Origin of the sequence: Pseudorhodoferax sp. Leaf267 (genome assembly GCF_001422405.1) — a bacterium.
Lineage (GTDB): Bacteria > Pseudomonadota > Gammaproteobacteria > Burkholderiales > Burkholderiaceae_C > Pseudorhodoferax.
Genome location: NZ_LMMV01000024.1, coordinates 227,657 through 282,736, shown reverse-complemented (window position 1 = coordinate 282,736; position 55,080 = coordinate 227,657). Strand labels below are relative to the sequence as shown.

At 69.4% G+C, this 55,080-nt stretch carries 57 protein-coding genes (2 of these 57 only partly in view); 31 read left to right on the top strand and 26 right to left on the bottom strand.

Annotation, left to right across the window (positions count from 1 at the left end; genetic code table 11):
* Together uraD and ASF43_RS24895 are read left to right on the top strand one after the other, a co-directional pair.
* A protein-coding gene (uraD, locus tag ASF43_RS24900; RefSeq protein WP_200932607.1) for a 2-oxo-4-hydroxy-4-carboxy-5-ureidoimidazoline decarboxylase crosses the window boundary here: on the top strand, nt 1-367 show its 3' portion. 176 nt of this gene lie to the left of the window's left edge; the window shows 367 of its 543 coding nt (coding positions 177-543); the start codon falls outside the window, past its left edge; its stop codon occupies nt 365-367.
* Between the two features lie 14 nt (nt 368-381).
* Nucleotides 382-1,362, top strand: a complete 981-nt coding sequence (locus tag ASF43_RS24895; protein WP_056187305.1) for a tripartite tricarboxylate transporter substrate binding protein — start codon at nt 382-384, stop codon at nt 1,360-1,362.
* Nucleotides 1,363-1,389: 27 nt separating this feature from the next.
* Here ASF43_RS24895 and ASF43_RS24890 read toward each other — a convergent pair whose 3' ends face one another.
* Entirely contained in the window at nt 1,390-2,589 is a 1,200-nt protein-coding gene (locus tag ASF43_RS24890) for an MFS transporter (protein ID WP_056187301.1), read from the bottom strand.
* Nucleotides 2,590-2,608: 19 nt separating this feature from the next.
* Entirely contained in the window at nt 2,609-3,154 is a 546-nt protein-coding gene (locus ASF43_RS24885) for a cysteine hydrolase family protein (RefSeq protein ID WP_056187297.1), read from the bottom strand.
* A gap of 139 nt (nt 3,155-3,293) precedes the next feature.
* Here ASF43_RS24885 and ASF43_RS24880 point away from each other — a divergent pair, with 139 nt between their 5' ends.
* Entirely contained in the window at nt 3,294-4,295 is a 1,002-nt protein-coding gene (locus ASF43_RS24880) for a GlxA family transcriptional regulator (RefSeq protein ID WP_056187295.1), read from the top strand.
* A gap of 25 nt (nt 4,296-4,320) precedes the next feature.
* Here the strand turns inward: ASF43_RS24880 and dgoD are convergent, their stop codons facing one another.
* Both dgoD and ASF43_RS24870 read right to left on the bottom strand, forming a co-directional pair.
* Nucleotides 4,321-5,469: a galactonate dehydratase gene (gene dgoD / locus ASF43_RS24875; protein WP_056187293.1), complete on the bottom strand. Its 1,149-nt coding sequence runs from the start codon at nt 5,467-5,469 to the stop codon at nt 4,321-4,323.
* Nucleotides 5,466-6,263: a FadR/GntR family transcriptional regulator gene (locus ASF43_RS24870; RefSeq protein ID WP_082498152.1), complete on the bottom strand. Its 798-nt coding sequence runs from the start codon at nt 6,261-6,263 to the stop codon at nt 5,466-5,468. The genes dgoD and ASF43_RS24870 overlap by 4 nt, the downstream gene beginning before the upstream one ends.
* Before the next feature lie 119 nt (nt 6,264-6,382).
* On the opposite strand from ASF43_RS24870, the gene ASF43_RS24865 reads away from it, so the two are divergent.
* The 11 genes from ASF43_RS24865 to ASF43_RS24815 all read left to right on the top strand — a co-directional run bounded on the left by ASF43_RS24865 (nt 6,383) and on the right by ASF43_RS24815 (nt 17,121).
* Entirely contained in the window at nt 6,383-7,162 is a 780-nt protein-coding gene (locus ASF43_RS24865; RefSeq protein ID WP_056187290.1) for an SDR family oxidoreductase, read from the top strand.
* Between the two features lies 1 nt (nt 7,163).
* Nucleotides 7,164-8,411: an enolase C-terminal domain-like protein gene (locus ASF43_RS24860; protein WP_056187287.1), complete on the top strand. Its 1,248-nt coding sequence runs from the start codon at nt 7,164-7,166 to the stop codon at nt 8,409-8,411.
* A gap of 11 nt (nt 8,412-8,422) precedes the next feature.
* Entirely contained in the window at nt 8,423-9,391 is a 969-nt protein-coding gene (locus tag ASF43_RS24855; protein ID WP_056187283.1) for a 2-hydroxyacid dehydrogenase, read from the top strand.
* A 27-nt stretch (nt 9,392-9,418) separates the two neighbouring features.
* Nucleotides 9,419-10,402, top strand: a complete 984-nt coding sequence (locus tag ASF43_RS24850) for a TRAP transporter substrate-binding protein (protein WP_056187280.1) — start codon at nt 9,419-9,421, stop codon at nt 10,400-10,402.
* Between the two features lie 24 nt (nt 10,403-10,426).
* Complete coding sequence (locus ASF43_RS24845) at nt 10,427-11,440, top strand: TRAP transporter substrate-binding protein (protein ID WP_056187278.1); 1,014 nt, start codon at nt 10,427-10,429, stop codon at nt 11,438-11,440.
* Nucleotides 11,441-11,447: 7 nt separating this feature from the next.
* A complete protein-coding gene (locus ASF43_RS24840; protein WP_056187275.1) occupies nt 11,448-12,026 on the top strand; it encodes a TRAP transporter small permease in 579 nt (192 codons plus the stop codon).
* Nucleotides 12,023-13,303, top strand: a complete 1,281-nt coding sequence (locus tag ASF43_RS24835; protein ID WP_056187272.1) for a TRAP transporter large permease — start codon at nt 12,023-12,025, stop codon at nt 13,301-13,303. Before ASF43_RS24840 ends, ASF43_RS24835 begins: the two co-directional genes overlap by 4 nt.
* A gap of 186 nt (nt 13,304-13,489) precedes the next feature.
* Nucleotides 13,490-14,527 (top strand): L-idonate 5-dehydrogenase, encoded by a 1,038-nt coding sequence (locus tag ASF43_RS24830; protein ID WP_056187269.1) that lies wholly within the window; start codon nt 13,490-13,492, stop codon nt 14,525-14,527.
* A gap of 16 nt (nt 14,528-14,543) precedes the next feature.
* Nucleotides 14,544-15,551 carry a DctP family TRAP transporter solute-binding subunit gene (locus ASF43_RS24825; RefSeq protein ID WP_082498151.1) on the top strand — a complete coding sequence of 336 codons (1,008 nt, stop codon included), beginning with the start codon at nt 14,544-14,546 and terminating at the stop codon, nt 15,549-15,551.
* A 157-nt stretch (nt 15,552-15,708) separates the two neighbouring features.
* Nucleotides 15,709-15,966, top strand: a complete 258-nt coding sequence (locus tag ASF43_RS24820) for a hypothetical protein (protein ID WP_235578357.1) — start codon at nt 15,709-15,711, stop codon at nt 15,964-15,966.
* Between the two features lie 114 nt (nt 15,967-16,080).
* Nucleotides 16,081-17,121 carry an NADP-dependent oxidoreductase gene (locus ASF43_RS24815; protein WP_056187262.1) on the top strand — a complete coding sequence of 347 codons (1,041 nt, stop codon included), beginning with the start codon at nt 16,081-16,083 and terminating at the stop codon, nt 17,119-17,121.
* Between the two features lie 11 nt (nt 17,122-17,132).
* On the opposite strand, the gene ASF43_RS24810 is transcribed toward ASF43_RS24815, so the two are convergent.
* The 3 genes from ASF43_RS24810 to ptsP all read right to left on the bottom strand — a co-directional run bounded on the left by ASF43_RS24810 (nt 17,133) and on the right by ptsP (nt 22,245).
* Nucleotides 17,133-17,846: a GntR family transcriptional regulator gene (locus ASF43_RS24810; RefSeq protein WP_056187260.1), complete on the bottom strand. Its 714-nt coding sequence runs from the start codon at nt 17,844-17,846 to the stop codon at nt 17,133-17,135.
* A gap of 116 nt (nt 17,847-17,962) precedes the next feature.
* Nucleotides 17,963-19,630 carry an N-acetylglucosamine-specific PTS transporter subunit IIBC gene (gene nagE, locus ASF43_RS24805; RefSeq protein WP_056187257.1) on the bottom strand — a complete coding sequence of 556 codons (1,668 nt, stop codon included), beginning with the start codon at nt 19,628-19,630 and terminating at the stop codon, nt 17,963-17,965.
* A 50-nt stretch (nt 19,631-19,680) separates the two neighbouring features.
* A complete protein-coding gene (ptsP, locus tag ASF43_RS24800) occupies nt 19,681-22,245 on the bottom strand; it encodes a phosphoenolpyruvate--protein phosphotransferase (RefSeq protein ID WP_056187254.1) in 2,565 nt (854 codons plus the stop codon).
* A gap of 244 nt (nt 22,246-22,489) precedes the next feature.
* Here ptsP and nagA point away from each other — a divergent pair, with 244 nt between their 5' ends.
* Genes nagA through trxC form a run of 3 tightly spaced genes read left to right on the top strand, consistent with a single transcriptional unit; the run spans nt 22,490 to nt 25,103 of the window.
* The gene (nagA, locus tag ASF43_RS24795) at nt 22,490-23,602 is read left to right on the top strand and encodes an N-acetylglucosamine-6-phosphate deacetylase (RefSeq protein WP_056187251.1); all 1,113 of its coding nucleotides are present in this window, start codon (nt 22,490-22,492) and stop codon (nt 23,600-23,602) included.
* Nucleotides 23,595-24,608 (top strand): SIS domain-containing protein, encoded by a 1,014-nt coding sequence (locus ASF43_RS24790; RefSeq protein ID WP_056187250.1) that lies wholly within the window; start codon nt 23,595-23,597, stop codon nt 24,606-24,608. Before nagA ends, ASF43_RS24790 begins: the two co-directional genes overlap by 8 nt.
* 48 nt (nt 24,609-24,656) lie before the next feature.
* Nucleotides 24,657-25,103 carry a thioredoxin TrxC gene (trxC, locus tag ASF43_RS24785; RefSeq protein WP_056187247.1) on the top strand — a complete coding sequence of 149 codons (447 nt, stop codon included), beginning with the start codon at nt 24,657-24,659 and terminating at the stop codon, nt 25,101-25,103.
* Here trxC and ASF43_RS24780 read toward each other — a convergent pair whose 3' ends face one another.
* A complete protein-coding gene (locus tag ASF43_RS24780) occupies nt 25,104-25,766 on the bottom strand; it encodes an ion channel (protein ID WP_056187244.1) in 663 nt (220 codons plus the stop codon).
* Nucleotides 25,767-25,905: 139 nt separating this feature from the next.
* Here ASF43_RS24780 and ASF43_RS24775 point away from each other — a divergent pair, with 139 nt between their 5' ends.
* The gene (locus tag ASF43_RS24775; RefSeq protein WP_056187241.1) at nt 25,906-26,583 is read left to right on the top strand and encodes a hypothetical protein; all 678 of its coding nucleotides are present in this window, start codon (nt 25,906-25,908) and stop codon (nt 26,581-26,583) included.
* A 6-nt stretch (nt 26,584-26,589) separates the two neighbouring features.
* Here the strand turns inward: ASF43_RS24775 and ASF43_RS24770 are convergent, their stop codons facing one another.
* From ASF43_RS24770 to ASF43_RS24740, 7 genes are all read right to left on the bottom strand, one after another.
* The gene (locus ASF43_RS24770; protein WP_056187239.1) at nt 26,590-27,096 is read right to left on the bottom strand and encodes an NAD(P)-binding protein; all 507 of its coding nucleotides are present in this window, start codon (nt 27,094-27,096) and stop codon (nt 26,590-26,592) included.
* Between the two features lie 42 nt (nt 27,097-27,138).
* Entirely contained in the window at nt 27,139-27,342 is a 204-nt protein-coding gene (locus ASF43_RS24765; protein WP_056187236.1) for a hypothetical protein, read from the bottom strand.
* 54 nt (nt 27,343-27,396) lie between these two features.
* Nucleotides 27,397-28,233: a tryptophan 2,3-dioxygenase gene (kynA, locus tag ASF43_RS24760; RefSeq protein WP_056187235.1), complete on the bottom strand. Its 837-nt coding sequence runs from the start codon at nt 28,231-28,233 to the stop codon at nt 27,397-27,399.
* Nucleotides 28,233-29,585, bottom strand: coding sequence for a kynureninase (gene kynU, locus ASF43_RS24755; protein ID WP_056187233.1), 1,353 nt, complete (start codon nt 29,583-29,585; stop codon nt 28,233-28,235). Before kynU ends, kynA begins: the two co-directional genes overlap by 1 nt.
* Nucleotides 29,586-29,607: 22 nt before the next feature.
* Entirely contained in the window at nt 29,608-30,246 is a 639-nt protein-coding gene (gene kynB, locus ASF43_RS24750) for an arylformamidase (protein ID WP_056187231.1), read from the bottom strand.
* Nucleotides 30,247-30,317: 71 nt separating this feature from the next.
* A complete protein-coding gene (locus ASF43_RS24745) occupies nt 30,318-30,635 on the bottom strand; it encodes a YkgJ family cysteine cluster protein (protein WP_056187489.1) in 318 nt (105 codons plus the stop codon).
* Between the two features lie 5 nt (nt 30,636-30,640).
* The gene (locus ASF43_RS24740; protein ID WP_056187229.1) at nt 30,641-31,864 is read right to left on the bottom strand and encodes an MFS transporter; all 1,224 of its coding nucleotides are present in this window, start codon (nt 31,862-31,864) and stop codon (nt 30,641-30,643) included.
* A 140-nt stretch (nt 31,865-32,004) separates the two neighbouring features.
* Between ASF43_RS24740 and ASF43_RS24735 the strand changes: the two genes are divergently transcribed.
* From ASF43_RS24735 to ASF43_RS24720, 4 genes are all read left to right on the top strand, one after another.
* Nucleotides 32,005-34,194, top strand: a complete 2,190-nt coding sequence (locus tag ASF43_RS24735; RefSeq protein ID WP_056187225.1) for a TonB-dependent siderophore receptor — start codon at nt 32,005-32,007, stop codon at nt 34,192-34,194.
* A gap of 26 nt (nt 34,195-34,220) precedes the next feature.
* Entirely contained in the window at nt 34,221-35,228 is a 1,008-nt protein-coding gene (locus ASF43_RS24730; protein ID WP_056187222.1) for a serine hydrolase, read from the top strand.
* 95 nt (nt 35,229-35,323) lie between these two features.
* On the top strand, nt 35,324-35,668 hold the full coding sequence (locus ASF43_RS24725; protein WP_056187219.1) for a type II toxin-antitoxin system Phd/YefM family antitoxin: 345 nt from the start codon (nt 35,324-35,326) through the stop codon (nt 35,666-35,668).
* Between the two features lie 2 nt (nt 35,669-35,670).
* Nucleotides 35,671-36,153, top strand: coding sequence for a hypothetical protein (locus ASF43_RS24720; RefSeq protein WP_156373509.1), 483 nt, complete (start codon nt 35,671-35,673; stop codon nt 36,151-36,153).
* An 18-nt stretch (nt 36,154-36,171) separates the two neighbouring features.
* On the opposite strand, the gene ASF43_RS24715 is transcribed toward ASF43_RS24720, so the two are convergent.
* The 4 genes from ASF43_RS24715 to ASF43_RS24700 form a co-directional block, all read right to left on the bottom strand.
* A complete protein-coding gene (locus tag ASF43_RS24715) occupies nt 36,172-37,674 on the bottom strand; it encodes a carotenoid oxygenase family protein (protein ID WP_056187214.1) in 1,503 nt (500 codons plus the stop codon).
* Between the two features lie 10 nt (nt 37,675-37,684).
* Nucleotides 37,685-38,122, bottom strand: a complete 438-nt coding sequence (locus ASF43_RS24710) for a DUF2141 domain-containing protein (protein WP_056187211.1) — start codon at nt 38,120-38,122, stop codon at nt 37,685-37,687.
* A 146-nt stretch (nt 38,123-38,268) separates the two neighbouring features.
* Complete coding sequence (argF, locus tag ASF43_RS24705; protein WP_056187207.1) at nt 38,269-39,192, bottom strand: ornithine carbamoyltransferase; 924 nt, start codon at nt 39,190-39,192, stop codon at nt 38,269-38,271.
* Nucleotides 39,189-40,397, bottom strand: coding sequence for an aspartate aminotransferase family protein (locus ASF43_RS24700; RefSeq protein ID WP_056187204.1), 1,209 nt, complete (start codon nt 40,395-40,397; stop codon nt 39,189-39,191). Before ASF43_RS24700 ends, argF begins: the two co-directional genes overlap by 4 nt.
* 274 nt (nt 40,398-40,671) lie before the next feature.
* On the opposite strand from ASF43_RS24700, the gene ASF43_RS24695 reads away from it, so the two are divergent.
* Nucleotides 40,672-40,992 carry a DUF3579 domain-containing protein gene (locus ASF43_RS24695; protein ID WP_056187201.1) on the top strand — a complete coding sequence of 107 codons (321 nt, stop codon included), beginning with the start codon at nt 40,672-40,674 and terminating at the stop codon, nt 40,990-40,992.
* 120 nt (nt 40,993-41,112) lie between these two features.
* On the opposite strand, the gene rpsT is transcribed toward ASF43_RS24695, so the two are convergent.
* The gene (gene rpsT, locus ASF43_RS24690) at nt 41,113-41,418 is read right to left on the bottom strand and encodes a 30S ribosomal protein S20 (protein ID WP_200932606.1); all 306 of its coding nucleotides are present in this window, start codon (nt 41,416-41,418) and stop codon (nt 41,113-41,115) included.
* A gap of 118 nt (nt 41,419-41,536) precedes the next feature.
* Here rpsT and murJ point away from each other — a divergent pair, with 118 nt between their 5' ends.
* From murJ to ASF43_RS24655, 7 genes are all read left to right on the top strand, one after another.
* The gene (murJ, locus tag ASF43_RS24685) at nt 41,537-43,102 is read left to right on the top strand and encodes a murein biosynthesis integral membrane protein MurJ (protein WP_056187196.1); all 1,566 of its coding nucleotides are present in this window, start codon (nt 41,537-41,539) and stop codon (nt 43,100-43,102) included.
* A gap of 57 nt (nt 43,103-43,159) precedes the next feature.
* Entirely contained in the window at nt 43,160-44,008 is an 849-nt protein-coding gene (locus ASF43_RS24680; protein ID WP_056187194.1) for a SirB1 family protein, read from the top strand.
* A 203-nt stretch (nt 44,009-44,211) separates the two neighbouring features.
* Complete coding sequence (locus tag ASF43_RS24675) at nt 44,212-45,333, top strand: branched-chain amino acid ABC transporter substrate-binding protein (RefSeq protein WP_056187191.1); 1,122 nt, start codon at nt 44,212-44,214, stop codon at nt 45,331-45,333.
* 82 nt (nt 45,334-45,415) lie between these two features.
* Entirely contained in the window at nt 45,416-46,342 is a 927-nt protein-coding gene (gene livH / locus ASF43_RS24670) for a high-affinity branched-chain amino acid ABC transporter permease LivH (RefSeq protein ID WP_056187188.1), read from the top strand.
* Nucleotides 46,343-46,344: 2 nt separating this feature from the next.
* Complete coding sequence (locus ASF43_RS24665; RefSeq protein ID WP_056187185.1) at nt 46,345-47,589, top strand: high-affinity branched-chain amino acid ABC transporter permease LivM; 1,245 nt, start codon at nt 46,345-46,347, stop codon at nt 47,587-47,589.
* A complete protein-coding gene (livG, locus tag ASF43_RS24660; protein WP_056187181.1) occupies nt 47,586-48,359 on the top strand; it encodes a high-affinity branched-chain amino acid ABC transporter ATP-binding protein LivG in 774 nt (257 codons plus the stop codon). The genes ASF43_RS24665 and livG overlap by 4 nt, the downstream gene beginning before the upstream one ends.
* Nucleotides 48,360-49,061, top strand: a complete 702-nt coding sequence (locus ASF43_RS24655) for an ABC transporter ATP-binding protein (RefSeq protein ID WP_056187179.1) — start codon at nt 48,360-48,362, stop codon at nt 49,059-49,061.
* Here the strand turns inward: ASF43_RS24655 and ASF43_RS24650 are convergent.
* The 6 genes from ASF43_RS24650 to ASF43_RS24625 form a co-directional block, all read right to left on the bottom strand.
* A complete protein-coding gene (locus tag ASF43_RS24650) occupies nt 49,058-49,855 on the bottom strand; it encodes an SDR family oxidoreductase (protein WP_056187176.1) in 798 nt (265 codons plus the stop codon). The genes ASF43_RS24655 and ASF43_RS24650 overlap by 4 nt on opposite strands.
* 70 nt (nt 49,856-49,925) lie before the next feature.
* Nucleotides 49,926-51,182, bottom strand: a complete 1,257-nt coding sequence (gene hemW / locus ASF43_RS24645; protein ID WP_056187173.1) for a radical SAM family heme chaperone HemW — start codon at nt 51,180-51,182, stop codon at nt 49,926-49,928.
* Between the two features lie 7 nt (nt 51,183-51,189).
* Nucleotides 51,190-51,789, bottom strand: coding sequence for an RdgB/HAM1 family non-canonical purine NTP pyrophosphatase (gene rdgB / locus ASF43_RS24640; protein ID WP_056187170.1), 600 nt, complete (start codon nt 51,787-51,789; stop codon nt 51,190-51,192).
* 2 nt (nt 51,790-51,791) lie between these two features.
* Nucleotides 51,792-52,520, bottom strand: coding sequence for a ribonuclease PH (gene rph, locus ASF43_RS24635; RefSeq protein WP_056187168.1), 729 nt, complete (start codon nt 52,518-52,520; stop codon nt 51,792-51,794).
* A 65-nt stretch (nt 52,521-52,585) separates the two neighbouring features.
* A complete protein-coding gene (locus tag ASF43_RS24630; RefSeq protein ID WP_056187165.1) occupies nt 52,586-53,485 on the bottom strand; it encodes a PP2C family serine/threonine-protein phosphatase in 900 nt (299 codons plus the stop codon).
* Entirely contained in the window at nt 53,482-54,498 is a 1,017-nt protein-coding gene (locus tag ASF43_RS24625) for a serine/threonine-protein kinase (protein ID WP_056187162.1), read from the bottom strand. Before ASF43_RS24625 ends, ASF43_RS24630 begins: the two co-directional genes overlap by 4 nt.
* Before the next feature lie 71 nt (nt 54,499-54,569).
* Between ASF43_RS24625 and ASF43_RS24620 the strand changes: the two genes are divergently transcribed.
* Nucleotides 54,570-55,080: the 5' portion of a YicC/YloC family endoribonuclease gene (locus ASF43_RS24620; protein ID WP_056187158.1), read on the top strand. 407 nt of this gene lie beyond the right edge of the window; 511 of the gene's 918 nt are visible here — the first part of the coding sequence; the start codon lies at nt 54,570-54,572; the stop codon falls past the right edge of the window.

The window sequence follows — 55,080 nt, the reverse complement described above, 5'->3', positions numbered from 1 at the left end:
GGACGAGCCGGCCCGCATCGCCTTCTACGCCGGCCATCCGGAACTGGCCGGCGCCGACACACGCCGCGGCACCATGACCGACGACTCCATCGCCGAGCAGGCCAGCCTGGACCTGGCCACGCTGGACGCCGCCAGCGCACAACGCTGGGACGCCCTGAACGCAGCCTACCGCACGCGTTTCGGCTTCCCATTCATCCTGTGCATCCGCCGCCACACGCGCGCATCGGCGCTGCAAGCCTTCGAGCAACGGCTGCAGCACGACCGCGCGACCGAGCTGGCCGCCGCTCTCGACGAGATCGCCGCGATCACACGCCTGCGCCTGGCGCAGCGCGTCGCCCCCGCATCCACTTTCACCACCCCTGCCTGAACCGGAGCCGCCCCATGAACACGACCCGCCGACTTTCCCTCCTGGCTTGCACGCTGGGCCTGCTGGCGGCCGCCGCGCCCGCGCTGGCCCAGGGCCCCTATCCCGACAAGCCCGTCAAGCTCATGGTCGCCCTGCCGGCCGGCGGCGGCGTGGACATGATCGCGCGCCTGGTGGGCCAGAAGCTGGCCGCGCAGACCGGCCAGCCCTTCATCGTCGACAACCGGGCCGGCGCCTCGGGCCGCATCGGCCTGCCCATCGTGGCCAAGGCCGCGCCCGACGGCTACACGCTGATGGCTTCGCCGGCCTCGTTCCTGACGACCAACCAGCACATCTTCAAGGACATGCCCTACGACGCGCAGGCCGACTTCGCGCCCATCACCAAGCTGGCCAACCAGGCCATGGTGCTGGTGGTCAAGGACCGGACGAAGTTCGCCAACGCCGGCGCCGTGCTGGCCGCGGCCAAGGCCAAGCCCGAGGCGGTGAACTACGCATCCTCGGGCGACGGCAGCCCGCAGCACCTGGCGGCATTGATGTTCGAGACACGCATGAAGGTGCGCATGACGCACATCCCCTACAAGGGCGGCGCGCTGGCCATCAACGACCTCTTGGGCGGCAATGTGGACATGCTGTTCGCCCCGCTGCCCGAGGCGCTGCCCCACATCAAGGCCGGCAAGCTGACGGCGCTGGCCATCATGAGCGAGCAGCGCTCGCCGCTGGTCGCCGACGTGCCCACCATGAAGGAGGCCGGCATCGACAACATGGTGTTTCAGACCTGGATCGGCATGCTGGCCCCGGCCCGCACGCCGCGCCCCATCATCGACCAGCTGAACAAGCAGATCCACGCCATCCTGGCCAGCGACGAGGTGAAGAACCAGCTGCGCGAGGCCGGCATGGACGTGGCGCCCACCACGCCCGAGCAGTTCGGCAAGACGATTGCGGACGAGAGCAAGTTGCACGCGGAGCTGGTGAAGGCGTCGGGGCTGGTGCCGCAGTGAGCGGCGTCACACAGAGCGCCCTGCAGCTCACGCGGCTGTAGCGCGCACCCGCGCTGACGCCACCGTCGCCAGCACCGAAAGACCCACACAGCCCAGCATGACACCCGTGTAGCTGCCCGTGCGGTCGAACACCGCGCCGGCCAGCACCGGCCCGAGCAGGTTGCCCAGGGCCGCACCGCTGTACAACGTGCCGATGGTGCTCGCCACGGCGCGGGCACCGAACAGGTCCATGCACAGCGCCGGCAGCAGCGAGACGATGCCGCCGTAGCTCAGGCCGAACCACAGCGCGAACCCCAGCAGCGCCGGGTAGCCGCCGGCCGCCATCCACAGCAGGTACGACGCGCCCATCGAGGCCTGCATCAGCACCAGCGTGCGGCCGCGGCCCATGCGGTCGGCCAGCGCGCCGATGGCGAATCGGCCCACCAGGCTGCCGATGCCGATGATGCCCACCAGCCCCACGGCCTGGGCCTCGCCCACGCCGAGGTCGCGCGCCGAGGCCGAGGCGTGGGCAAAGGGGATGAACATGGTGGGCGCAGCCGTCAGCGTGCCCGCATAAAGCCACCAGAACGCACGCGTGCGCAGCGTCTCGCGCAGGCTCAGGCCCTGCGGGGCCGTGGTGGCGTTGCCGGTGGCCGCGGGCGCGCGCAGCAGCAGCCAGGTCGCGGCCACGCCCAGCACTGCCGTGGCGAGTGCCAGCACGCGCATCGCGTCGCGCCACTGCCAGGCGGCAATGGCCGCGGTGGCCAGCAGTGGCACGGCCAGCGTGCCGGCGCCGATGCCGGCGCTGGCGATCCCTGCCGCCAGCCCGCGGCGGCGCGTGAACCAGGGTTGCACGCAACCGATCGCAGGCGTGTAGACCAGCGCGATGCCGACCCCCACGCCCACGCCGTAGGCCAGGTAGATGGCCGACATGGAGCGCGCTGCGCTGGCGCCTAGCAGGCCCAGCGCGATGCAGACCATGCCGGCGCCGCACACGCGCCGCGGGCAGAAGCGGTCCGCCAGCAGGCCGCCGCCGATGCCGCCGATGAAGTAGACCAGGCCGCACAGGCCGAACACCAGCGCGATGTCGGCGCGGCAGGCCTGGAAGTCGGCGGCAAAGGATGCGAAGAAGGCCGCGAAGGAATAGGCGACGCCGAAGATGATGGCCAGGCTGGCGAACGCCGCCCAGACCACGACCCAGGCGTACGGGGCTTCTGCGTGCGCTGCTTCGGGCGGGGGCGCAGTCATCGGACCGGCAGTTTACGCATCAGGCCGCATACGCTTCGGTGGTGGTGATCGACGCATAGGAGAACGCCAGCGCCGCCATCGAGGCGGCATGCACCTGCGCCGCGGGCACCTGTGTGCCCTCGAACGCCAGGTCCATCGTCGCGCAGGCGTCGTGCACCACGGTGACGGGGTAGCCGAAGTCGGCAGCGGCACGGCTGGTCGCCTCGACGCACATGTGGCTCATCGCCCCGATCACCACCAATTCCTGGATGCCTCGCTCGTCCAGCATCTGCTTCAGCGCGGTGTCGCGAAAGGAGTTGGGGTGGTTCTTCACGACGACCGGCTCGCCATCGGCCGGCGACACGGCGGGGATGATCTGCACTCCGGCGGTGCCGGGGTTGAAGATGGGTGCACCCGGCACGGCCACCTCGTGCCGGACATGGATGAGCAGCTCGCCTCGGGCGCGCGTCGCCGAGATGACGCGGGCGGCGTTGGCCAAAGCGGCCTCGATCCCGACCAGCGGCAGCTTGCCCGTGGCGAGGTATTCGTTTTGAAGGTCGACGACGATGACGGCGCGCTGGCGCATGGATTGGCCTCTTTCTTTCAGGTGACGGGGTGGGATGGCTTCGAATTCTCGGGAACGGCCCGCCCACGCGCCATTGGCCTGAATGCCCATCCTGGATGAAATTGGGCCAAACTACGGCGCACCCGCCACTACCGAATCCATGCCACCCGTCCGTGTCGCCGTCCTGGCCTTCGATGGCATCAGCCTGTTCCATCTCTCCGTTCCCGGCATCGTGTTCGGCGTCGAGCCGCCGCCCCCTGGCCTGCCGACGTACGAGGTGCGGTACTGCGCGCCCACACCCGGCCGCGTGCGCTGCGCGCAGGGGGTGGAGATCGCGGTGCCTGGCGGCCTGGAGGCCATGGCCGGCGCCGACATCGTGGTCGTCCCCTCCTGGAACCACCCCGACATCGCCGCCCCCGTGGCGCTGACCGACGCCCTGCGGCAGGCCCACGCGCGCGGCGCGCACGTGGTGGGCCTGTGTCTGGGTGCCTTCGTGTTGGGGGACGCGGGCCTGTTGGATGGGCGGCGCGCGACCACCCATTGGGCCTGCCGCGACCTCTTCGCCCAACGCTTTCCCGGGACGGCGTTCCATCCGGACGTGCTGTACGTGGACGATGGCCAGGTCCTCACATCGGCTGGTACGGTGGCTGCGATCGACTGCTGCCTGCACATCGTACGGTTGCGCCACGGAGCCGATGTAGCCAACCGCGTGGCCCGGCTGCTGGTCACGCCGCCCCATCGACAGGGCGGGCAAGCCCAGTACATCGAGCAGCCCGTGCCGGCGCTGCCCAGCGAGAAGCGCCTGCCCGGCGTGCTGCAGTGGGCACGCGCGCATCTGTCGGAGCCTTTGTCGCTGGATACGCTGGCCGAAGTGGCGCGCATGAGCCGGCGGACCTTCACTCGCCGCTTCCGAGAAGCCACGGGCACCACTGTGAACCAATGGCTGGTGGCAGAACGCATCGGCAAGGCGCAGCAGTTGCTGGAAACCACGGACCTGACGATCGAGCGGGTTGCCGCGGACGTGGGCTTCGGCACGGCGTTGTCGCTGAGACATCACTTTGCACGCCTGGTGCATACCTCACCGTCGTCCTACAGGCGTGCCTTCCGCGAAGGCGGGCAGGGCGGCACGGAGACGATGCAGACCCGCATGGCGAGAGGCTGAGCGCGCGCCACGCCGGTCGCGGTCCTCACCACTCCGCCACGCTCCCATCCCCGTGGCGCCACTGCGGGTTGTGCCAGTCCGGCGGGTTCTTGCTCGCGTGCAGCACGCGCTCCTCGTCGATCTCCACGCCCAGGCCGGGCTTGTCCCAGGCCTCGATGTGGCCGTCCTTGATCGCGAAGTCTGCCTTGTTCACCACGTAGTCCAACAGCTCGGCGCCCTGGTTGTAGTGGATGCCCATGCTCTGCTCCTGCAGCACGGCGTTGTAGGCCACGAAGTCCAGCTGCAAACAGGCCGCCAGCGCAATCGGGCCCAGCGGGCAGTGCGGGGCCAGCGCCACGTCGTAGGCCTCGGCCATCGCGGCGATCTTGTGGCATTCGGTGATGCCGCCGGCATGCGACAGATCCGGCTGCAGGATGGCGATGCCGCCGCGCTGCAGCACCTGCTTGAATTCCTGGCGCGTGTACATGCGCTCGCCAGCCGCCAGCGGGATGCTGGTGGCCGCCGCCAGCACTGGGTACTGCTCGGCCTGATCGGCCAGCACCGGCTCCTCGACGAACAGCGGGCGCAGCGGCTCCAGCGCGCGCAGCAGCGGGCGGGCCATGGGCAGCGCCACGCGGCCGTGGAAATCGAGGCCGAAATCCACCTCCGTGCCGAAGGCATCGCGCACCTGCGCCGGCACGCTGACGGCGCGGTCGATGGCGCGCACCGAATCGAGCATGCGCATGGCCTCGCAGCCGTTGAGCTTGAAGGTGTCGAAACCGCCCTCGCGCAGCCGGTGGATCTGCTCCACCACGTCGGCCGGCCGGTCGCCGCCCACCCAGCTGTAGACCTGGATGCGGTCGCGCACACGGCCGCCCAGCAGCTGGTGCACGGGCGAGTCGAGCGACTTGCCCAGGATGTCCCACAGCGCCTGGTCGATGCCGGCAATCGCACTCATCAGGATGGGCCCGCCGCGGTAGAAGTGCGTGCGCACCATGGACTGCCAGTGGTCGTTGATGCGGCGCGGGTCCTGCCCCACCAGCGTGGCGCAGAGTTCGTGCACCGCCGCCTCCACGGTGCGCGCGCGGCCTTCGATGACCGGCTCGCCCCAGCCGCTGATGCCCTCGTCGGTCTCGATTTTGAGGAACAGCCAACGCGGCGCGACGTGGTAGGTGTGGAAGGCGCGGATCTTCATCGGGTGACCTTGGCTTTGCGGGCCGGCACATGGCGCGCCCGCACGGCCATGGGCGCGCTGGTGCCGGTGGCGCGGCGGCGCTCGGCCAGCAGAGCGCGCAGGTCCTGTTCGGCGCTCACGATCAACGTGATCGCGGCGGCCTCGGCCGCGGCCGGCTCGCCGCGTTCGATGCCCACGCACACGGCCTCGTGCAGCGGCAGCGAGGCGGCCGGCCCGCCCGGCTTTTGCGCCACGATGGCGAAGCTGGCCTCCAGCATGGCCGACATGGCCTGCTGCATCTGGCGCAGGTACTGGTTGCCGCAGGCCAGCAAGATGGTGGTGTGGAAGGCCACGTCGGCCTCCACGTAGTCGCCCTTGCCGGCCACGGCGCGGGCCATGGCCATGTAGGCCGCGCGCAGGGCACGCCGCTCCTCGGCGCTGGCGCGTTCTGCCGCCAGGCGCACGGCGGCGGGTTCGACGATGCGGCGCAGCTCCATCAGGTCGCGCGCCATGGTGGTGTCGAAATCGGCCGAGGCCGCGCGCCAAGTGATCACGTCGGGGTCGAACAAATTCCAATGGGCCGTGTCGCGCACCAGCGTGCCGACGCGGCGGCTCACCTCCAGCATGCCCTTGGCCACCAGCGACTTGATGGCCTCGCGGATCACGATGCGCGAGAAGCCGAAGCGCTCACACAGCTCGGGTTCGGACGGCAGCAGCGCGCCGGGCGGGTACAGGCCGCCGCTGATGTCGCGGCCGAGCTGGGCCACGACCTGCTCGTGGAGCGTGGTGCTGCGGGGAAGCGGTGTGGTGTTCATTTGTAACGGCACATCATACGTTTGACATGCGGCCCGGCAAGGGTAACGAAGGCAGGATGAAACCGGTTTCGGGTTTCTCCCGATCCGCCAAACGTCATACCTCCGATAGATTCCCCGGCATGAACACGAACACCCCCCGCAACCCCTTCGACCTGTCCGGCCGCAGCGCGCTGATCACCGGCTCCACGCGCGGCATCGGCTTTGCCATCGCCCAGGGCCTGGGGCGGGCCGGCGCGCACATCGTGGTCAATGGCCGCCGGCAACCGGCCGTGGACGAGGCCGTCGCCAAGCTGCAGGCCGAGGGCATCGGCGCCAGCGGCGCGGTGTTCGACGTGGCGCAGGAGCCCTCCGTCGCGGCGGCCTTCGCCCGGTTCGATGCGGACGGCCGGCAGATCGACATCGTGGTCAACAACGCCGGCATCCAGCACCGCCAGCCCATGCTCGATTTGCCGCTGGCCGACTGGCAGCGCGTGATCGACACCAACCTCACGGCCGCCTTCCTGGTGGGCCGCGAGGCCGCGCGCCGCATGGTGCCGCGCAAGGCCGGCAAGATCATCAACATCGGCTCGCTGACCAGCGCCTCCGCGCGCGCCACGGTGGCGCCCTACACGGTGGCCAAGGCCGGCATCAAGCTGCTGTCCAAGGCCATGGCGGCCGAATGGGCGGTGCACAACATCCAGGCCAACAGCATCGGCCCCGGCTACATCCTGACCGACATGAACCAGGCGCTGGTCGACAACCCCGAATTCGACGCCTGGGTCAAGGCCAGCAACCCCACCAAGCGCTGGGGCCGGCCCGATGAGCTGGCCGGCACGGCCGTGTACCTGGCGTCCAGCGCGTCGGACTACGTGAACGGGCAGATCATTTACGTGGACGGCGGCTGGCTCTCCGTGCTCTGACATGGCCACGCGGATCACCAACGTCACCGCCATCGCCACGGCGCCGCAGGGCATCAACCTGCTGGTCGTGAAGGTGGAGACCAACCAGCCCGGCCTTTACGGCCTGGGCTGCGCCACCTTCGCCTACCGCCACCTGGCGGTGCAATGCGTGGTCGAGCAATACCTGAAGCCCCTCTTGGTCGGCCGCGATGCCGAGGCCATCGAGGAGCTGTGGCAGCTCATGCACCAGAACGCCTACTGGCGCAACGGGCCCATCGAGAACAACGCGATGTCGGGCGTTGACATGGCGCTGTGGGATTTGAAGGGCAAGCTCGCCGGCATGCCCCTGTACCAGCTGCTGGGCGGCAAGGTGCGCCAGGGCGTGCCCGTGTACCGCCATGCCGAAGGCCGCGACCTCGCCGCGCTGTGCGACGACGTGGCGCGGCTGCAGGCGCTCGGCATCCAGCACATCCGCTGCCAGAGCGGCGGCTACGGCGGTGGCGGCTTCAGTGCCGCGCCTGTCAACGCGGCTGAAGGCTCGGCCGAAGGCATCTACCTCGAACCACGCCGCTACATGCGCGACACCGTGGCCCTGTTCGACGCGCTGCGCGCCAAGCTGGGCTTCGACGTCGAGCTGTGCCATGACGTGCACGAGCGCCTGCGCCCGGCCGATGCGGTGCGGCTGGCGCAGCAGCTCGAGCCCTACCAGTTGTTCTTCCTCGAAGACGCGATCCCGCTCGAAGAAGGCGACTGGCTGCGCCGCCTGCGCGCACAGACCAGCACGCCGCTGGCCCAGGGCGAGCTGTTCAACCACCCCTTCGAGTGGCGCACGCTGATCGCGGAACGCCTGATCGACTTCATCCGCGTGCACCCCAGCCAGCTCGGCGGCATCACGCCCACGCGCAAGCTGCAACTCTTTGCCGAGCAGTACGGCGTGCGCACCGCCTGGCACGGCCCGGGCGACCAGTCGCCGCTGGGCCATGCGGCCAACATCCACATGGACCTGGCGGCGCGCAACTTCGGCATCCAGGAATGGTCGGGCACCGAGCCGCCGAACTTCGTGATCCAGGAACTGAGCGGCTCGGGCAGTGCGCTGCTCGACGTGTTCCCGGGCCTGCCGGAATGTCGGCAAGGCTTCGTCTACGCCAACGACAAGCCGGGCCTGGGCGTGGACCTGAACGAGGCCGAGGCCGCCAAGTACCCGGCGACCGCCGGCGTCACCACCTGGACCCAGACCCGTTTGCTGGACGGCAGCCTCGCGCTGCCTTGACAAGGACTCCCATGAAGATCGTCTTCCACGGCCAGAACGCTGGCGGCTTCCGCGAGGGCTTCGCCGACCTCATCGGCCCCGGCCACGAGATCGTCCACGTCAGCGACGCCTTGAACGCGCCTGGCGAGGCCGATCACTTCGCCAGCGCCGACGTGCTGATCGGCACCAAGCTCGACGCGAGCATGCCCACGCTGGCCAACGCGCGCCTGTACCACGCACCCGCGGCCGGCACCGACATGATCGACCGCGCCGCCCTGCCCACACAGACCGCGCTGTGCAACTGCCACGGCCACGAGCACGCGATCGCCGAATACGTGTTCGCCGCGCTGCTGGAGCAGCATGTGCCGCTGGCCCGCGCCGATGCCGACCTGCGCCGCGGCGAATGGACCTTCTGGGCCGGCCGACCCGGCGCGCTGCGCACCGAGCTGGGCAGCCAAAGCATCGGCCTCCTGGGCTTCGGCCACATCGCCCAGGCCATCGCCCACCGCGCGCGCGCCTTCGGCATGCGCGTGCACGCCGCCAACCGCAGCCCGCTGAAGCCCGACGCAGGCGTGGACCGCGCCTTCGGGCTGACCGAGCTGCACGCCTTCATGGCCAGCGTGGACATCGTCATCGTCACCTTGCCGCTGACGCCCGAGACCACCGGCATCGTCGACGCCGCCGCCATCGCCGCCATGCGGCCCGGCAGCACCATCGTCAACGTGGCGCGCGGCCCCGTGATCGACGAGCAGGCGCTCTACGACGCACTCAAGAGCCGCCACCTGGGCCATGCCGTCATCGACACCTGGTACCAGTACCCCACGCCCGCGCAGCCCACGGTGCAGCCCTCGCGGCTGCCCTTCGCCGAGCTCGACAACGTGCGCATGGCGCCGCACATGTCGGGCTGGACGAACGGCACCGTGCGCCGCCGCCAGCAGACCATGGCCGACAACATCCAGCGGCTGGCGCAAGGACAAGCGCTGGTCAACCAGCTGAACTGACCCCATCCACAACGAAGGAGACACAGCATGCACAAGAAGATCGCGAGCCTCGCCCTGGCCTGCCTGGCCGCCGCCTGCCTGCCCACGGGCGCGCTGGCCGCCAAGTTCAATCTCAAGCTCGGCCATGCGGTGAACACCACCGACGGCCAGCATGCCGCGGCCCTGAAGATGGCCGAGCTCGTGAAGCAGCGCACCAACGGCGACGTGGAGATCGCCGTGTTCCCGTCCAGCACGCTGGGCACGGACGCGGCCATGATCAGCGGCGCGCGCGGCGGCACCATCGACATCGTCTCCAGTGGCGCGTCCAACTACAACGGCATCGTGCCGGCCACGGCCGCGTTCGAGCTGCCCTTCGTGTTTCGCACCGCGCAGCACGCCTACACCGTGCTCGACGGCCCCATCGGCACCAAGGTGCTGGGCGAGTTCGATGCGCAGCGCCTGAAGGGCCTGGCGTATTGGGAGAACGGCTGGCGCGCCTTCACCAACAGCAAGCGCCCGATCCGCACGCCCGAGGATTTGAAGGGCCTGAAGATCCGCTCCACGCCCAACCCGTACCACATCCAGGCCTTCAAGCTGCTGGGCATGAACCCCTCGCCGCTGGCGATTGCCGAGCTGTATTCGGCGCTGGAGATGGGCGCCTTCGACGCGCAGGAACACCCGATCAACGTCACGCTGTCGGCCAAGTTCTACGAGGTGCAGAAGTACCTCACGGTCAGCAACCACATCTACTCGCCGCTCATCCTGGTCATGAACAAGGCGAAGTACGACAGCCTGCCGCCCGAGTACCAGACGGTGGTGGTCGAGGCCGCGCGCGAGGCCGCCCGCTACCAGCGCGAGCTGAACGCCAGCAACGCCGGCAAGTGGGTGGCCGAGCTCAAGAAGGCCGGCATGCAGGTGGTCGAACAGGTCGACATGGCGCCGTTCCAGAAGATCGTCTCCGAGCCCATGGCCAAGACCTTCGGCGAGAAGCTCGGCCCCGACCTGCTCAAGTCCATCGAGAACACGCAGTAATTTTTTGACATCCAAGGACACCCCATGATCCAGCACCCCATCGCCCGCCGCACCCTGCTCGCCATCGCCGCCGCCTGCGCTCTGGCCGCGCCCGCCATGGCCGAAGTCAAGGCCCGCATCGGCCATGCCATGCCCGAAAGCCACCCGCAGGCCGCGGCGATGAACAAGTTCACCGAGCTGGCCTCCACCTACACCAAGGGCAACGTCAAGATCCAGGCCTACCACTCGGCCGTGCTGGGCAGCGACGAGAAGCAGCTGCAGGCCGTGCAGTCGGGCACGCAGGACCTGTACATCGGCACGCTGGCACCGCTGTCCACGCGCGTGAAAGAGGTGCAGGTCTGGGACCTGCCCTTCATGTTCCGCGACCAGCGCGAGGTCTATGCCGTGCTGGACGGCCCGTCCTCCAAGCAGATCTTCGAGAAGATCGCCCCGGCCGGCCTGGTGGGCCTGACCTGGACCGGCATGGGCTTTCGCAACCTGTCCAACAGCAAGCGCAGCGTGGCCAAGCTCGAAGACGTGAGCGGTTTGAAGATCCGCGTGATGACCAACCCGGTCGCGCTGGAGACCTGGAAGACCATCGGCGCCAACGCCACGCCCATGGCCTTCGCGGAAGTGTTCCCGGCCTTGGAGATCAAGGCGCTGGACGGGCAGGAGAACCCGCTGCAGCACATGTACGCGAACAAGATGCAGGAAGTGCAGAAGTTCATCACCGTGACCAACCACGTCTACACACCGGTGGCCATGGTGGCGTCCAAGAAGTTCTGGGACAGCCTGTCGGCCGAGGACAAGGCCGGCGTGCAGAAGGCCGCCACCGAGGCCGGCCTGTACCAGCGCAAGCTGCTGGACGATGGCGATGCCGAGGTCATGGGCAAGTTCAAGGCGGCCGGCGTCACCGTCAACACCATGAGCGCGGCCGAGCTCGCGCGCGTGCAGGACAAGGTCAAGCCCGTGGTCGCCAAGTTCTCGCCCGTGATCGGCGACGACTTCGTCAAGGGCTTCCTGGCCGAGATCGACAAGGCCCGCGCGGCCGGCAAGTAAGCCCACCATGGTCAGACCTTTGAAGGCCTTGGCAGACGGCCTCACGCGCCTGCTCGAAATCGTGATGGTGCTGTGCCTGGTCGTCATGCTGGTCATGGTGTTCGGCAACGTGATGCTGCGACTGTTCATGAACACCGGCATCGACCTGTCCGAAGAGGTGCCGCGCTTCGCCTTCATCTGGCTGACCTTCCTGGGCGCCATCGTGGGCATGCGCAAGCGTGCCCACCTGGGCGTGGATCTGGTGGTGCAGATGCTGCCGTCGATGGGGCGCCGGGTCTGCTGGGGCATCAGCCAGGCCATCATGCTGGTGTGCTGCGGCTACATCGTCTACGGCACCTGGCTGCAGCACGACATCATCGCGGGCAACGCCTCGCCGGTGGCCCAGTGGAGCATGCTGTGGGTCTACGGCGTGAGCTACCTCACGGGCGCGGCCATCGGGCTGATCTGCCTGTCCAACCTCGTGCGGCTGTTTGCCGGGCAGGTGGGCGACGACGAACTCATCGACGTGCACGAGGAAGGCATGGACGACGCGCTGCACGCCGAGCGCGACATGCAGGCCCAGACCGCCGGAGGCCGCGCGCCATGACCATCTTCATCTTCATCGCCTCGCTGCTGGGCCTCATGGCCCTGGGCATGCCGGTGGCCTTCGCGTTGATCGGCTGCGGCCTGGCCATCATGTACACCATGGGCTTCACCGATCCGCAGATCGTGGTGCAGAACATGTGGGACGGCGCCAACAGCTTCCCTCTGCTGGCCGTGCCCTTCTTCATGCTAGCCGGCGAGTTCATGAACGCGGGCGGCATGACGCGCCGCATCATCGTCATGGCCATGGCCTGGATCGGCCACATCCGCGGCGGGCTGGGCTACGTGGCCGTGATGGCCGCGGTGGTCATGGCATCCCTCTCGGGCTCGGCCGTGGCCGACACCGCCGCACTGGCCGCCGTGCTGGTGCCGCTGATGCGCAAGGCCGGCTACGACGTGAACCGCTCCTGCGGCCTGATCGCCTGCGGCGGCATCATCGCGCCGGTGATCCCGCCCTCCATCGCGATGATCCTGTACGGCGTGACGGGCGGGGTCTCCATCACCAAGCTGTTCATCGCCGGCATCGTGCCGGGCCTGCTCATGGGTGTGGCCATCATGCTCGCCTGGCGCTGGTGCATCGGCCGCGATTCGGTGACGACCGAGCCACGCAGGACCACGGCCGAACGGCTGACGGCCACGCGCCAGGCGCTGTGGGCCATGGTGCTGCCCATCGTGATCGTCGGCGGCCTCAAGTTCGGCTGGTTCACGCCGACCGAAGCCGCGGTGATCGCAGCCATGTACTCGCTGGTGGTCGGCATGTTCGTCTACCGCGAGATCAAGCCATCGCAGCTGTTCCAGCTGTTCTACCGCGCGGCCGAGACCACGGCGATCATCATGTTCCTGGTGTCGGCGGCCGGCGTGTCGGCCTGGCTCATCACCACCGCAAACATTCCGCAGCAGCTCGCAGAACTGGTGGCGCCGCTGATGGACAACAAGATGCTGCTGACCTTCACGCTGATGGTGCTGGTGCTGCTGGTCGGCACGGCGCTGGACTTCACGCCCACGGTGCTGATCATGACGCCGGTGCTGATGCCGGTGCTCAAGCAGGCCGGCATCGACCCGGTGTACTTCGGCGTGCTGTTCATCATGAACAACGCCATCGGGCTGGTGACGCCGCCGGTGGGCACGGTGCTCAACGTAGTCTGCGGCGTGGCCAAGATCCCGATGAGCGGCGCCATCAAGGGCGTGATTCCGTTCATGGTGGCGCAGACCATCGTGATGTTCCTGCTGGTGCTGTTCCCGCAGATCGTCATGTGGCCGCTGGAATGGATGACGAGATAGATGTATCCCCCCCAGTCTCCGCGCTACGCGCTCCGCCAACCCCCCCTGCTGCGCGAGGGGGCGCACCCAGCGGCTTGGCAGAGCCAGTTCCGCGGGTGCGCTGGCATGGCCTGCTCCGCGGCCTTCGGAACCTCTGCGACGCAGTGAACCGCTGAGCCCTACCACCCACACTTTGCGAGACACACCATGGAAGCCCTGGTCATCCACGCCCCTAACGACCTGCGCGTCGAGGACGTCCCCACCCCCGCCGTCGAAGCCGGCCAGGTCCGCGTGCGCGTGCGCGCGGGCGGCATCTGCGGCTCGGACCTGCACTATTTCCAGCATGGCGGCTTCGGCACCATCCGCATCCAGCAGCCCATGGTGCTGGGCCACGAGGCGGCCGGCGCCATCGAGGAACTGGGCGCCGGCGTGACCACCCTGCCCGTGGGCACGCGCGTGGCCATCAACCCCAGCCAGCCCTGCAGCGCCTGCCGCTTCTGCCTGATGGGCCTGCAGAACCACTGCCTGGACATGCGCTACTACGGCAGCGCCATGCGCATGCCGCATGTGCAGGGCGCGTTCCGGCGCGAGATCGTGATCCACCAGAGCCAGGCCTTCCCGCTGGCCGATGGCGTGAGCGATGCCGAAGGCGCGATGGCCGAGCCGCTGGCCGTGGCGCTGCATGCCGTGAACCGTGCCGGGCCGCTGCTGGGCCGCACGGTGCTGGTGACGGGCTGCGGGCCCATCGGCGCCATGGTCGTGATCGCCGCGCGCCGGGCCGGCGCCACGCGCATCGTCGTCACCGACGTGGTCGCCAACACCTTGCGCAAGGCGCTGCAGATCGGCGCCGATGAAGCCATCAATGTGGCCGAGCAGCCCGAGGCGCTCGCGAAGTACGCGGTGGACAAGGGCCAGTTCGACGTGCTGTTCGAGTCCAGCGGCAACGCCGCGGCGCTGCGCGCGGCCTTCGACGTGGTGCGCCCGCGTGGCGTGATCGTGCAGCTGGGCCTGTCGGGCGCGGAACTCACGCTGCCCTTCAACGTGGTCGTGGCCAAGGAGTTCGACCTGCGCGGCACCTTCCGCTTCCACGAGGAATTCGGCGTGGCCGTGCAGCTCATCAACCAGCGGCTGGTGGACTTGAAGCCCCTGGTCTCGGCCACGCTGTCGTTCCGCGACGCGGGCCGCGCCTTCGCGCTGGCGGCCGACCGCACGCAGTCCATGAAAGTGGTCCTGAGTTTCGACTGATATCCAAGGAGACACCATGCACCGCACCACCCGACGCCTGTTCACCGCCGCCCTCGCAACCCTGGCGCTCGCCGCCAGCGCACAGGACGTCAAGCGCGCCCGCCTGGGCCATTCCTTTGCCGACAGCCACCCGCGCGCCATCGCCATGAAGCAGTTCGCCGCCGACGTGGGCAAGGCCACGGGCGGCAAGCTGCAGATCGACGTCTACGGCAGCGCCCAGCTCGGCGCCGAGGACAAGATGCTGATCGCCACGCAGAGCGGCACGCAGGACCTGTACCTGGGTGCGCTGGCGCCACTGTCCGCGCGCCGCAAGGAACTGCAGGTCTTCGACTTCCCCTTCATCTTCGCAAGCGACGCCGAAGCCGCCTACGTGCTCGACGGCCCGGTGGGCCGCAAGATGCTGGACGGCCTGGCCGAGATGAACATGCAGGGCCTGGTGTGGGCCGGCGGCGCCTTCCGCAACATGTCCAACAGCAAGCGCCCCCTGACCAGCATGGCCGAGATGAAGGGCCTGAAGGTGCGCGTGATGCAAAGCCCCATGGCGCTGGCCAGCTTCAACGCCATGGGCATGAACGCCGTGCCCATGGCCTTCAGCGAGGTCTATCCCGCGCTGGAGATCAAGGCGCTGGACGGCTACGAGCACCCGGTGGTCGACATGTTCGCCAACAAGATGTTCGAGGTGCAGAAGTACCTGACCATCACCAACCACGTCTACACGCCCGTGGCGCTGGTCGCCAGCAAGCGCTGGTGGAGCAGCCTCACGCCGGACCAGCAGCAGGCCGTGCAAAAGGTGGCCGAGAGCACGCGCACGCTGCAGCGCAGCCTGGAGCTCAAGGACGCAGCGGCCGTCGTGGGTGAGCTCAAGGCCAAGGGCATGGCGGTGAACGAGATGCCACCCGCCGAGCTCGACAAGATCCGCGCGGCCGTGCAGCCCGTGATCGACAAGAACACCGAGACCATCGGGGCGGACTTTGCGAAGTCGTTCTACGAGGAGCTGGCGAAGGCCAGGGCGGCGAAGCGCTGAAGCATGCCCGCTCCAGGGAAGAAGAGGTGCGCACGATCCTGCGCCATGCGCTGACGCACGCGCCTTCCCAAGCGGGGCTGGGGAGCCGGTCACGGCCAGGATCGTCCTGGACACCAACGTGGTGTCGGAACTCATGCGAACCGGGCCGGAGCCGAACGTGCTGGCCTGGCTGGACGCGCAGCCAGCCGAAGCGTTGTGGCTGACCAGCGTGAACGTGGCCGAGCTTCTGTTCGGCCTGACGCGCCTGCCGGATGGTGCACGCGAACGCGGCCTGCTGGCCAGTTTTGCCAGCATGCTGGAGGTTGATTTCGGTGGCCGCGTCCTGGATTTCGATCTGCGCGCCGCCTGGAGCATGTCGCCACACTGGCCACGCGCCATGTGCGGCACCTTTCCGACGTCGGACTGGAACTGGTGAACCCCTGGACCCGCCAGGTGTAGATGGCCGCGCGGCTGTCACCTGCGTGCCGCCCCACAGGGCCGGAACGGCTAGCATGGTCGCCCGAATCAGAAGACCAGGAGACCACCACACATGAGCACCCTCACCAACCACCAAGTCCGCCTGGCCCAGCGCCCCGACACCACCGCCACGCGCGAGCACTGGAACTTCACCACCGAGCCGGTCGGCGAGCCTGACGAAGGCGGCGTGCTCGTCAAGACGCTGTCGCTCTCACTCGACCCGGCCATGCGCGGCTGGCTCAACGATGCCAAAAGCTACATCCCGCCCGTGGCCATCGGCGAGGTGATGCGCGCGGGCGGCATCGGCCGCGTGGTCGCATCCAGGAACCCGGCCTTTGCGGTCGGGGACGCGGTGTACGGCACGCTCGGCGTGCAGGAGTACGCGATGGTCGTGCCCGACCAGATCCGGCACACCGGCCTGGCCAAGGTGGACCTGCGGCTGGGCACGGTCGGCCAGTGGCTCAACGTGCTGGGCATGCCGGGCATGACGGGCTACTTCGGCCTGCTGGACATCGGCCAGCCGCAGCCGGGAGAGACCGTGGTGGTCTCGGCCGCGGCCGGCGCGGTCGGCCAGACGGTGGGCCAGCTGGCGAGGATCAAGGGCTGCCGCACGGTCGGCATCGCCGGTGGCCAGGCCAAGTGCGACTGGGTCGTGAACGAACTCGGCTTCGACGCGTGCATCGACTACAAGGCCGGGCCCGGTGCCGTGCGCGAGGGCCTGAAGCAGCACTGCCCCAGGGGCGTGGACATCTACTTCGACAACGTGGGCGGCGAGATCCTGGACCAGGTGCTGGCCAAGCTGGCACGCAAGGCCCGCGTGATCATCTGTGGCGCCATCAGCCAGTACAACAATGCCAACAGCATGCCCGGCGCCGGCCCGCGCAACTACCTGAGCCTCTTGGTCAACCGCGCGCGCATGGAGGGCATGGTGGTGTTCGACTACGCCGACCGCTACCCCGTGGCCATCGCCGAGCTGGCCGGCTACCTGAAGGACGGCCGCATGAAGAGCAAGGAAGACACGGTGGTCGGGCTGGAGACCTTCCCCGAGTCACTGAACAAGCTGTTCGCGGGCGGGAACTTCGGCAAGCTGGTGCTGCAGGTGGCCAGCGAATGACCCGTAGCTGATCAGCGCCGCAGCTCGGCCACGAAGTCGTAGTAGTCGCTCAGGCACCAGGTGTTGGTGATCTCGACGCAGCGGCCGTCCTCGGCATAAGCGGCGCGCGTGATGAACAGCAGGGCATGCCCCTCGGCCACGGCCAGCAGGCCGGCCTGGTAGGCCGTGGCGTTGCTGGCGCGGATGTGCTGCAGCGCGCGCACCGGCAGCTGCTGGCGGTCGGCCAGGTACTGGTAGAGCGACTCGTGCACGGCCTGCGGGTCGGGCAGCACACCGACCGGCAGCGCGCTGGTCTCCAGCGCCATGGGCGTCTGGTCGGCCAGGCGCACGCGCTCCAGGCGCGCCACGCGCGCACCGGGCGACAGGCCGAACGCCACCATCTCGTCGGGCTGGGCCACGCCCAGGCTGCGCTTGATCCAGCGCGAGCTGGGCGCAAAGCCGCGCTGCAGCAGTTCCTCGGTGAAGCTGGTGAGCCGGGTCAGCGGCTGCTCCAGCAGCGGTGCCACGTAGTTGCCCGAGCCCTGGCGGCGCAGGATCAGCCCGTCGCCGGCCAGCGCATCGATGGCCTTGCGCGTGGTCACGCGCGAAATGCCGAGCTGCTCGGCCAGGGCACGCTCGGACGGCAGTGCGTCCTCGGTGCCGAAGCGGCCTTCGCGGATCAGCCGCGCCAGCCCATTGCGCACCTGCAGGTAGAGCGGCGTCGCAGCCTGGGGATCGAGCGCCATGTCCTCTGCAAGGGAACTGGCTGGCGGGCGATCGGGGGCTGCGGCTTTTTTCATCGGGTGGCGGTGGGCTCTCGTGCAGGCGGGGCCGCAACGCTACCACGGCCCCGGCCGGAGTGTCAGGCGGCCACGTGCATGGCCTCGCGGATTTCGCTGGCGACCTGGTCGGCAATCGGCCCCAGCACCACCTGCACGGAGCCCGGCGCAGGGCAGATCACGCCGCGCGCGCCCAGGGCGCGCAGCGCGGCCTCGCGCACCAGCGCGTTGTCCACCACCTCCAGCCGCAGCCGCGTGGTGCAGGCATCCACACGCTTGAGATTGCGCGCACCGCCCAGCGCAGCGATGAAGCCCTGGGCGCGCGGGGTGTGCCCGTCCAGCGGCATCGGCTCGGACGACGACGGCAGCAGCGCGGCGCGCAGGCCGTCGGCCACGTCCTGCGCCTCTGCGCCCAGCACGACTTGCAACATGCCCACCTCGGGCGGGCGCACGATGCCCTTGGCGCCCAGCGCCTTGAGCCGCGGCCCGTCGACGCAGCCGGTGTCGCGCAGGCTCAGCCGCAGCCGCGACGTGCAGGCGGCCACGCCCAGCAGGTTGTCCGCGCCACCGAGCGCCGCCAGCCAGTCCTGCGCGCGCGCCTGGGCCGGCGTGCGGGCCGCGGCCTTGCCTGCCGGCGCTGCATCTTCGCGGCCCATGGTCTTCAGGTCGAAGCGGCGGATGAAGTACGTGAACAGCCCGTAGTACAGCGCCGAGTACGCCAGCCCGACCGGCACGATCAGCCACGAGCGCGTGGAGATGCCAAAGGACAGCACATAGTCGAGCGCGCCGCCCGAGAACGTGAAGCCGGCCTTCACGCCCAGCGCGTGCAGCAGCGCCATCGACAGCCCGGTCAGCACCGCATGCAGGCCGAACAGCACCGGCGCCAGGAACATGAAGGCGAACTCGATGGGCTCGGTCACGCCGGTGAAGAACGAGGTCAACCCCATCGACAGCAGCACGCCGCCGACCAGGCTCCTGTTCTCGGGCCTGGCCGTGCGGTAGATGGCCAAGCAGGCAGCCGGCAGGCCGAACATCATGACCGGGAAGAAGCCGGCCATGAAGGCGCCGGCGGCCGGGTCGCCCGCGAAGAAGCGCTTCAGGTCGCCGTGCACGACCAGGTTGGCCGCGGTGGTGTAGTCGCCGAAGACGAACCAGACCAGGTTGTTCAGGATGTGGTGCAGGCCGGTGATGAGCAGCAGCCGGTTCAGCAGACCGTACAGGAACACGCCGATCGAGCCCGAGCCGATCAGCCAGTGGCCCACCGCGTCGATGCCGTGCTGGATCGGGGGCCAGGCATGGCCGAACAGCAGCGCCAGCGCCAGGCCCGCCAGCCCGGTGGCGATGGGCACGAATCGCTTGCCGCCGAAAAAGGCCAGCCATTCGGGCAGCGCGATGGCGCGGTAGCGGTTGTAGAGCAGGCCGGCCACCACGCCCATGATGAGCCCGGACAGCACGCCCATGTTGATGGCCGGGTCGATGGTCTTCATGGCCGCCGTCAGCACGAAGTAGCCGACCGCGCCGGCCAGCCCGGCCACGCCGTGGCTGTCCTTGGCGAAGCCCACCGCCACGCCCACGGCGAACAGCAGCGCGAGGTTGGAGAACACCGCGTCGCCGGCCTGCGCCATGAACGGGATGTCCAGCAGGTCCGGCTGGCCCAGGCGCAGCAGCAGCCCGGCAATGGGCAGGACGGCGATGGGCAGCATGAGCGTGCGGCCCAGTTGCTGCAGGGCGGCGAAGTGGTTCAGCGACATGGTGGGCTCCGGGCTGTGGCGTGAGGGTGAGGGAACAGTGCGGTGCGGTTTCAAGGCTCCAGCCAGGGCCAGCTGATGCGCACCAGGGCGCGGATCTCGTAGGCGGCATCGAGCTGCAGTGCGCGCGCCGCGACCGTGCGGCACAGCGCGGCATCGAGGCGGCGCACCACGGCCTTGATCTCCGGCAGCACCGCCGGGCTGGCCGACAGCTCGGTGATGCCGAAACCCACCAGCAGCGGCACGGCCAGCCGGTCGGAGGCCAGCGCGCCGCACACGCCGACCCAGCGGCCATGGCGGGCCGCGCCGGCCACGGTCTGCGCGATCAGCCGCAGCACGGCCGGGTGCAGGCCGTCCAGCCGTGCGGCCAGCGCCGGGTTGCCACGGTCCATGCACAGCGTGTACTGGGTCAGGTCGTTGGTGCCGATCGAGAAGAAGTCGGCCTCTTCGGCCAGCTGGTCGGCCAGCACGGCGGCGGCCGGCGTCTCGATCATCACGCCCAGCGGCACGCGGGTGGCAATGCCGGCGCGTGCGGCCAGGCCGTCCAGCAGCGCGCGGGCCTGGCGGATCTCCTGCGCGTCCACCACCATGGGCAGCATGATGCGCACGGCGCTCGATGGCTGCACCGCCAGGATGGCGCTGAACTGGTCGGACAGCAGCGGCTCGCGCGCCAGCGACAGGCGCACGCCGCGCAGCCCCAGCGCCGGGTTTTCCTCGGCCGGCATGGCGATGTAGGGCAGCGACTTGTCGGCGCCCACGTCCAGCGTGCGCACGATCACCGTCCTGCCCTGCATGGCATCGACCACGGCCTGGTAGTCGGCGCGCTGCTCAGCCACGCTGGGCGCGTCGGCACGCTCCAGGAACAGCAGCTCGGTGCGCAGCAGGCCCACGGCCTCGGCGCCCAGGGCCACGGCCTGCGCCGCATCGGCCGCGTTCGCCACATTGGCCGCCACCTCGATGCGCACACCGTCCAGCGTCACGGCCGGGCCCTCGGCCTGGGCCAGGGCCTGCGTGCGCAGGCTGGCGCGCCGCGCGACTTCGCACTGCGCGAGGGCCACCTGCTCGACGTCGGGGCACAGCCCCAGCCGGCCGTGCTCGGCATCGACGATGACGAGCTGGCCGTCGACCAGCTGCGACAGCCCGGGCCCCAGGGCGACCAGCATCGGGATGCCCTGCGCGCGCGCCAGGATGGCCACGTGTGAGGTGGGTCCGCCGCGGGCGGTCACGATGGCGGCCACCTTGGCGCGCTCCAGCGCGGTGAAGTCCGACGGCGCCAGGTCGTCGGCCAGCACGACCGCGCCGGGCGGCAGGACCGACGTGGCGGCGCCATCGCCAGCCAGCTTGCGCAGCACCTGCCGCTCGATGTCCTGCAGGTCGCTTGCGCGTTCGACCAGCAGCGCAGAACCGCTGGCCTGCAGGGCCGCGGCCCGGGCCTGCAGCGTGGCGCGCCAGGCAAAGGCCGCGCTGCTGCCGGCCTCGATCGCGGCCAGTGCCTGCTCCAGCAGGTCCGGGTCTTCGGCCAGCACCTGGTGCGCCGCGAAGATCTCGGCCCGGTCCACCAGGCCGCGGGCCCTGGCGTCGGCGACCGCAGTCTCGATGTCGCAGGTGACGGCGTACAGGGCGGCCTTGAGCGCGCGGCGCTCCAGCACCACGCCCTCGCCCGCCTCGCAGATGTCGCCCAGCCCGTGCGCGAAGTGGGCCACCGGCCCCAACGCGAGCCCGGGCGAGGCCACCACGCCAGCGAGCTGGCCGCCGGTCACCACCGGTGGCGCAGCCACGGGGCCAGCCGGCGTGGGCGCGGGCGTGGGCGCTGGCGTCCCGTGTGGCTGCGCAGGCGCGGCATGGCTGGCCTGCGATGGCGTCTCCAGCGCGGCGATCACGGCCTCCAGCGCATCGCCCGCGTCCGCCCCCTGCGCATGGATGAGCACCTCTTCGCCTTCACCGATGGACAGGCCCATCAGCCCCGTCGCGCTGCGCGCGTTGCACTGGCGCCCGCGCGAGAGGATGGCCACGCGCGCCGCGAACGGCTTGAGCGCCTTGGCCACCGTCGCACTCGGGCGCGCATGCAGGCCGCCCGCATGGCGCACGGTGGCCCAGCCGTCGGCCACCTCCTCGTCCGCCGCTGTCGCCGCGGCGGCCTGCGCGCTACCGGGCGCCGCGGCCAGTTCCAGCAAGGCATCGCCGGCCGCCACCTGGCGCGCGACGCTGCGCCAGGCGATGGCGTGCACGTCGCTGTTCTCCACCGCCAGCACGGTGAGCGCGGTCTTGCCGTGGCGCCGGATCGCGGCCGGGTCGAACTCGATGAGCGGCTGGCCAGCAGCGACCTCGTAGCCCGGCTGGACGTGGGCGACGAAGCCTTCGCCCTGCATCAGCACCGTGTCCAGCCCGATGTGCAGCAACACGCGGGCACCGCCGTCGGCCTCGATCACGCAGGCATGGCGTGACGCATGGACCTGCACGACGCGGCCCGGGCACGGCGCGCGCAGCACGCGCTCGCTGGGCTCGATGGCCACGCCGTCGCCCATCATGCCGGCCGCGAACACGGGATCGGGCACGGTCTCCAACGGGACGACGGCCCCACCGATGAAGGCATTCAGATGCAGGTTGGGTGCGTTCATGCGCGGTCTCCATGACAAGGGGGTGGCGGGGCAGCGGCGAACGGTGCGACGGCCCCGGCATCGCAGTAATGCCACTATAGCACCACTTTACGCCGATTCAAGTCCAGCGACCAACGGCATTGCCGGGATGACAGACGGCACTCACACGCAATTGCGCTCAAACATCGCGCAAATCGACAATCAGGCATCTTGCAGGTGGTCTATATTGGTACTACACTGGCATTAAAACTTTCGGACGAATTTCATGAACCACCGCCTGGACGGTTGCATCCTGACTCCCACGGGCTGGGTGCGCGGCACGTTGACGTTCGGCCAGCACATCGTGGCGATCGACGGCGATGCCGTGCATGCGCCGCGCGACGGCGACGCGCTGGTGCTGCCGGGCTTTATCGACCTGCATGTGCACGGCGGCGGCGGTGCCGACGTGATGGACGGCCACGGCGCCATCGACACCGTGGCCCGCACCCATGCGCGCTACGGCACGACCAGCCTGTTGGCCACCACGATGACCGCGCCGCCCGCAGACCTGGAACATGCGCTGCGCGACGTAGGCCGGGCCATGGCCGAGCGCCCCGCGGGTGCAGCCCGCGTGCTGGGCGTGCACCTGGAGGGGCCATTCATCAACCCCGGCAAGCTGGGCGCGCAGCCGGCCTGCGCGCGTGACGGCTCGTTCGCCGAGTTGGCCACGCTGCACGCGCTGGCGCGCATTCGCGTGCTGACGCTGGCGCCTGAAGTGGCCGGCCACCTGGACTTCATCCGCCAATTGAAGATCGCCGGCATCCTGCCGCAGATCGGCCATTCCAGCGGCAGCTACGAGGACGGCGTGGCCGCGCTGGACGCCGGCGCAGGCGGCTTCACGCATCTGTTCAACGCCATGAGCGAGCTGCACCACCGCAAGCCCGGCATGGTGGGCGCGGCCCTGGCCCATGCCGAATACGCCGAGCTGATCCCCGACCTGCTGCACGTGCACCCCGGCGCCATCCGCGCCGCGCGGCGTGCCATCCCCAAGCTGTACGGCGTGACCGACTCGACGGCCGGCGCCGGCATGCCGGACGGCGAGTACCACCTGGGCTCGCACACGGTGACCAAATGCCTGGGCGGCGTGCGCCTGCCCGATGGGACCCTGGCCGGAAGCGTGCTGACCATGGACCAGGCCTTTCGCAATCTGGCGTCCATCGGCATCCCGCTGCACGACGTGGCGCGCCACCTGTCCACGAATGCCGCCGACTATCTCGGCGAACACCAGCGCGGCCGCCTGCAGCCCGGCGCGCACGCCGACATCGTGGTGATGTCCCCGGCGCTGCAACTGACCCATACCGTGGTCGAAGGAGAAACCATTGAACTCGTTGATGCTTGAGGAATCGCGCTCCGCGCCGGCCTGCGTGGCCCGCCAGCTGACCCAGGACACGGCCCGCTACACCGCGCTGGGCCAGCACCTGCGCAGCGCGCCGCCGGACGGTGGCACGCTGACCGTGGCACGCGGCAGCTCGGACCACGCGGCCAGCTACCTGGCCTACCTGCTGATGGCGCGCTACGGCCGGCTCGTGACCTCGCTGCCGATGTCGCTGGTGACGCTGTACGGCGCGCCGCTGCGGCACCGGCACACGCTGGTGGTGGGCATCTCGCAGTCCGGCCGCAGCCCCGACCTGGTGGAGCCGTTCAAAGCCTTCCGCCAGGGCGGCGGCACCACGGTGGCATTGGTCAACGCGGCCGACTCGCCGCTGGCCGAGGCCGCCGAATGGGCGCTGCCGCTGCACGCCGGCCCCGAACTCAGCGTGGCGGCCACCAAGAGCTTCATCTGCGCGCTGAGCGCCGCGGCGCGGCTGGCCGCGCACTGGCACGAGGACCAGAACCTGCTGGACACGCTGCACGCGCTGCCGCCGGTGCTGGAGCAGGCCGCCGCGCTGGACTGGTCGGCCGGCATCGAGGCGCTGGCGGGTGCCGAGCGCATGATGGTGATCGGCCGCGGCACGGGCCTGGCCGTCGCGCAGGAGGCAGCGCTCAAGCTCAAGGAAACCTGCGCGATCCAGGCCGAGGTGTTCAGCAGCGCCGAGGTGCAGCACGGCCCCATGGCGCTGGTCGATGCCGGCTACCCGATGCTGGTGTTCGCCCCGCCCGGCCCGGCCCAGGCCGGCCTGCTGGAACTGGCACGGCAGATGCGCGCGCGTGGCGCGCAGGTGCTGCTGGCCGCGCCGCCCGACGTGGCCGAGCGCCAGCTCACGCTGGCCACGAGCGGCCTGCACGAGCTGGACCCGATCACGGCGATCCAGAGCTTCTACGGGCTGGCCGAGGCCGTGTCGCGCGCGCGCGGGCGCAACCCGGACCGCCCGCCGCACCTGCGCAAGGTCACCAGCACCTTGTGAACAAGGGCCGGCGCTTGAAATCGGCCGCGCCGCCCCGCAATTGGCGGCATGACTACGCCGCTGCACATCGTCTGCCCGCACTGCCACACCACCAACCGCGTCGCCATGGCCGACATGGCCCGCGCGCCGGACTGCGGCAAGTGCCACCAGCCGCTTTTCACGGGCCGTTCCGTGGCGCTGGACGCGGCCAGCTTCGAGCGCCACTCCACGCGCAACGAGATCCCGGTGCTGGTCGATTTCTGGGCGCCCTGGTGCGGCCCGTGCCGGCAGATGGCGCCGGGCTTCGAGCAGGCCGCCGCGCAGCTGGAGCCGCACGTGCGCCTGGCCAAGCTGGACACCGAGGCCCACCCCGCGCTGGGCGCGCGCTTCAACATCCGCAGCATCCCCACGCTGGCCCTGTTCCGCGGCGGCCGCGAGATTGCACGCCAGGCCGGCGCCATGGGGCCGGCCGACATCGTGCGCTGGACGCGCGCGCAGCTGGCCCAGGTCGGCTGATCAGCGCCGCTGCAGCGTCAGCCCGATCAGCCGCGACACCACGGCCGCCAGGTACATCACGCCGGCGAACATCTCGATGCTGGAAAGCGCACGCGCCACCGGCCGCACGGGGATCACGTCGCCGATGCCGGTGCTGGACAGCAGCGCAAAGCTCAGGAACAGCAGCTCGGTCCAGGTGCGCGGCGCCTGCGGGTCGACGGCCGCCAGGAAGCTGCCCGGTTGCAGCGCCTGCAGCACCACGAACAGGTGCGCGAAGGCCCAGGCCAGCAGCGTGAAGGTGGCGCCGGCAGCGAACAGCTCGTCGGTGGTGGCGCGCAGGTCGCCCAGCATGTAGGCGATGAGGCTGCCCGCCGCGTAGAAATAGAACAGCGACTCCAGTGCCGCCGACCAGGGCAGCAGCGCCGGCATGTCGAGGAAGGCCTGCAGCATCAGCAGGCCGATGGCCGGCAGCGCGATGCACACGCTGAGCCAGGTCAGCCCCGGCGTGCTGCGCACCATGTGCGTGGTCATCACCAGCACCACGATGCCGAAGGCGCCGAAGGCCAGCGGGCCGGCGCGACTGCCTTCGAGCAAGGGGTACAGCAGCATGCCGGCCAGCTGCACGACCAGCAGGATGGCTGAAGGGTGGCGCCGCGTGAGCGCAACGAGGTGGAGGTAACGCATCGGCCGCATTCTCCACACGGCGCGCGGTGCTCACTTGAGAACCTTCGCACTGCGTGCTGCGGTGCTGAGCACCTTGGGGCGGCCCGGCGGTGCTTGACGCTGCGCGTATGCTGGCCATTTGCCATCCACGAGACCGCCCATGCAACGTCGCTCCTTCACCGCTTCTGCCTCCGCCATCGCAGCCTGCGCGGCGGGCCTGCCTGCCGCCCAGGCCGCCCAGGCGCAGGACGCGCGCGAGCACCGCGCCACGCTCGCCGACATCCAGCGCTGGGTCGCCGGGCGCCACAAGCGGGTGCTGACCTTCCTCGGCTATTCCGGCGCCGAGTACCAGGACCACGCCGCCATGCTGGCCCAGGCTGCGGCCGTGCTCGCTGAGAACGACCCCGCGCGCACGCTCGTGAACATCGGCGCGACGCCCGACGGCATCGGCAGCGTGTACGCGCTGGCCCGGCAGCTCGGCTTCGAAACCATGGGCATCGTGTCGACCAAGGCGCTGGAGGGCGGCGGCCACTGGTCGCCGGCCGTCGACCATGTGTTCCTGGTGCAGGACAGCACCTGGGGCGGCGCGGACGCCAACGGCACGCTCGGCCCGACCTCGGCCGCCATGGTCGCAGTCAGCGACGAGATGGTGGCCATCGGCGGCGGCGCGATCGCGCGCGACGAGGCGCTGGCAGGGCGCCGCGCGGGCAAGCGCATGCGGTTCTTCCCGGCCGATGCGAACCACGGACTTGCACGTCAGAAGGCCTTGCGCGCCGGGCAGCCCGTGCCCACCACGTTCGCCAGCGCGCTGGGGACGGTGGCGCTGTCGGCGCCCTGACCTGGCTCAGACGCTGGCGCGCTCCACCAGGCGCGGCAGGTTGGCCATGGCGGCGGCGGCCATGTCCTTGAAGCGCGCGATCACGGTCTTGCGCCGCACGTGGACCTGCGTGCGCGCACCGGACAGCAGCGATTCGAAGCCGCCGGCGCCCAGCGCGTTGCACAGCGGGTGGTAGCGCACACGGCCGCTGGGCAGCAGGCGCTGCTGCATCACGCGGTCGAAGTAGCCGCTGACCTCGGCGCCCGAGGCCAGCTCGTACAGGCCCCGGTTCAGGCCGATCGTGTCCTTGTGCCCGCTGCCCAGCGCCAGCGAGTTCACGCCGTAGAAGGCCGAGGGCTGGTGCAGCGTGACGAAGGAGTAGGCGTCGTTCCAGTGGCCGCCAGGCTTGCCGTGGCGGTCGACGATGGTGATGTGCGCGTCGGCGGTCTCGGCCAGCAGCGCGTCGGCAAAGGCCAGGCCGGCGGCGCCCGCGCCGATGACGAGGTAGTCGGTCTCGATGGGAGGCTGTTGCATGTTCTTGTCTCCTTCTTGTGCCGCTTGTCTGCGGGCGTGGTGTCAGTGCGGCCCGGACACCTCCAGCCGCTTGATCTGGATGGCATTGCCGGTCCACACGCCGCCAGGCGGCAGCGCGCGGATGGCCGCCTTCTGCTGGGGGCTCAGGGCCGGCTCGTCGTGGATGTAGCTGGCATTCACGCGGAACACGCGCACGCCCTTGTCGTCAGGGTCGGGCAGCAGCAGGCTGATCTCGTAGGTGGTCATCTGGCGATTTTGATCCGCGCGGCCTCCCGTTGCCGCCCTTCCAAACCCGCAGGCCTACAGCGCCGTGCGCACCGACCAGATCTCCGGGAACAGCACCACGTCCAGCATCTTGCGCAGATAGCTCACGCCGCCCGTGCCGCCGGTGCCACGCTTGAAGCCGATCACGCGCTCCACCGTGGTCACGTGGCGAAAGCGCCAGAGCCTGAACGCGTCCTCGATGTCGGTGAGCTTCTCGCCGAGCTGGTACAGGTCCCAGTGGGTGTGCGGGTCGCGGTAGACCTCGGCCCACGCGGCCTCGACCTCGGGGCTGGCAGCGTAGGGCTGGCTCCAGTCGCGCTCCAGATGGCCGGCCGGGATGGCCAGGCCCTGGCGCGCCAGCAGGCGCAGGGCTTCGTCGTACAGCGACGGCGAACGGTAGGCGGCCTCGACCTCGGCCAACAGGTCGGGCCGGTGCGCATGCGGCTTGAGCATGGCGGCGTTCTTGTTGCCCAGCGCGAACTCGATGCACCGGTACTGCGCGCTCTGGAAACCGCTGGAGCTGGCCAGGTAGGGCCGCATCGCGCTGTACTCGGGCGGCGTCATGGTGGACAGCACCGTCCATGCGCTCACCAGCTGCTCCATGATGCGCGAGACCCGGGCCAGCATCTTGAAGCCGTCGGCGCGCCGGTCCTCGGCCACCGCACGGATGGCGGCGCGCAGCTCGTGCAGCATGAGCTTCATCCACAGTTCGCTGGTCTGGTGCTGCACGATGAACAGCATCTCGTCGTGCGCGGGCGACAGCGGGTGCTGGGCGTTGAGGATCTCGTCCAGGTGCAGGTAGTCGCCGTAGCTCATGGACTGGCTGAAGTCCAGCTGGGCTTTTTCGTCCTGAACGATCTTTTCCGTCGTCATCACGTCACCGCGTTCTTCTGGTTGAACTCGGGCTGGCGCCATTCTTCGGTGGCGAGCACCTCGCGCAGGTGTTCGACGGCGTGCCACACGTCCTCGAAGCCCAGGTACAGCGGCGTGAAACCGAAGCGCAGGATGTCCGGCATCTGGCTGTCGCCGGCGCGGTAGTCGCCGATCACGCCCCGCGCGATCAGGGCTTGCACGATGGCGTAGGCGCCCGACTCGCCGCCGCCGTGCCGCCCCAAGGCGGCGACGGCCCCCTCGGGGCGCGGCGACCCGCGAAGCGGCGGAGCGTGGGGGTCATGTCGGCTGAGACAGACCTGCGAGCCGCGTTGCGCGTGGTCGCGCGGCGTGACGAGGCGCAGGCCCTCGCAGCGCTCCTGCACGAGCGCGATGAACAGGTCCGTCAGCGCCAGCGATTTCTTGCGCAGTGCCTGCATGCCGCCCAGCGGCTCGGCCGCCAGCACCGTGTCCAGCCCGCATTCGAGGCCCGTCAGCGACAGGATGGGCTGCGTGCCGCACAGGTAGCGCGTGACGCCCGGGGCGGGCCGGTAGTCCGGCGTGAATGCGAACGGCGCGGCATGGCCCCACCAGCCCGACAGCGGCTGCCAGAAGCGCTCCGCATGGCGCGGGCGCACCCACACGAAGGCCGGTGCGCCGGGGCCGCCGTTCAAGTACTTGTAGCCGCAGCCCACGGCGAAGTCGGCACCGTCGGCGTTGAGCTGCACGGGCACGGCGCCCGCGCTGTGCGCCAGGTCCCACACGGCCAGCGTGCCAGCCGCATGCGCCTGGGCGCTGAGGGCCGCCATGTCGTGCATGGCGCCGGTGCGGTAGTTCACGTGCGTGAGCATGAGCACGGCCACCTGGCCGGACTGCAGCAGCGCGGGGATCTCGCCTGGCGTGTCGACCAGGTGCAGCGTGAGGCCGCGCTCGCGGCACAGGCCTTCGGCGATGTACAGGTCGGTCGGGAAGTTGCTGCGTTCGCTCACCAGCAGGCGGCGCGCGGGCGCGTCCTCGGCCGCGATCTTGAGCGCGGCGCTGAGCACCTTGAACAGGTTGATCGAGGTGGAATCGGTGCACACCAGCTCGCCGGGCTGCGCACCGACCAGGCGCGCAAGCTTGTCGCCCAGGCGCTGCGGCAGGTCGAACCATCCGGCCGAGTTCCAGGCGCGGATGAGTTGCGTGCCCCACTCCTCGGTGACGGCCTTGGCGATGCGGGCCGGCGCGGCGGCGGGCATCACGCCGAGCGAATTGCCGTCCAGGTAGATCACGCCCTCGGGGATCGTGAACAGGTCGCGCAATGCGCGCAGCGGGTCCGCGGCGTCGAGGCGGCGGCAGTCGTCCAGCGTGGTCATGGAACAGGTCTCCAACAAGGAATCAAAGTGCGCGCAACACGGCGCGCACGGGGGATGCATCGGCCGTGATGAGCTTGAGCGGCAGCGCGATCAGCTCGTAGTCACCCTCGGGCACGTCGTCGAGCACCAGGTTCTCGAGCACGCGCATGTCGTGGCGGCGGATGGCCTGATGGCTTTCCAGGGTCTTGCTGTCGGCCGGGTCGATGCTGGCCGTGTCGATGCCGATCAGCCGCACGCCGAGCGCGGCCAGGCGCTCGACCGTCTCGGGCGCGTAGGCGGCGAGCAGCGGGTCCCAGCGGTCCACGGGTGCGCGTTCATAGGTGCGCACGAGCACCCGTGGCGGCAGCGTGGCGTCGATGGCGTGGGCGATGTGCTCCCACGCCACCAGCGGGCCGCGCGCGATGGCGTGGATCACGCGGCAGCGGCCCAGGAAGGGCGCGAGCTCGGTGTGGCCGATGCTGGCGCCGTCGGGCGCGTAGTGCAGTGGCGCGTCGGCATGCGCGCCCACGTGCGGCGACAGCGTGAGTTCGCTGACGTTGACGGGGCAGCCGGGGCCGATGGTGGCGGCCCATTTCTGCTGGTACGGCGTGTCGCCCGGGAACACCGGCGCGCCCACGTAGACGGGCGGGGAGATGTCCCACAGGCGTGGCGAGGAAGTCATGCCGCGAAGTTAGCGCCGCGCAGCGGGTCGTGGTGTCGGTTAAATCCGACAGCTGGGCCAAAACCGACTGTTCAGTGCAGCCCGCCTTCCAGTGTCGGCAGGCCCAGCCGCGCCCGTGCGCGCCCACAGGCATCGCTGCCGGCCTCGAATTCGCGGCACGGCGAGCAGCGCCATTCGTAGATGCCGCAGGCCACCTGCTCGCCGAGCCTGCCCGTGAGCGCCGCGCAACGCGGCGGCGCATGGTCCGTGCCGCGCATGCGGGCCAGTTGGCCGTTCACCTCGACCGCCAGGCCGTCGGGCACGCTGCCGCCCTGGCTCAGCAGTTCGTGCACCGAGAAGTCGACGCGGAAGCTGGCGCAGCAGGCGCCGCAGGACTGGCACGGCGACATGCTGCTCACGCGCGCGCCGCCGCCGCGTCGCGCCGCTGGAGCGCCCGCGCGAAGAACTGCCCCAGGACCAGCATCGCGCAGCCGGCACCGGCCACCACCGCCGTCGAGCCCCAGCGCCCGATCAGGCTGGCGGCCAGCACCACGCCGATGGACTGGCCGATGAACAGCGAGACCGAGAACATGGCCACGCCCATGCCGCGCGCCTCGGGCGCCATCTGCGTGGCGTTGGTCTGCAACGTGTTCTGGAACATGAACAGGCCGAAGCCGGCCACCAGACTGGCCACTGGCGCCAGCGCCCCCACCGGCGTGAACGCCAGCCCGCAGGCGCCGATGGCCAGGGCGGCGGCGCCCGTGCGCACCAGGCCGCGCTCGCCCAGCCAGGGGATCAACCGGCGCGCGGTCAGCATGTACAGCACCCCGCCCACGCCGGCCAGGGCCGCGCTGGCGCCTGACGCGGCCAGAGACAGGCCCAGCGTGGCATGCAGGTGCGAGGCCCAGATCGCCATGGCGCCGAAGGCCAACGCGCCGTTCAGCACCGACACCGTGAGCACGGCCCGCACATGCGGGCGCCGCAGGATCATGCGCAGCTGCGTGCCGAAGCTGTGGCGCGGGCCCGCATCGCCCGTCAGGCCGGCCATGTGGTGCGGGCGCACGCGCTGCTGCTGCCAGTCGCGCCACTGCAGCGTGCCGACGATGCCGAACAGCGCGGTCAGGAACCAGAAGGCCCAGCGCCAGCCGAACCAGTCGGTGAACACGCCGCCCAGCAGTTGCCCGCTGACCAGGCCCAGCGTGGAGCCCAGGCCCAGCAACGCCAGCGTCTCCTGCCGCCGCTCATAGCTGACCGCGTCGCCGACCCAGGCCAGGCCCATGGGGATCATGGCGGCCGCCGCCAGCGCCACGAGGACGCGGCCCAGCACCAGCGTGGCCAGGTCCGGCGCGAGTGCCGAGACGATGCTGCCGACGCTGCAGGCCAGCGTGCACAACGCGATCAGGCGGAACTTGCCGACGCGGTCGCCGAGCGGGCCGTAGACCAGCAGCGCCGCGCCATAGGCGATGGCGAAGAACGAGACCACCTGCGCGGCCTGCGCGAGCGAGACCGAGAACTCCAGTGCCAGCGCCGGCAGCATGGCGTCGCAGATGCGCTGCACCGACATGCTGGAGAAGTTGGACAGCGACAGCAGCAGGATGGAGCGGCGCAGCGCGGGCGTGAGAGCGGGGGAATCGGGCATGGGGGTAGGCGGGCGCGCGGCGGTGCGCGGGCGATTCTAGGAGGCGGGTGTCGCCAGCAGGGCGCGCAGCGCAGGCTCTCGCGCCACGGCGCGCCACAATCGCCACGCACAAGAAACACAACAGGGCTGGAGACCATCCCATGCACCATCGAACCACGGCGCACCAGCGCTGCCTCTGGTCGCTTGCGGCCGCCTTGCTGGCGGCGCCGGGCGTCGGCTGGTCCCAGGGCACGCCCGGCGACGCCGACGACCCGCCGGCGCGCCAACTGGAGGGCGTCACCGTCTCGGCCCGGCGCTCCATCGAGCAGCGCTTCTTCGCCACCGGTTCACTCGTGGTGGTGGACCGCGCCGACATCGCCCAGCTCGGCGCGTTCTCGGTGGCCGACGTGCTGCGCCAGCTGCCCGGCGTGCAGGTCACGCCGAATGCCAATGGCGGCATCGAGATCCGCATGCGCGGCATGGAGCGCAGCGCCACGCAATTGCTGGTCGATGGCCAGCGCGTGGGCAGTGGCCGCACGCAGCTGCCACTGGACCAGTTGCCGGCCGAGGTGGTCGAGCGCATCGAGGTCGTGCGCGCGCCGACGGCCGAGTTCTCCGGTGCCACGGGCGGCACGCTGAACATCGTGCTGCGCCAGGCCAGCGCGCAGCGCGAGACCATCGTCCGGCTGACCGACAACACCGTGTGGGGCCGGCATGCCGGCCAGGCCTTCTTCTCCAAGGCCGGTCCGCTGCCGGGCAGCGGCAAAGCCGCCGACCCGGCCGATGCAGGCGCAGCGCCCAGCCCACCCTGGTCCTACTTCGTCGCCGTCTCCAGCATCGGCCTGCTGCTGGGCTCGGACGTGGCGCGCGAGCGCCGGGTCGACGGCGCCAGTGTGTTCGCCTCCGAAGCCCAGGGCCGCTTCAAGCGCACCGACCAGACGCTGCTGCCGCGCCTGCAGGGCCGCATCGGCCCCTCGGACCAGCTGGCGCTGCGCGGCACGCTGAGCCGCGCACGCTTCGCTGGCCGATATGACAGCCAGGGCGATGGCACGGGGGCCACCGGCCCGTATGCGCTCGACACGGCGGAAACCCACCGCTACGAACGCCAGTACCTGCAAGCCGCGGCCGACTGGACGCACCGCTTCGCGCGCAGCAAGCTGGAGACCACGCTGGCGCTGAGCCGCACGTCCGACACCGTGGACCGCGTGGGCCGCACCGGCGCCGAGGCTTACGCCTTCCACGACGACCGCGATGACCGCTTGCGATCGCTGTCGGCCAAGCTGTCCGGCACGGCCGACCCGCTGCTGTGGCAGCTGGGTGCGCTGGTGGACGAGCGGCGCCTGGACGTGCGCAACCAGAGCCAGTCCCAGGGCGCCGCCGGCCCGCTGGACCTGGGCGTGGTCGTGCGCCGGCAGGTGGTGTGGGGCCAGAACGAATGGGAGCTGCCGGCCCACACCACCCTGACCGCCGGCCTGCGCGGCGAGTCGCTGGCCATCAGCGGCAGCGACGCCGCGCTGCTGGCCGAGCGCCGCACGAACCTGCTGCAACCCTCGCTGCACCTGCGCACGCCGATCGACGAGCAGCTGCAGTGGCGGCTGAACCTCTCGCGCGTGACGCGCAACCCCAACATCTGGGACCTGGTGGACCGGCGCATCCCCAGCCAGGGCAGCAACGGGCTGGACAACCCCGACACGGCCGGCAACCCCGCCCTGCGGCCCGAGGTGGCGTGGACGCTGGACACGGGGCTGGAGCGGCGGCTGGCGCCCCAGGGCCAGGTGGGGCTGAACCTGTTCGTGCGCCGCCTGCACGACACCATCGCCACCGTGACCACGCTGGACGCCGGGCGCTGGACCGAGCGGCGCGGCAACGTCGGTGGCGCGATCGTCTGGGGCCTGGAGGCCGACGCCAGGACCGGCCTCACCTGGGTAGGCCTGGGCGCGGACTGGACCTTGTCGGCCAACGCCAGCTTGCTGCAGTCGCGCATGCTGGACGGCCCCGACGCCGGCAGCCGGATCCCGGGCCAGGCGCGCTACACGGCCAGCGCCACCATCGCCAAGCCCGTGCCGCGCGCGGGTGGCCTGTTCGGCGGCGCCACGTTGACGCTGACCGGGCCGGCGAAATTGAACAGCGCGCCGGCCAGCGGGCGCAGCGCCCCGCGCGCGGCGCTGGACGTGTACCTGGGCGGGCTGGTGCGCGGCTGGGGCTACTGGCGCGTCGGGCTGTTCAACATCGGCGATGCGCCGTTCGACCGCGTGCGACGCAGCGTGGATGCCGCCGGCAGCGAGGTGGAAACGCGTTCGCGCATGGAGCTGACGCCGCGGGTGTATTTGACGGTGGGGACGCAGTTTTGAAGGACAGCTGAAGGAAAGACATCGCCATGTTGGAAGACATCCTGCGCGACCCAAGTGTCAGAGCAGCCATACCCGGCGTTTCCTTTGCGGCGCTGAGGTCTGGCGAGATGGCGTCGACGTTCGCCATCGGCATCCGCGGTGCCCACGACCGCAGCGAGGTGGACGCTCGTACTGTGTTCGAGGCAGCCTCCCTCACCAAGCCACTCGTCTCCTTCATCGCCCTGCAGCTCGCGGAGGAGGGGCGCCTGGATCTCGAGCAGCCGCTGCATGCCCTTTGTGGAAGCTACGTGGCAGGCGACGTGCGCGCCGAGGGGATCACTGCCGCCCACGTGCTGACGCACACGAGCGGCCTGCCGAACATCGTGGGAGAGCAGACACCGTTGAAGATCTACTTTGAGCCCGGTGAGCGGTTCAACTACGGCAGCAGCGCGTTCGCCTGGCTGCAGCGAGCGATCGAGCAAGCGGACGATAGCCCGCTCGAAGACATCGCCCGTGCCCGTGTCTTCGAGGCATTTGGCATGACCGACTCCAGTCTCCACTGGCAGGACCGGTTCGAGTCCAACCATGCGCAAGGACAGGAAATGGACGGTCAAGCCGTCACGAAGCGCCGTCCGTTGAAAGCAGCCGCGTCTTGGTCGCTCGTGACCACTGCGAAAGACTACGCCCGCTTTCTGCAAGCCGTCTTGCGTGGGAGTGGCTTGTCGCCGAGCATGCATGCGCGCTGGCTCGCGCCCGCGGTCCCGGCCAGAGACGGGGTGGACGATGTCTTGAATCCGGATGCCGCGGAGACCAAGGATGTCGCGTGGGGGCTTGGATGGGGCCTGGAGCCATCGACAGGCTGCTTCTTTCACTGGGGAAACATACCGGGGTTCCGTGCCTTCGTGATGGGCAACCTCTCCAGCCAGGATGCCGTCGTGTGGTTTGCGAACTCAGCGCGGGGGTTGCGTCTGGCGCGTCAGGTGCTCCCTGAAATCTTGCCGGGACCACACCCGTGCCTGGATTGGCTTCGGATCGGCCGCACACTCGAAGAGTGATTGGCAGCGCCCCCTGTCGCGCAAGTTCATCCCCCGCAACAAAAAATGCGCCATCAAATGTGGGCACAATTTCCCGGATTGTTCCGGAGAATGCCATGCAGTCCTTCGCCGTCCGTGACCTGCGCGCGCACACCGGCGAGCTCGTGCGCAACGCCGAAGCCGGCGAGTACTCCGTCGTGTCCAAGCACGGCAAGCCGCTGTTCGTGGCCGTGCCGTTCACCGATGCGCTGCTGGACGCTGGCGTGCACGTCGCGTTGGCCGATCAGATGGTGCTGCGCGGCGAACTGTCCGTGGCGGCAAGCGCCAAGATGGCGCGGCAGCCCTATGCGCACTACCTGCAGCACCTGAGCAGCCAGGGCTACAGCGTGCTGGACGATGCGGCCGATGCGGTGGAGGCAGACCTCAAGACCCTGGAGGATCTGCGCGGCGACACCGTATGAACGTGGCCGTGCTTCACGGCGTTCTGCTGGTGGCCAATGCAGGCCCTCTGATCGTGCTGGGCCTGGCCGATCTGCTGGCGCCGGTGGCCGTGCCCGCCGCCGTGTTGGCCGAATGCCTGGAGCGCCCGAGCTTGCCAAGCGCAGCCCAGATCCAGACCGCGTTGGCAGACGGCCATCTGCAGCCCGTGCTGGATGGGGCACATGTTGCGCCCGGTACGTCGCTCCACGGCCTGGGCACGGGCGAGCTGGGAGTGCTCGCCTACGCGCAGGCGCACGGCCTGACGGCGCTGGTCGACGAGCGCCGTGCGCGCAGGACGGCGCAGCGGCTGGGCCTGCGGCTCATCGGTTCAGGCGCACTGCTGGTTGCGACCAAGCGCGCGGCCTTGATTCCCAGCGTCAAGACCGTGTTGGACCTCTGGGCTGCGCACGGCTATTGCGTCGCCGATGCCGTGCGCCAGGCGCTGCTGGCGGCAGCGGGCAAATAGACAGCCTTCGCACGCGCATCAGGCGCCCACGAAGATGCCATGCAGGCCCAGCGGCATGACGCGCGGCAGCACACCCTGCGCGATGGGCCCGTCCACCAGGTGCTGCGCATCGAAGACCGACAACAGCATCGCGCGCTGGCGCAAGTCCAGCGCCGTGCCCAGCACCCAGCCGTGGCCCTCGGGCGCGCCGGCGCGCGGCACGAAGATGTGTTCTTCAGCCAGCACCTCGGTGCCGTAACGGTAGCGGTCAGCACGGCCGCTCTGCACGTCGATGCGCGTGACCGCGTCGTAGCCCGGCCGCGGACCAGCGGCCACGCGCTCGGACACCAGCACGTGGCGGTAGCGCTGGCCGACGAAGCGCGGGTCCACGCGCGGGAACTCGGCGGCATGCGGCAGCAGCTCCTGCCGGGCCTGGCCCGATTGCAGGTCCAGCTCCACCAACGCCATCGTCGCGTGGTCGGCGCTCTGGTACTGGCCGCGCATCAAGTTCGGGATGCCTTGCGTGGCCCACCAGGCGTCGGGCGAGCGGATGTAGTCCAGCCGGATCACGCCGCGGCGCGTGTCTTCCCATGCGTTGCCGATGTGGAACACGAAGCCCGCCGGCAACTGGAACCAGCGCGGCGCATCGAGCTGCGCCTTGGGCAGCACCAGCACGCGCAGGCCGAGCGCGGGCCGCCACACATGGCTGGCCAGAAAGGTCTGGCCCGCGCGCAGGCGCTCCACATCAAACACCAGCGGCGGCAGCAGGAACACCAGGTGCCGCTCGGTCACGGCGAAGTCGTGGACCATGGCGATGTCGGGCACCTGGAGGCTGGCCGTGCGCACGTCGCGGCCATCTGCAGACACGCGGTAGATCGACAGCAGGCTGGCCGTGCTGCTGACGCCGAAGTTCCACAGGCTGCCATCGCGCTCGAGGCGCGGGTGGGCCGAGAACGGCATGCCGGCGTACTCGGGTGTCCAGGTCTTCAGGCCCCGCGTCTGCAGCGTCTGCGGGTCGATGCGCGTGGCCGAGCCGCCCTCCCACAGTGCGAGCAGTTCGCCGCCGTGGCTTACCACGCTGGTGTTGGCCACGTTCATCGCGTCGGCCGAGCGGATCGGCTCGGCGTGGGGCGGGTTGGTGCCAAAGGCCGGGCGAACCGGATAGCCGGCCGCCGTGTCGGCCAGGTACTTGTCGGTGCGCACGAAGCGGCCTTGGTGCACCACGCCCTGCGGCCCCATCCGGTACTGCTGCAGCATGCCGTCGCCGTCGAACCAGTGGTGGTAGCGCTCGCCGCCCAGCGTGTGGCGCGCCGGGCCGTTGCGGTAGAACGCACCGTACAGCGCGGGCGGTACACGGCCGCGCATGGCGAGCGGCAGGGGTGCCGCGTCGTCCTGCAAGCCCTCGAAACCCATCTGCCAGGGCTGCTGCGCGCGGCGCGACTCGAAGGCGGCCTGCCAGGCGTCGGGCGCATCGGCGCGGGCACCCAGGGCCACGAGGCCGGCTGCGCCCAGCAACGAACGTGTGAAGGAACGGCGGTCCATGGCGGCCTCCTCAGCGCAGTTGCAAGGTGACGGTGGTGTCGGCCTGCACCTCCACGGCCGCATCGTCGAAGGCCGGCGGCCCCATGCGACCCTGGGCGTCGCGGCTGAAGCCGTAGGGCTCGGTCGGGATGCCGATGGGGTTGGTGTCCAGCCTGGCGTTGCCGTTCTCGTCGTGGTAGACCGATACGGCGTAGCGGCCCGGTGCGAGGTTGCGGAACAGCAGCACGGCCTTGTCGGAGGCCGGCAGGAACTGGCCCTGCACGGCCTGGCCGGGCTTGGGCCAGCCGGCGGCGCTGGCGAACAGCGCGCCGGCGACGCTGCCTTGCGGCGAGCGCGCGCCTTGCACTTCGACGGTGAGGTCGGCGGCTTGGGCGCTACCACACAGCGCGATCAGCGCGATGGCCAACGTAGCCCATGCGAGACGCGAAAGGGAATAGAAAGCGGACATCGCGCAGCTCCTGAGAAGTGGATGAACCGAGCGCCAGGGCCTGGCTCTCGATGGATTCACTGTAGGAACTGCGCCGCGGGGCGGCGACCGGCTTGCGATCGAATGCCGAAAGGAGGGTGCGAAGTGCCGCCGGTGCGGCGCGAACTTCAGGTCACCCGGCCCAGCAGCAGGAACTCCATCAACGCCTTCTGCACATGCATGCGGTTCTCGGCCTCGTCCCAGACCACCGACTGCGGGCCGTCGATGACCTCGGCCTGCACTTCCTCGCCACGGTGCGCGGGCAGGCAGTGCATGAACAGTGCGTCGGACGCGGCCACGCGCATCATGTCCTCGTCCACGCACCAGTCGGCAAAAGCCTTGCGACGGGTTTCGTTCTCGGCCTCGTAACCCATGCTGGTCCAGACGTCGGTGGTCACCAGGTCGGCACCGCGGCACGCGTCCATCGGGTCCTTGAAGACCTTGTAGCTGTCATTGGAGCGCAGGCCGGCGACCGACTGGTCGATCTCGTAGCCGCTGGGCGTGCTGACATGGACCTTGAAGTCCAGGATCTCGGCCGCCTGCAGCCAGGTGTTGGCCATGTTGTTGCCGTCGCCCACCCAGGCCACCGTCTTGCCCGCGATCGAGCCGCGGTGCTCGATGTACGTGAAGATGTCGGCCAGGATCTGGCAGGGGTGGAACTCGTTGGTCAGGCCGTTGATGACGGGCACGCGCGAGTTGGCGGCGAAGGCGACGATCTTGTCCTGCCCGAAGGTGCGGATCATCACCAGGTCCACCATGCGGCTGATGACCTTGGCGCTGTCTTCGATGGGCTCGGCGCGGCCGAGCTGGCTGTCACCGGTGGTGAGGTTCACCACCGAGCCGCCCAGCTGGTACATGCCGGCCTCGAAGCTCACGCGTGTGCGCGTGCTGGCCTTCTCGAAAATCATGGCCAGCGTGCGGTCGACCAGCGGGTGGTGCTTCTCGTAGGCCTTGAACTTGCGTTTGATCAGCGCGGCGCGCTCGAACAGGTAGGTGTATTCGGCGGCATCGAAGTCGCTGAACTGCAGATAGTGCCGGATCGGCGTGCTCATGCAGCCACCGGCTCGGCCAGGAACTCTTTGACCAGCGGCGCCAGGATGGCGACGATCTCGTCGGCTTCGGCGGTCGTGAGGATCAGCGAAGGCACCATGCGGATCACGGAATCGGCCGTCACGCTGAGCAGCAGGCCGCGCTCGGCGGCGCGTGCGGTCAGCACGGCGCAGGGGCGCGTGAGCTCCACGCCGATCATGAGGCCCTGGCCGCGCACTTCCTTGAAGCCTTCTACGCCTTCGAAGGCCTGGCGCAGCGCCTGCTGCAGGTGGGCACCGACCTTGGCGGCGTTCTCCAGCAGGCCCTCCTCTTCCATGATGCGGATGGTCTCGTTGCCCGCACGCATGGCCAGCGGGTTGCCGCCGAAGGTCGTGCCATGGTTGCCGGGCTGGAACAGGTGCGCGGCCTTGGGGCCGGCGACCACGGCGCCGATCGGCACGCCGGAGCCCAGGCCCTTGGCCAGCGGCATCACGTCGGGCACGATGCCGGCCCACTGGTGCGCGAACCACTTGCCGGTGCGGCCCATGCCGCATTGCACTTCGTCGATCATGAGCAGCCAGTCGCGCTCGTCGCACAGCTTGCGCACCTGCTGCAGGTACTCCACGCGCATGGGGTTCACACCGCCCTCGCCCTGGATGGTCTCGAAGAACACGGCCACGACGTTGGCGTTGCCCGCGGTCTTGGCCTTGAGCGCCTCGATGTCGTTGAGCGGCACGCGGATAAAGCCCTCGACCAGTGGGCCGAAGCCCTGTTGCACCTTGGTGTTGCCGGTGGCGCTCAGCGTGGCGATGCTGCGGCCGTGGAAGGCCTTCTCGTAGACCACGATCTCGGGCCGCTCGATGCCCTTGTCGTGGCCGAATTTGCGCGCCAGCTTGATCGCGGCCTCGTTGGCCTCCAGCCCCGTGCAGCAGAAGAAGGCGTTGGTCATGCCCGAGAGCTGCGTGAGCTTGGCCGCCAGCTGCTCCTGACCGGGCACGTGGTAGTAGTTGGAGCTGTGGATGATCTTGGTCAGCTGGTCCTGCAGCGCCGGCACCAGCTTGGGGTGGTTGTGGCCCAGCGTGTTGACTGCGATGCCGCCCAGCGCGTCGATGTACTGCTTGCCGTTCGTGTCCCACACGCGCACGCCCTGGCCATGCGACAGCGCAATCGGCACGCGGCCGTAAGTGTTCATGACATGGGGGGACGAAGGCTCGACGAAAGCGGTCATGCTGATCTCTCCAGAACGGATGCAAAGAACGAGGGATTCAGCGCGATGGGGAAGCTTCTTGTGTCTCCTCAGGCCCGCTGAACGGCGATTCTAGGCGGTGCAAATGCGCGGTTTTTTGACATTTGTGCATCACAGCTATGCGCCGGACCAGGGCGCCAGCGCGAGCCGCCTCGGCTAAACTGTGGTGCAGCGCAGCAAAAACATCCGTCCACCGGCATCGTTCTTGCTGACCGGGCTGCAGCCCCATCCCAGCACCAACTCCCAGCTCCCCACAATGGCCCTGCCCCCGTCCAAGGAAGTCTTCATCCAAGGCATCACGCAGGACGGCAGAACCTTCCGGCCGAGCGATTGGGCCGAGCGCCTGGCGGGTGTGCTGAGTTCCTTTCGTCCCGGCGGCCCGCACCCGGGCAGCCACCTGGGCTATTCGCCGTGGTGCGTGCCGACCACGATCGGCGGCATCAAGTGCGTGATCGTGCACCACGACCTGCGCGATTACGACGTGATGGCCTGGGACTTCGCGATGAACTTCGCGAAGGACAATGAACTGCAGGTGGTCGAAGCCTGCCTGGTGCCCGAGCCGCCGGCCAAGCGCTGACCGGCCGAAAATCGCCCGGAAACGAAAAAACCGCCCGAAGGCGGTTTTCGCGTCTTTGCTGGCAGCGCACCCGATCAAACGGCGGGCCGGTCCGTCTTGCGACGGTGGCCCGGGCGGGTTTTAGGCTGCGGCCTGGGCGGTTGCCAGGGCCTTGACCTTGGTGGACAGGCGGCTCTTGTCGCGCGCTGCCTTGTTCTTGTGGAAGATGCCCTTGTCGGCCACGGTGTCGACCACGGCCTGCATCTTGGCGAAAAGCTCGGTCGCCTTGGTCTTGTCGCCGGCGAGAACAGCCTTTTCGACGTTCTTCACCGCGGTGCGGTACTTGGAACGCAGCGAAGTGTTCGCTGCGTTGATCTTGACGTCCTGGCGGACGCGCTTGCGGCCCGACGCCAGGCGCGGGTTCTTTTTCTTCGGCTTGGTTGCCATGATTCAGTGTTCCTTTTGGCTTGAGGATGTTGCCAGCAAAGCCCGCGAGTATAACAGCGCCGCCCCAGCCCGGGCTGCCAGCCCCGAACGCAGCATGCCGCTGGCTACACTCGCGCCGGTGAGTCTTTTCAAATCCGCCTCTACGGTCTCGTTGCTGACGCTGGCATCACGCATCACGGGCCTGGGCCGCGAACTGCTGATGGCCTCGCTGTTCGGCGCCAGCGCCATGACCGACGCCTTCAACGTCGCGTTCCGCATCCCCAACCTGTTTCGGCGCCTGTTCGGCGAGGGTGCCTTCAGCCAGGCCTTCGTGCCGGTGCTGGCCGCCAGCAAGGCCCAGCATGGCGACGAGGCCACCAAGATCCTGATCGACCGCGTGGCCAGCGTGCTGAGCTTCGTGCTGATCCTCGTCTGCGTCGCGGGCGTGGTCGCGGCGCCACTGATGGTCTGGGTGCTGGCCAGCGGGCTGCAGCAGGACGCGGCCGGCTTCGACGCCGCCGTGGTCATGACGCGCTGGATGTTTCCCTACATCGGCTGCATGTCGCTGGTGGCGCTGGCCTCGGGCATCCTGAACACCTGGAAGCGCTTTGCCGTGCCGGCCGCCACGCCGGTGCTGCTGAACCTGGCCATGATGGGCGCGGCCTGGCTGGGCGCGCCCTGGCTGGCAGCGCGCGGCATCGAGCCGATCTACGCGATGGCCGCCGGCGTGATGCTGGGCGGGCTGCTGCAGCTGGGCGCGCAGGTCCCGGTGCTGCTGCGCCTGGGCCTGCTGCCGCGCATCGGCCTGGGGTGGTCCACCGTGCGCGCCGCCTGGGCCGACCCGGCCACGCGCCGCATCGGCACGCTGATGGCACCGGCCCTGCTGGGCGTGGGCGTGGCCCACATCTCCATCCTGATCAATACGCAGATCGCCTCGCATTTGACGCCCGGCAGCGTGAGCTGGCTGGGCTACGCCGACCGGCTCATGGAATTCCCCACCGCGCTGCTGGGCGTGGCGCTGGGCGTGGTGTTGATGCCGCAACTCAGCGCCGCCCACGCCGCCGGCGACACGGCGCGCTATTCGTCCATGCTGGACTGGGGCCTGCGCCTGGTCGTGATGATGGCCGTGCCCAGCGCCGTGGCGCTGCTGACCTTCTCTTTGCCGCTGGTGGCCACGATCTACCACCATGGCGCGTTCCGTGTGGAGGACGTGCAGCAGACCAGTGTGGCGCTGATGGGCTACGGCGCCGGACTGTTCGGCCTGGTAGCAATCAAGGTGCTGGCGCCGGGCTTCTACGCCAAGCAGGACGTGCGCACGCCGGTGAAAATCGCGCTGGTGGTGCTGGTCAGCACGCAGTTGTTGAACATCGGCCTTGTGCCCGCGCTGCAGCATGCGGGCCTGGCGCTGTCCATCGGACTGGGTGCCACGCTCAACGCGGCGTTGCTGTTGATCGGCCTGCTGCGCCGCGGCAGCTACCAGCCCGCGCCGGGCTGGGGCCGTTTCGTACTGCAGGTGGTGGCAGCCAGCGCGCTGCTGGCGATCTTCCTGATCTGGGCCTCGCGCGCCTACGACTGGACCCAACCCGGCAACGGCTGGCTGCGCATGGGCGGCATGGCGCTGGTGCTGGCCGCATCGGCCGCCCTGTACTTCGGCGCCTGCTGGGCGGCCGGCATCAAGCTGCGCAAATTGCTCAGACACGCCTGAGGACCTGCGGGGCCCAGGCTGCTTGACGCCCCCGCCCCCGTCTATTACAAAGATCCGATGCCGCCCAGCTTCCAGATTCCGACGCCTCTCGATTATTTCGCCTCGCTGGTGCAGAGCGATGAACAGTTCCCGCTGCTGGAGGCCTGCGCCAGCCTGGCCCAGGACGAATACCCCGAGCTGGATGTGCAGCAGGTGCTGGGCGATGTCGACCAGCTGCTGGCCCGCCTGAAGCGCCGCCTGCCGGCCGACGCGCCGGCCCTGCACCGGCTGCGCATGCTGAACCAGTTCTTCTACCGCGACCTGGGCTTCGGTGGCAACGTCAACAACTACTACGACCCCGACAACAGCTACCTGAACGCCGTGCTGCGCACGCGCATGGGCATCCCGATCTCGCTGGCCGTGATCTGGATGGAGCTGGCCCAGGGCCTGAACCTGCAGACGCGCGGCATCAGCTTTCCGGGCCATTTCCTGGTCAAGATCAACCTGCCCAAGGGCCAGGTGGTGATCGATCCTTTCGTCGGCCAGTCGCTGAGCCGTGAGGAGCTCAGCGAGCGGCTCGCGCCGTTCCAGCGCGCACAGGACCCGAGCCACGAGTTCGACGTGCCGCTGGGCCTGTACCTGCAGTCGGCGCGCCCGCGCGACATCCTGGCGCGCATGCTGCGCAACCTCAAGGAAATCCACCAGAGCCAGTCCGACGCACAGCGCCTGCTGGCCGTGCAGAACCGGCTGGTGATCCTGCTGCCCGATGCCTGGTCCGAGTACCGCGACCGCGGCCTCACGCATGCGGACCTGGGCCATACCGACGCCGCCGTGCTGGACCTGGAAAAGTACCTGGTCTGCGCCGACGAGGCAACGGATACCGCGGTCATCGCCGACCGCGTTTCAGCGCTACGCCGCAGGCTCTGAGCGCCATTCGTTACCGAGCCGTTACAAACGCGGCTTGAGCAGGGTTTTGATCCGTCCGCAAGATGGGCAACACCCAAGTTGGTGCATCAATTCACCGGCGTACACTCCCGCCCGCACACCATCTTGTGCACACATCGCAGGTGCCACTGGCCTCAAGAGTTCCAGCCGGCGCCGCGGGTCCTCCATCGCATTTCGAGACCTCCATGAACAACGCTTTCCGCCTCCGCTCCGTCGCCCTGGCCGCCGTGCTGGCCGCCTCCGGCATCGCCGCCCATGCCCAACAAACCGTCAAGATCGCTCTGGCCGGCCCGCTCTCCGGCGCGGTCGCGCAGTACGGCGACATGGTCAAGGAAGGCGCGCTGACCGCCATCGAGCAGATCAACGCGGCCGGCGGCGCCGGCGGCAACAAGCTGGAACTGGTGCTGATGGACGACGCCTGCGAGCCCAAGCAGGCCGTCAACGTGGCCAACAAGATCGTCAGCGAGAAGATCAAGTTCGTGGTCGGCCATGTGTGCTCGGGCTCCACCATCCCGGCCTCTGACATCTACGAGAACGAAGGTATCGTGATGGTCACGCCCTCGGCCACCGCGCCGCAGCTGACCGAGAAGAAGAAGCGCAAGTTCATCTTCCGCACCATCGGCCGCGACGACCAGCAGGGCCCGGCCGCCGCCCAGCACATCATCACCAAGGTCAAGCCGGCCAAGGTGGCGGTGCTGCACGACAAGCAGTCCTACGGCCAGGGCATCGCCGCCTCGGTCAAGAAGGACCTGGAAACGGCCAAGATCCCGGTCGTGCTGGTCGAGGGCATCAACGCGGGCGACTCCGACTACTCGGCAGTCATCACCAAGCTCAAGTCGCAGGGCGTGGACTTCGTCTACTTCGGCGGCTACCACCCCGAGATGGGCCTGCTGTTGCGCCAGGCGCGCGAGCAGGGCGTGAAGGCCACCTTCATGGGCCCCGAAGGCGTGGGCAACAAGGACGTGGTGGCCATTGCCGGCCCGGCCTCCGAAGGCATGCTGGTCACGCTGCCGGCCGACTTCTCCACCGACCCGGCCAACGCCGCGCTGGTCAAGGCCTTCAAGGACAACAAGCGCGACGCAAGCGGCCCGTTCCAGCTCTCGGCCTACACGGCCGTGAAGGTGATCGGCGACGCCATCGCCGGCGCCAAGAGCACCGACCCAACCAAGGTGGCGGCCTACATGCACCAGCAGCCGTTCCAGTCGCCGCTGGGCAAGGTCGAATACGACGCGCAGGGCGACCTGAAGTCGTTCAAGTTCGTCGTCTACACCTGGCACAAGGACGCCAGCAAGACCGCGGCCAACTGAGCCGCCTCCACGCCACGGCCACGCGCCCGCACACCGGGCGCGGGGCCGCGCATTCCCGCCAGCATTCCGTGGAGCCTCCCGCATGAACGACTTTCTTCCGCAATTCACCCAGCAGCTCATCAACGGGCTCACGCTGGGGTCGATCTACGCCCTGATCGCCATCGGCTACACCATGGTGTACGGCATCATTGGCATGATCAATTTCGCCCACGGCGAGATCTACATGATCGGCGCCTACGTGGGCCTGGTGGCCATCACGGCCATCGGCACGCAGGCCGGCTACCCGCTGCCGCTGGTGCTGGGCGGCGCGCTGCTGGTGGCCATGGCGGTCACCGGGGCCTACGGCTTCGCCGTGGAGCGCGTGGCCTACCGGCCGCTGCGCGGCGGGCCGCGGCTGGTGCCGCTGATCTCGGCCATCGGCATGTCCATCTTTCTGCAGAACTACGTGCAGATCGGCCAGGGCGCGCGTGACGTGTCGGTGCCCGTGCTGGTCTCCGGCGCCATGGAGTTCCAGATGGGCGGCGACTTCACCGTCACCCTGCCCTACTCGCGGCTGCTGATCGTCGGCGTGACCGTGCTGCTGATGGTGGCGCTCACGCTGTTCATCGGCCGCTCGCGCATGGGCCGCGCCTGCCGCGCCTGCGCGGAAGACATGCGCATGGCCAACCTGCTGGGCATCGACACCAACCGCGTGATCTCGTTCACCTTCATCCTGGGCGCCATGCTGGCCGCCGTGGGGGGCGTGCTGATCGGCCTGTCGATCGGCAAGCTCAACCCCTTCATCGGCTTCGTCGCCGGCATCAAGGCCTTCACGGCGGCGGTGCTGGGCGGCATCGGCAGCATCCCGGGCGCCATGCTGGGCGGCGTGTTGCTGGGCCTGGCCGAGACCTTTGCCGCGGGCTACATGCCGGCCGAATACAAGGACGTGGTGGCCTTCAGCCTGCTGGTGCTGATCCTGTTGTTCCGGCCGACCGGCCTGCTCGGCAAGCCGGACGTGGAGAAGGTGTGAGCATGCGACACGACACATCCATGGGCGAGTCCCTGAAGAACGCCGCCATCGCGGCGCTGATGACGGCCATCCTGGTCGCCCCCGTGCTGGGCTTGCGCCTGAAGCTGGACGGCTTCAAGGTGGTGCTGGAGCCGCACTGGACACCGGTCTGGCTGGCCGTAGGCGCGGTCTTCCTGTTCCAGCTGCTCAAGCCGCTGCTGCAGCGCGCCACCTCTGGCATCCAGCTGCCGGCACTGCCCCCCATCGACGCGGGCCGCCAACGCGTGGTGATCTGGGTGCTGCTGGCCGTGGGCCTGGTGTTCCCGTTCCTGGGCTCGCGCGGTGCCATCGACGTGGTCACGCTGGCGCTCATCTACGTGATCCTGGGCCTGGGCCTGAACATCGTGGTGGGCTACGCCGGCCTGCTGGACCTGGGCTACGTGGGCTTCTACGCCGTGGGCGGCTACACCTACGCATTACTGAACCAGTACTTCGGCCTGAGCTTCTGGATCTGCCTGCCGATCGCCGGCGCCATGGCCGCGCTGTTCGGCTTTTTGCTGGGTTTCCCGGTGCTGCGGCTGCGCGGCGACTACCTGGCCATCGTGACGCTGGGCTTCGGCGAGATCATCCGTTTGCTGCTGAACAACCTGACCAGCCTCACGGGTGGGCCGGACGGCATCTCCAGCATTCCCAAGCCCAGTGTGTTCGGCATCGAGATGGCCCGCAGCGCGAGCGTGGAAGGCAGCCAGACCTTCCACGAGCTGCTGGGCTGGGACTACACGGGCGAGCACATGGTGATCTTCCTGTACCTGCTGGCGCTGGGGCTGGTGGGCATCACGCTGTTCGTCACCAGCCGGCTGATCCGCATGCCCATGGGCCGCGCCTGGGAGGCGCTGCGCGAGGACGAGATCGCCTGCCGCTCGCTGGGCCTGAACCCCACGCGCATCAAACTCTCGGCCTTCACGCTGGGCGCCATGTTCGCCGGCATCGGTGGCGCGTTCTTCGCGGCGCGCCAGGGGCTGGTGAACCCGGAGTCGTTCACCTTCATCGAGTCGGCGCTGATCCTGGCCGTGGTGGTGCTGGGCGGCATGGGCTCGCAGCTGGGCGTGATTCTGGCCGCCATCCTGCTCACGCTGCTGCCCGAGATGGCGCGCGGCTTCGCCGAGTACCGCATGCTGATCTTCGGTCTGGTCATGGTGCTGATGATGATGTGGCGGCCGCAAGGCCTGCTGCCCGCCAGCCGGCCCCACGTGGAGCTGCCGCAATGAGCGCCGCATCCTCTCTGTTGAAAGTGGACGGCCTGCAGATGCGCTTCGGCGGCCTGCTCGCCGTGGACGGCATCAGCTTCGATGTGCGCCGCGACGAGGTCTTTTCCATCATCGGCCCCAACGGCGCTGGCAAGACCACGGTGTTCAACTGCGTAGGCGGCTTCTACCAGTCCACGGCCGGCGAAGTGGCGCTGGACGGCCAGTCCATCGCCCGCCTGCCCAGCCACCAGGTCGCGCGCCGCGGGCTGGTGCGCACCTTCCAGAACATCCGCCTGTTCAAGCAGTTGACCGTGGTGGAAAACCTGCTGGTCGCCCAGCACCTGCAGGTGCGCGCCGGCCTGCTGCACGGCCTCTTTGCCACGCCGTCCTACCGCCGCGCCGAGCGCGAGGCGCTGGAGCGTGCCAAACAGTGGCTGGAGCAGATGGGCCTGTTGGGCGTGGCGAACCGGCCGGCCGGCACGCTGTCGTACGGCCACCAACGCCGGCTGGAGATCGCGCGCTGCATGATCACCAAGCCGCGCCTGTTGATGCTGGACGAGCCCGCCGCCGGCCTGAACCCGCAGGAGAAAGTGGAGCTGTCGCAGCTCATCGACCAGCTGCGCCGCGAGCACAAGATCTCGGTGCTGCTGATCGAGCACGACATGAGCCTCGTGATGGGCGTGTCCGACCGCATCCTGGTCATGGAGCACGGCAAGCCCATCATGGTCGGCCTGCCCGAAGAGGTGCGCAACGACCCGCGCGTCATCAAGGCGTATCTGGGAGAGGACTGAATGCTGAAACTCGAACGAGTCCACACCCACTACGGCGCCATCGAGGCGCTGTGCGGCGTCTCCATCGACGTCAACCAGGGCGAGATCGTCACCTTGATCGGCAGCAACGGCGCGGGCAAGACCACGCTGATGATGACCGTCTGCGGCACGCCGCGCGCCTCCGCAGGCCGCGTGCTGTTCGAGGGCCAGGACATCACGCGCCTGCCCACGCACGAGATCATGCGGCTGGGCATGGCCATCTCGCCCGAGGGCCGCCGCGTCTTCCCCAGCCTCACGGTGCTGGACAACCTCAAGATGGGCGGCTTCTTCCTCGACAAGCAGCAGATCGAGTCCGGCATCGCCCATGTGTTCAAGCTGTTCCCGCGGCTGGAGCAGCGCGCCACGCAGCGCGCCGGCACCATGTCGGGCGGCGAGCAGCAGATGCTGGCCATCGGCCGCGCGCTCATGAGCAAGCCGCGTTTGCTGCTGCTCGACGAGCCCACGCTGGGCCTGGCGCCGCTCGTGATCGCGCAGATCTTCGACATCATCTGCGCCATCCGTGAGGAAGGCGTGACCGTGTTCCTCGTCGAGCAGAACGCCAACAAGGCGCTGCAGGTGGCCGACCGCGGCTATGTGCTGGAGACCGGCAAGCTGGTGCTGGCGGATACGGGGGCGAACCTGCTGGCGAACGACAGGATTCGCGCTGCGTACCTGGGCGGTTAAATCATCGGCGTGACCGCCCCGTCCATCGCCAGGATCGCGCCCGTGATGTAGCTGGCGCGCGCCGAGGCCAGGAACAGCACGGCGTCGGCGATCTCGGCCGGCTCGGCGATGCGGCCCAGCGGCAGGCGGGCGGTGGCGCGGCGCTGGGCTTCTTCGGCCTCAATGCCCTGCAGCCGCGCGTCTGCCGCCATGCCTTCCTTGAGCCGCTCGGTCAGCGTCAGCCCCGGGTTCACGGCATTCACGCGCACGCCGCGCGCGCCGTAGGCCGCGGCCATGCCGGCCGAGACCAGCATCAGCGCTGCATTCGCCGCGCCGCCCGCCATGTGGATAGGGCTGGCGACCTTGCCGCCCGCGCCGATCACGTTGACGATGGCGCCCGCGCCGCGCTCGGCCATGCGCTTGACCACCGGGTCGATCATGTGGATGTAGCTGAAGTACTTGGCCTGCATCGCATCGAGCCAGACTTGGGGGTTCAGCTCGTCGGGCGGCGTGCGTTTGGCAGCGCCCGCGGAGTTGACCAGCACCTGCACGGCACCGACATTGGCCTCGATGGCATCCAGCGCGGCCAGCGCCGCAGCCGCGTCGCGCAGGTCGGCCGCCTGCGTGAACACGCGCGTGGCGGCGTCACCGAACTCGGCGCGCAGTTCGGAGGCCGCGCGCTCCAGGTTGCCGGCGTCGCGCGAGACCAGGCTCACGCGCGCGCCCTCGCGCAGAAAGCCCTGCGCGCAGGCCAGGCCGATGCCCTTGCTGCCGCCCGTGATCAAGACATGTTGGCCCGTCAGTTGCAAGTCCATGCGCCGTCTCCCTATGCTGTTGGAAAACGGCCATTGTTCCCGCGCGGCCTTGGCCCCGCTCGCCGACGGTCTATGGCGCGAGGAACAGTTCCTGCAGATCGCTTAGGAAGTCGAAGCCGCGCTCGGTGGGCCAGGCGCGCGCGGCGTCGCGCGCCAGCAGGCCACGGCGCTCGCCCTCGGCCAGGCCGGCCGCGATGGCGGTGAGCGGCAGGCCGGTGCGCTCGGTGAAGTCCTGCAGCGCAAAGCCGTCGCGCAGGCGCAGCGCATTGAGCATGAATTCGAACGGCAGGTCGGCGCGGCGCACGTCGTCGTCCTGCGCCAGCGCGGCGCCGGCCAGCGCCTGCTCCATGTACAAGCCCGGCTCGCGCAGCCGCACCTGGCGCACCACGCGGTGCGCGAAGGTCAGCTTGCTGTGCGCGCCGGCGCCGATGCCCAGGTAGTCGCCGAAGGCCCAGTAGTTGAGGTTGTGCGCGCAGCGGTGGCCGGGCTTGGCATAGGCCGAGACCTCGTAGCGCTGCATGCCCGCAGCCGCGGTCGCCTCGGTGATGCGGTCCAGCATGGCGTAGGCGATGTCGTCCTCGGGCAGGGCCGGCGGGTACTTGGCGAAGAAGGTGTTGGGCTCGATGGTCAGGTGGTAGACCGACAGGTGCGGAGGTGCCAGCGACAGGGCCGTGGCCAGGTCGGCCTCCAGCATGGCCGGGGTCTGGCCCGGCAGCGCATACATCAGGTCCAGGTTGAAGGTGTCGAAGGCCTGGGCGGCCTCATCCAGCGCGGCGATGGCCTGGGCGCGGTCGTGCACTCGGCCCACGGCGCGCAGCAGTTCGTCGTCGAAGCTCTGCACGCCCACCGACAGGCGCGTGACGCCGGCCGCGCGGTAGGCGCGGAAGCGGTTCGTCTCGAAGGTGCCGGGGTTGGCCTCCAGCGTGATCTCGGCGTCGGCCTCCAGCCGCACGCGGGCGCGCACCGCGCCCAGCAGCCGGTCGATGGCCTGTGGCGAGAACAGGCTGGGCGTGCCGCCGCCGATGAAGATGGTGTGTACGGTGCGGCCCCAGACCAGCGGCAGCGCGGCCTCCAGGTCGGCGATCAGCGCGTCGATGTAGCGCTGCTCTGGCAGCTCGGCCGGCGCCTGCACGGCGGCGGGTATCGGTTCGTTGGCACCGGCCCACCGCACCACCGCCTCGTCGCCGCGTACGGCATGCGAGTTGAAGTCGCAGTACGGGCACTTGCGGATGCACCAAGGCAGGTGCAGGTACAGCGCGAGCGGCGGCAGGGCCTGCAGCTGCAGCAGGCCGGGGCGCATGTAGGCCGTCAGGTCGCGCGCTTGCATGTCACTCTCAGAGCCAGTTGGTACGGATCAGGCGCAGCATCTCGCGCGCCGATTGACCGCGGTGGCTGTGCGCGTTCTTCACCTCGGCCGGCAGCTCGGCAAAGGTCTTGCCGAAGGCGGCGATGCGCATCACAGGGTCGAAGCCGAAGCCGCCCTCGCCCACCGGCGCCTCGGTGATCTCGCCCACGGCACGGCCCACCGCGATCAACGGCTCCGGGTCGTCGGGCGAGCGCACGGCCACCAGCGTGCTGACCAACGCGGCGCGGCGGTTCGTCACGCCCTGCATCTGCTCCAGCAGCGCGCGCACGTTGTTGGCGTCGCTCTTGGCGTAGCCGAACTGCGTGGCGTAGTAGGCCGTGTCCACGCCTGGCAGGCCGCCGAAGGCATCGACGCACAGTCCGGCGTCGTCGGCCACCGCGGGCCGGCCGGTGTGGCGCGCGGCGTTGCGGGCTTTGGCCAACGCGTTCTCGACGAAGGTGCGAAATGGCTCCTCGGCCTCGGGCACGCCCAGCGCGCCCTGCGCGATCAGTTGCACGCCCAGCGGCGCGAACAGGGCCTGCAGCTCGGCCAGCTTGCCTTGGTTGTTGGACGCCAGTACCAGGTCCATACTCAACCCGCGAGTGCAGCCTTCTGCAAGGCCACCAGTTCCTGGATGCCCTTGTCGGCCAGCTGCAGCAACTGGTCCATCTCCACGCGCGTGAAGGCCGCGCCCTCGGCCGTGCCCTGCACTTCCACGAAGTGGCCGGCACCGGTCATCACCACGTTCATGTCGGTATCGCAGGCCGAGTCTTCCACGTACTCCAGGTCGAGCAGCGGCGTGCCTTGCACGATGCCGACCGAGATGGCGGCCACGGGCTGCACGATGGGCGTGGCTGCAATCTTGCCGGCGGCCAGCAGCTTGTTGACCGCGTCCTGCGCGGCCACGAAAGCCCCCGTGATGGCGGCCGTGCGCGTGCCGCCGTCGGCCTGCAAGACGTCGCAGTCCAGGTGGATGGTGCGCTCGCCCAGCAACTTCAGGTCGAACACGGCGCGCATGGAGCGGCCGATCAGGCGCTGGATCTCCTGCGTGCGGCCGCTCTGCTTGCCCTTGGCCGCCTCGCGGCTGCTGCGTGTGTGGGTGGCGCGCGGCAGCATGCCGTACTCGGCCGTGACCCAGCCTTCGCCGCTGCCCTTCTTGTGCGGCGGCACCTTCTCTTCGACCGAGGCCGTGCACAGCACGCGCGTCTGGCCGAACTCGATCAGCACCGAGCCCTCGGCATGGATGGTGAAGCCGCGCGTGATGCGCACGGGGCGGAGCTGGTCGGCGGCGCGTTCGCCGGTTCGGATGAATGCAGTCATGGGGGAGGATTCTCGGAGGAAAACCGCGGGCGCGACGCCAGCCCGCTGCAAAGGCTTGGCGCCGCTCAGGGCCGGCGCGCGGCGGACTTGCGGATGGCCGCGTTGATCTCGGCGATCGCGCGCTCGATCTCGGCGTCGTCCAGCTCGTCGATCGCGTCGACGTCGCCGGCCTGCACGGTGGATGCGAATACGCCGTTCTGGATGGACTCGGTCGACACGCCGTGGGTCGAGGCGAACGCATCGGGCGTCTCCCACTCCAGCGCCAGCACGGTCACGTTGTCACTCTGTTCACCGGCCTTGTGCAAGGCGCGCTCGACCAGGTCGGGCACGGCCTGCGAGACTGGCGCGGTGCTGATGTGCCGCACGATGTCCTCATCGCTCACGCTGCTCCACAGGCCGTCGGAGCACAGCACGATGCGGTCGCCCTGCTGCAGCGGGACCGGCCCCACGACCTCGAAGACTGGCCGCGTCGGCGAGCCCAGGCAGGTGAAGAGCACATTGCGGTTGATGCGGCCCATGCGCACCATGTCGGACGCGATCTGGGCGACGTAGGAATGGTCGCGCGTGCGCGCCACCAGCTCGCCATCGCGCACGAGGTACAGGCGCGAATCGCCGCAATGCACCCAGGTCGCGCTGCCGCCCTGCAGCACGGCGGCGACCAAGGTCGTGCGGGGCGTGTCGCGCAGGCCCTGGTCGGTGGCGTGGCGCAGGATGCGGCGGTGCGCGGCCATCAGCGCATGGGTCAGGAATTCGCGCACTTGCGGCAGCTGGGGCAGTGCCTGCTGCTGGTGCAGCGCCGACACGGTCTGCAATGCCAGCTGCGCCGCGACCTCGCCATCGGGGTGGCCGCCCATGCCATCGGCCAGCACGAACAGGCCCGACTCGCGCGTATAGCAGTAGCCCATGCGGTCTTCGTTCTTCTCGCGGCCACCGCGGCGGCTGACCTGGAACACCGAGAACTTCATTTCGACGGCTTCTGGCCAGGCCCGAAGGAGGTGATGTCGCGCACGTTCTTCTTGGTGTCGGACACCAGGGTGTCGAACTGCAGCCGGATCTTCTCGCCCACCGACAGCTTCGTGTAGCGGCGCTCGCCCTCGCGGCTCAGCTCCTTCTGCAGCGCGAACACCGACTGCGGGCGCGACAGCGGGTCGAGCGCCATGCACCACTCCACGACCTCGATCAGGTTGTCCGAATACACACCGCGCAGGCGCGACAGCGCCAGCGCGATGCGGTCCTTCTCCAGCCGCTGCGGCGCCTCGTTGGGCGGGTAGCCCTGCATGCAGGCGTAGATGCAGGCGCCGATCGCGTAGATGTCGGTCCAGGGGCCCATGCTGGCATCGCGCCGGTACATCTCGGGCGCAGCAAAGCCCGGCGTGTACATCGGGCGGATGAAGTTGCCTTCCTTGTTCAGCACCTCGCGCGCGGCGCCGAAGTCGATCAAGACGGCCTTGTTGTCGTCGGTGATGAAAATGTTGGCCGGCTTGATGTCCAGGTGCAGCATCTTGTGCTGGTGCACGATGCGCAGGCCGCGCAGCACCTCGTCGAACAACGAGCGGATGGTCGATTCGCGGAACACCTTCTGCCGGCGCAACTCGCGCGACGTGATGATGAAATCCTGCAGGGTCGCGCCCTCCAGGTAGTTCATGACCATGTAGACGGTCTCGTTCTCGCGGAAGAAGTTCAGCACGCTCACCACCGAGGGATGGGAGATCTGCGCGAGCGAGCGGCCCTCTTCGAAGAAGCTCTTCAGGCCCAGGCGGTACAGCGAAAGTTTTTCGGAAGTGACCTGCGGCAGCAACTCACCCGGTGTGCGTGAGGCCAGGGAGGATGGCAAGTACTCCTTGACGGCGACCTGGTTGCCTTCGGTGTCGGTGGCCAGGTACACCATCCCGAATCCGCCTGACGAGAGTCGCCGCACGACGCGGTAGCCACCGATGACGGTCTCGGGCGGCAATGGCGCCGGCTTGATCTTGCTCATAAATCTGGCTTTGAATCCCCGTAAGCAACGGAAGCCGTTATTCTCTGGCCCTCGCAACGACCAGCAACTCCATGGCAGTCTACAGCATGACCGGTTACGCCAGCGCCCAGCAAAGTGGCGCCAGCACCAGCCCGGAACAGGACCCGAAGACCGTGTCGACACGGCGTCTGGGCATCGAAATCCGATCGGTCAACAGCCGCTTTCTGGACCTCGCCTTTCGCCTGCCTGACGAGCTGCGCCAGCAGGAACCCGCCCTGCGCGAACTGCTCACGGCCAAGCTCAAACGCGGCAAAGTGGAGCTGCGCGCTGCCATCGACAGCACCGACACCAGTGCCGTGCCGGAACCCTCGCCGCGCCTGCTGCAAAAGCTCAACGGCGTGCAGGACCAGGTGCGCTCCTGGCTGCCCAGCGCCACACCGCTGAGCGTGGCCGAGGTCATCCGCCTGTCGGCCGCCGAACAGGCCCCGGCCGGCGATTGGGACGAGCAACTGCTGCCGCTGGCCGAGAAGGCCTTGAAGGAGATGGTGGCAGCCCGCCAGCGCGAAGGCGCCCGCCTGTCCGCCATGCTGACCGACCGACTGG

Bases quoted from the DNA above. Each gene is read 5' to 3' on its own strand.
- ptsP (WP_056187254.1), bottom strand. From the start codon at position 22,245: ATGAACGCACCCAACCTGCATCTGAATGCCTTCATCGGTGGGGCCGTC.
- ASF43_RS24710 (WP_056187211.1), bottom strand. From the start codon at position 38,122: ATGTCCGCTTTCTATTCCCTTTCGCGTCTCGCATGGGCTACGTTGGCC.
- ASF43_RS24745 (WP_056187489.1), bottom strand. From the start codon at position 30,635: ATGTCGCCGTGCCAGTCCTGCGGCGCCTGCTGCGCCAGCTTCCGCGTC.
- ASF43_RS24815 (WP_056187262.1), top strand. From the start codon at position 16,081: ATGAGCACCCTCACCAACCACCAAGTCCGCCTGGCCCAGCGCCCCGAC.
- ASF43_RS24780 (WP_056187244.1), bottom strand. From the start codon at position 25,766: ATGCGTTACCTCCACCTCGTTGCGCTCACGCGGCGCCACCCTTCAGCC.
- ASF43_RS24825 (WP_082498151.1), top strand. From the start codon at position 14,544: ATGCACCGCACCACCCGACGCCTGTTCACCGCCGCCCTCGCAACCCTG.
- ASF43_RS24675 (WP_056187191.1), top strand. From the start codon at position 44,212: ATGAACAACGCTTTCCGCCTCCGCTCCGTCGCCCTGGCCGCCGTGCTG.
- ASF43_RS24835 (WP_056187272.1), top strand. From the start codon at position 12,023: ATGACCATCTTCATCTTCATCGCCTCGCTGCTGGGCCTCATGGCCCTG.
- ASF43_RS24855 (WP_056187283.1), top strand. From the start codon at position 8,423: ATGAAGATCGTCTTCCACGGCCAGAACGCTGGCGGCTTCCGCGAGGGC.
- rdgB (WP_056187170.1), bottom strand. From the start codon at position 51,789: ATGGACCTGGTACTGGCGTCCAACAACCAAGGCAAGCTGGCCGAGCTG.
- ASF43_RS24765 (WP_056187236.1), bottom strand. From the start codon at position 27,342: ATGACCACCTACGAGATCAGCCTGCTGCTGCCCGACCCTGACGACAAG.
- ASF43_RS24790 (WP_056187250.1), top strand. From the start codon at position 23,595: ATGCTTGAGGAATCGCGCTCCGCGCCGGCCTGCGTGGCCCGCCAGCTG.
- ASF43_RS24885 (WP_056187297.1), bottom strand. From the start codon at position 3,154: ATGCGCCAGCGCGCCGTCATCGTCGTCGACCTTCAAAACGAATACCTC.
- ASF43_RS24895 (WP_056187305.1), top strand. From the start codon at position 382: ATGAACACGACCCGCCGACTTTCCCTCCTGGCTTGCACGCTGGGCCTG.
- argF (WP_056187207.1), bottom strand. From the start codon at position 39,192: ATGAGCACGCCGATCCGGCACTATCTGCAGTTCAGCGACTTCGATGCC.
- livG (WP_056187181.1), top strand. From the start codon at position 47,586: ATGAGCGCCGCATCCTCTCTGTTGAAAGTGGACGGCCTGCAGATGCGC.
- ASF43_RS24810 (WP_056187260.1), bottom strand. From the start codon at position 17,846: ATGGCGCTCGATCCCCAGGCTGCGACGCCGCTCTACCTGCAGGTGCGC.
- ASF43_RS24850 (WP_056187280.1), top strand. From the start codon at position 9,419: ATGCACAAGAAGATCGCGAGCCTCGCCCTGGCCTGCCTGGCCGCCGCC.
- ASF43_RS24845 (WP_056187278.1), top strand. From the start codon at position 10,427: ATGATCCAGCACCCCATCGCCCGCCGCACCCTGCTCGCCATCGCCGCC.
- trxC (WP_056187247.1), top strand. From the start codon at position 24,657: ATGACTACGCCGCTGCACATCGTCTGCCCGCACTGCCACACCACCAAC.
- ASF43_RS24625 (WP_056187162.1), bottom strand. From the start codon at position 54,498: ATGAGCAAGATCAAGCCGGCGCCATTGCCGCCCGAGACCGTCATCGGT.
- kynA (WP_056187235.1), bottom strand. From the start codon at position 28,233: ATGACGACGGAAAAGATCGTTCAGGACGAAAAAGCCCAGCTGGACTTC.
- nagA (WP_056187251.1), top strand. From the start codon at position 22,490: ATGAACCACCGCCTGGACGGTTGCATCCTGACTCCCACGGGCTGGGTG.
- ASF43_RS24735 (WP_056187225.1), top strand. From the start codon at position 32,005: ATGCACCATCGAACCACGGCGCACCAGCGCTGCCTCTGGTCGCTTGCG.
- kynU (WP_056187233.1), bottom strand. From the start codon at position 29,585: ATGACCACGCTGGACGACTGCCGCCGCCTCGACGCCGCGGACCCGCTG.
- dgoD (WP_056187293.1), bottom strand. From the start codon at position 5,469: ATGAAGATCCGCGCCTTCCACACCTACCACGTCGCGCCGCGTTGGCTG.
- ASF43_RS24770 (WP_056187239.1), bottom strand. From the start codon at position 27,096: ATGCAACAGCCTCCCATCGAGACCGACTACCTCGTCATCGGCGCGGGC.
- rpsT (WP_200932606.1), bottom strand. From the start codon at position 41,418: ATGGCAACCAAGCCGAAGAAAAAGAACCCGCGCCTGGCGTCGGGCCGC.
- nagE (WP_056187257.1), bottom strand. From the start codon at position 19,630: ATGTCGCTGAACCACTTCGCCGCCCTGCAGCAACTGGGCCGCACGCTC.
- ASF43_RS24830 (WP_056187269.1), top strand. From the start codon at position 13,490: ATGGAAGCCCTGGTCATCCACGCCCCTAACGACCTGCGCGTCGAGGAC.
- ASF43_RS24880 (WP_056187295.1), top strand. From the start codon at position 3,294: ATGCCACCCGTCCGTGTCGCCGTCCTGGCCTTCGATGGCATCAGCCTG.
- ASF43_RS24700 (WP_056187204.1), bottom strand. From the start codon at position 40,397: ATGACCGCTTTCGTCGAGCCTTCGTCCCCCCATGTCATGAACACTTAC.
- ASF43_RS24715 (WP_056187214.1), bottom strand. From the start codon at position 37,674: ATGGACCGCCGTTCCTTCACACGTTCGTTGCTGGGCGCAGCCGGCCTC.
- ASF43_RS24695 (WP_056187201.1), top strand. From the start codon at position 40,672: ATGGCCCTGCCCCCGTCCAAGGAAGTCTTCATCCAAGGCATCACGCAG.
- ASF43_RS24865 (WP_056187290.1), top strand. From the start codon at position 6,383: ATGAACACGAACACCCCCCGCAACCCCTTCGACCTGTCCGGCCGCAGC.
- ASF43_RS24630 (WP_056187165.1), bottom strand. From the start codon at position 53,485: ATGAAGTTCTCGGTGTTCCAGGTCAGCCGCCGCGGTGGCCGCGAGAAG.
- ASF43_RS24775 (WP_056187241.1), top strand. From the start codon at position 25,906: ATGCAACGTCGCTCCTTCACCGCTTCTGCCTCCGCCATCGCAGCCTGC.
- ASF43_RS24860 (WP_056187287.1), top strand. From the start codon at position 7,164: ATGGCCACGCGGATCACCAACGTCACCGCCATCGCCACGGCGCCGCAG.
- ASF43_RS24725 (WP_056187219.1), top strand. From the start codon at position 35,324: ATGCAGTCCTTCGCCGTCCGTGACCTGCGCGCGCACACCGGCGAGCTC.
- ASF43_RS24655 (WP_056187179.1), top strand. From the start codon at position 48,360: ATGCTGAAACTCGAACGAGTCCACACCCACTACGGCGCCATCGAGGCG.
- ASF43_RS24840 (WP_056187275.1), top strand. From the start codon at position 11,448: ATGGTCAGACCTTTGAAGGCCTTGGCAGACGGCCTCACGCGCCTGCTC.
- rph (WP_056187168.1), bottom strand. From the start codon at position 52,520: ATGACTGCATTCATCCGAACCGGCGAACGCGCCGCCGACCAGCTCCGC.
- ASF43_RS24730 (WP_056187222.1), top strand. From the start codon at position 34,221: ATGTTGGAAGACATCCTGCGCGACCCAAGTGTCAGAGCAGCCATACCC.
- kynB (WP_056187231.1), bottom strand. From the start codon at position 30,246: ATGACTTCCTCGCCACGCCTGTGGGACATCTCCCCGCCCGTCTACGTG.
- ASF43_RS24650 (WP_056187176.1), bottom strand. From the start codon at position 49,855: ATGGACTTGCAACTGACGGGCCAACATGTCTTGATCACGGGCGGCAGC.
- ASF43_RS24680 (WP_056187194.1), top strand. From the start codon at position 43,160: ATGCCGCCCAGCTTCCAGATTCCGACGCCTCTCGATTATTTCGCCTCG.
- ASF43_RS24665 (WP_056187185.1), top strand. From the start codon at position 46,345: ATGCGACACGACACATCCATGGGCGAGTCCCTGAAGAACGCCGCCATC.
- ASF43_RS24890 (WP_056187301.1), bottom strand. From the start codon at position 2,589: ATGACTGCGCCCCCGCCCGAAGCAGCGCACGCAGAAGCCCCGTACGCC.
- ASF43_RS24870 (WP_082498152.1), bottom strand. From the start codon at position 6,263: ATGAACACCACACCGCTTCCCCGCAGCACCACGCTCCACGAGCAGGTC.
- livH (WP_056187188.1), top strand. From the start codon at position 45,416: ATGAACGACTTTCTTCCGCAATTCACCCAGCAGCTCATCAACGGGCTC.
- ASF43_RS24740 (WP_056187229.1), bottom strand. From the start codon at position 31,864: ATGCCCGATTCCCCCGCTCTCACGCCCGCGCTGCGCCGCTCCATCCTG.
- hemW (WP_056187173.1), bottom strand. From the start codon at position 51,182: ATGCAAGCGCGCGACCTGACGGCCTACATGCGCCCCGGCCTGCTGCAG.